Source organism: Shewanella sp. MSW (assembly GCF_007636515.1).
GTDB classification, from domain to species: Bacteria; Pseudomonadota; Gammaproteobacteria; order Enterobacterales; family Shewanellaceae; genus Shewanella; species Shewanella indica.
The window spans coordinates 57,672-110,992 of the sequence record NZ_LVDR01000016.1 but is presented as its reverse complement, the minus strand read 5'-3'; the positions used below and the strand labels follow the sequence as shown (position 1 = coordinate 110,992).

General features: G+C 53.2%; 53 protein-coding genes (1 of these 53 only partly in view). 15 read left to right on the top strand and 38 right to left on the bottom strand.

What is annotated here, in order from left to right; genetic code table 11:
* Both AYI96_RS16230 and AYI96_RS16225 read right to left on the bottom strand, forming a co-directional pair.
* Positions 1-299, bottom strand: a 299-nt coding sequence (locus tag AYI96_RS16230; RefSeq protein ID WP_186300080.1) for a transposase, incomplete at its 3' end; no start/stop codon positions are given.
* A gap of 51 nt (positions 300-350) precedes the next feature.
* Positions 351-2,189, bottom strand: coding sequence for a hypothetical protein (locus AYI96_RS16225; protein ID WP_144361993.1), 1,839 nt, complete (start codon positions 2,187-2,189; stop codon positions 351-353).
* A 510-nt stretch (positions 2,190-2,699) separates the two neighbouring features.
* Here AYI96_RS16225 and AYI96_RS20360 point away from each other — a divergent pair.
* Complete coding sequence (locus tag AYI96_RS20360; RefSeq protein ID WP_162206889.1) at positions 2,700-2,852, top strand: hypothetical protein; 153 nt, start codon at positions 2,700-2,702, stop codon at positions 2,850-2,852.
* Between the two features lie 113 nt (positions 2,853-2,965).
* Here AYI96_RS20360 and tldD read toward each other — a convergent pair whose 3' ends face one another.
* The 32 genes from tldD to AYI96_RS16065 form a co-directional block, all read right to left on the bottom strand.
* Positions 2,966-4,414, bottom strand: coding sequence for a metalloprotease TldD (gene tldD, locus AYI96_RS16220; RefSeq protein ID WP_071475647.1), 1,449 nt, complete (start codon positions 4,412-4,414; stop codon positions 2,966-2,968).
* A gap of 36 nt (positions 4,415-4,450) precedes the next feature.
* Positions 4,451-5,296 (bottom strand): carbon-nitrogen hydrolase family protein, encoded by an 846-nt coding sequence (locus AYI96_RS16215; RefSeq protein WP_028781337.1) that lies wholly within the window; start codon positions 5,294-5,296, stop codon positions 4,451-4,453.
* On the bottom strand, positions 5,220-9,518 hold the full coding sequence (locus AYI96_RS16210; protein WP_144361992.1) for a YhdP family protein: 4,299 nt from the start codon (positions 9,516-9,518) through the stop codon (positions 5,220-5,222). Before AYI96_RS16210 ends, AYI96_RS16215 begins: the two co-directional genes overlap by 77 nt.
* Entirely contained in the window at positions 9,518-10,984 is a 1,467-nt protein-coding gene (gene rng, locus AYI96_RS16205; protein WP_052248058.1) for a ribonuclease G, read from the bottom strand. Before rng ends, AYI96_RS16210 begins: the two co-directional genes overlap by 1 nt.
* Positions 10,985-11,115: 131 nt before the next feature.
* Positions 11,116-11,781, bottom strand: a complete 666-nt coding sequence (locus AYI96_RS16200; protein WP_144361991.1) for a Maf family protein — start codon at positions 11,779-11,781, stop codon at positions 11,116-11,118.
* A 1-nt stretch (position 11,782) separates the two neighbouring features.
* Positions 11,783-12,271 carry a rod shape-determining protein MreD gene (gene mreD, locus AYI96_RS16195; RefSeq protein ID WP_039034091.1) on the bottom strand — a complete coding sequence of 163 codons (489 nt, stop codon included), beginning with the start codon at positions 12,269-12,271 and terminating at the stop codon, positions 11,783-11,785.
* Positions 12,268-13,146 (bottom strand): rod shape-determining protein MreC, encoded by an 879-nt coding sequence (mreC, locus tag AYI96_RS16190; protein WP_039034090.1) that lies wholly within the window; start codon positions 13,144-13,146, stop codon positions 12,268-12,270. The genes mreD and mreC overlap by 4 nt, the downstream gene beginning before the upstream one ends.
* Positions 13,147-13,188: 42 nt before the next feature.
* The gene (locus tag AYI96_RS16185) at positions 13,189-14,238 is read right to left on the bottom strand and encodes a rod shape-determining protein (RefSeq protein WP_025011854.1); all 1,050 of its coding nucleotides are present in this window, start codon (positions 14,236-14,238) and stop codon (positions 13,189-13,191) included.
* 208 nt (positions 14,239-14,446) lie between these two features.
* Positions 14,447-15,889 (bottom strand): inorganic phosphate transporter, encoded by a 1,443-nt coding sequence (locus AYI96_RS16180; protein WP_144361990.1) that lies wholly within the window; start codon positions 15,887-15,889, stop codon positions 14,447-14,449.
* 120 nt (positions 15,890-16,009) lie between these two features.
* On the bottom strand, positions 16,010-19,465 hold the full coding sequence (locus AYI96_RS16175) for a DUF6701 domain-containing protein (RefSeq protein ID WP_144361989.1): 3,456 nt from the start codon (positions 19,463-19,465) through the stop codon (positions 16,010-16,012).
* Positions 19,458-19,931 (bottom strand): MSHA biogenesis protein MshP, encoded by a 474-nt coding sequence (locus AYI96_RS16170; protein ID WP_144361988.1) that lies wholly within the window; start codon positions 19,929-19,931, stop codon positions 19,458-19,460. Before AYI96_RS16170 ends, AYI96_RS16175 begins: the two co-directional genes overlap by 8 nt.
* Positions 19,921-20,757: a PilW family protein gene (locus tag AYI96_RS16165; protein ID WP_144361987.1), complete on the bottom strand. Its 837-nt coding sequence runs from the start codon at positions 20,755-20,757 to the stop codon at positions 19,921-19,923. The genes AYI96_RS16170 and AYI96_RS16165 overlap by 11 nt, the downstream gene beginning before the upstream one ends.
* Entirely contained in the window at positions 20,757-21,257 is a 501-nt protein-coding gene (locus AYI96_RS16160) for a prepilin-type N-terminal cleavage/methylation domain-containing protein (RefSeq protein WP_039034087.1), read from the bottom strand. The genes AYI96_RS16165 and AYI96_RS16160 overlap by 1 nt, the downstream gene beginning before the upstream one ends.
* The gene (locus tag AYI96_RS16155) at positions 21,247-21,714 is read right to left on the bottom strand and encodes a Tfp pilus assembly protein FimT/FimU (RefSeq protein WP_039034086.1); all 468 of its coding nucleotides are present in this window, start codon (positions 21,712-21,714) and stop codon (positions 21,247-21,249) included. Before AYI96_RS16155 ends, AYI96_RS16160 begins: the two co-directional genes overlap by 11 nt.
* 108 nt (positions 21,715-21,822) lie before the next feature.
* Positions 21,823-22,338, bottom strand: coding sequence for a type II secretion system protein (locus AYI96_RS16150; protein ID WP_144361986.1), 516 nt, complete (start codon positions 22,336-22,338; stop codon positions 21,823-21,825).
* Between the two features lie 15 nt (positions 22,339-22,353).
* Positions 22,354-22,860, bottom strand: a complete 507-nt coding sequence (locus AYI96_RS16145) for a prepilin-type N-terminal cleavage/methylation domain-containing protein (protein ID WP_144361985.1) — start codon at positions 22,858-22,860, stop codon at positions 22,354-22,356.
* A gap of 34 nt (positions 22,861-22,894) precedes the next feature.
* Entirely contained in the window at positions 22,895-23,497 is a 603-nt protein-coding gene (locus AYI96_RS16140) for a Tfp pilus assembly protein FimT/FimU (protein WP_039034083.1), read from the bottom strand.
* Positions 23,498-23,561: 64 nt separating this feature from the next.
* Entirely contained in the window at positions 23,562-24,056 is a 495-nt protein-coding gene (locus AYI96_RS16135) for an MSHA biogenesis protein MshF (protein WP_144361984.1), read from the bottom strand.
* A complete protein-coding gene (locus AYI96_RS16130) occupies positions 24,056-25,276 on the bottom strand; it encodes a type II secretion system F family protein (RefSeq protein WP_039034081.1) in 1,221 nt (406 codons plus the stop codon). The genes AYI96_RS16135 and AYI96_RS16130 overlap by 1 nt, the downstream gene beginning before the upstream one ends.
* Before the next feature lie 2 nt (positions 25,277-25,278).
* A complete protein-coding gene (locus AYI96_RS16125; RefSeq protein WP_144361983.1) occupies positions 25,279-27,033 on the bottom strand; it encodes a GspE/PulE family protein in 1,755 nt (584 codons plus the stop codon).
* The gene (locus AYI96_RS16120) at positions 27,030-28,367 is read right to left on the bottom strand and encodes a tetratricopeptide repeat protein (RefSeq protein ID WP_144361982.1); all 1,338 of its coding nucleotides are present in this window, start codon (positions 28,365-28,367) and stop codon (positions 27,030-27,032) included. The genes AYI96_RS16125 and AYI96_RS16120 overlap by 4 nt, the downstream gene beginning before the upstream one ends.
* Positions 28,364-29,275 (bottom strand): ExeA family protein, encoded by a 912-nt coding sequence (locus AYI96_RS16115; RefSeq protein WP_039034078.1) that lies wholly within the window; start codon positions 29,273-29,275, stop codon positions 28,364-28,366. Before AYI96_RS16115 ends, AYI96_RS16120 begins: the two co-directional genes overlap by 4 nt.
* An 8-nt stretch (positions 29,276-29,283) precedes the next feature.
* A complete protein-coding gene (gene mshL, locus AYI96_RS16110) occupies positions 29,284-30,969 on the bottom strand; it encodes a pilus (MSHA type) biogenesis protein MshL (RefSeq protein WP_260853015.1) in 1,686 nt (561 codons plus the stop codon).
* Entirely contained in the window at positions 30,969-31,295 is a 327-nt protein-coding gene (locus tag AYI96_RS16105) for a hypothetical protein (protein ID WP_039034076.1), read from the bottom strand. The genes mshL and AYI96_RS16105 overlap by 1 nt, the downstream gene beginning before the upstream one ends.
* Positions 31,276-31,935, bottom strand: coding sequence for an MSHA biogenesis protein MshJ (locus AYI96_RS16100; protein ID WP_144361981.1), 660 nt, complete (start codon positions 31,933-31,935; stop codon positions 31,276-31,278). Before AYI96_RS16100 ends, AYI96_RS16105 begins: the two co-directional genes overlap by 20 nt.
* The gene (locus tag AYI96_RS16095) at positions 31,932-32,531 is read right to left on the bottom strand and encodes a PilN domain-containing protein (RefSeq protein WP_039034074.1); all 600 of its coding nucleotides are present in this window, start codon (positions 32,529-32,531) and stop codon (positions 31,932-31,934) included. The genes AYI96_RS16100 and AYI96_RS16095 overlap by 4 nt, the downstream gene beginning before the upstream one ends.
* Positions 32,528-33,412 carry a hypothetical protein gene (locus tag AYI96_RS16090; RefSeq protein WP_071475664.1) on the bottom strand — a complete coding sequence of 295 codons (885 nt, stop codon included), beginning with the start codon at positions 33,410-33,412 and terminating at the stop codon, positions 32,528-32,530. Before AYI96_RS16090 ends, AYI96_RS16095 begins: the two co-directional genes overlap by 4 nt.
* 223 nt (positions 33,413-33,635) lie before the next feature.
* The gene (gene csrD, locus AYI96_RS16085) at positions 33,636-35,549 is read right to left on the bottom strand and encodes an RNase E specificity factor CsrD (RefSeq protein WP_039034072.1); all 1,914 of its coding nucleotides are present in this window, start codon (positions 35,547-35,549) and stop codon (positions 33,636-33,638) included.
* 190 nt (positions 35,550-35,739) lie between these two features.
* Entirely contained in the window at positions 35,740-36,987 is a 1,248-nt protein-coding gene (locus AYI96_RS16080; protein ID WP_101096357.1) for a malic enzyme-like NAD(P)-binding protein, read from the bottom strand.
* A 175-nt stretch (positions 36,988-37,162) separates the two neighbouring features.
* Positions 37,163-38,005, bottom strand: coding sequence for a thermonuclease family protein (locus AYI96_RS16075; protein WP_260853014.1), 843 nt, complete (start codon positions 38,003-38,005; stop codon positions 37,163-37,165).
* A gap of 79 nt (positions 38,006-38,084) precedes the next feature.
* Positions 38,085-38,747 carry an SDR family NAD(P)-dependent oxidoreductase gene (locus AYI96_RS16070; RefSeq protein ID WP_039034070.1) on the bottom strand — a complete coding sequence of 221 codons (663 nt, stop codon included), beginning with the start codon at positions 38,745-38,747 and terminating at the stop codon, positions 38,085-38,087.
* Positions 38,744-39,253: a hypothetical protein gene (locus AYI96_RS16065; RefSeq protein WP_144361980.1), complete on the bottom strand. Its 510-nt coding sequence runs from the start codon at positions 39,251-39,253 to the stop codon at positions 38,744-38,746. Before AYI96_RS16065 ends, AYI96_RS16070 begins: the two co-directional genes overlap by 4 nt.
* A 326-nt stretch (positions 39,254-39,579) precedes the next feature.
* Here AYI96_RS16065 and ubiD point away from each other — a divergent pair, with 326 nt between their 5' ends.
* The 3 genes from ubiD to AYI96_RS16050 all read left to right on the top strand — a co-directional run bounded on the left by ubiD (position 39,580) and on the right by AYI96_RS16050 (position 42,361).
* Positions 39,580-41,061, top strand: coding sequence for a 4-hydroxy-3-polyprenylbenzoate decarboxylase (gene ubiD, locus AYI96_RS16060; protein ID WP_071475666.1), 1,482 nt, complete (start codon positions 39,580-39,582; stop codon positions 41,059-41,061).
* Between the two features lie 65 nt (positions 41,062-41,126).
* The gene (gene fre / locus AYI96_RS16055; RefSeq protein WP_144361979.1) at positions 41,127-41,825 is read left to right on the top strand and encodes an NAD(P)H-flavin reductase; all 699 of its coding nucleotides are present in this window, start codon (positions 41,127-41,129) and stop codon (positions 41,823-41,825) included.
* A gap of 155 nt (positions 41,826-41,980) precedes the next feature.
* Positions 41,981-42,361 carry a gamma-butyrobetaine hydroxylase-like domain-containing protein gene (locus AYI96_RS16050; RefSeq protein WP_039034067.1) on the top strand — a complete coding sequence of 127 codons (381 nt, stop codon included), beginning with the start codon at positions 41,981-41,983 and terminating at the stop codon, positions 42,359-42,361.
* Between the two features lie 43 nt (positions 42,362-42,404).
* Here AYI96_RS16050 and AYI96_RS16045 read toward each other — a convergent pair whose 3' ends face one another.
* From AYI96_RS16045 to AYI96_RS16035, 3 genes are all read right to left on the bottom strand, one after another.
* A complete protein-coding gene (locus AYI96_RS16045; RefSeq protein ID WP_144361978.1) occupies positions 42,405-43,499 on the bottom strand; it encodes an MJ1255/VC2487 family glycosyltransferase in 1,095 nt (364 codons plus the stop codon).
* A 9-nt stretch (positions 43,500-43,508) separates the two neighbouring features.
* Entirely contained in the window at positions 43,509-44,021 is a 513-nt protein-coding gene (locus AYI96_RS16040) for a phosphatase PAP2 family protein (protein ID WP_039034066.1), read from the bottom strand.
* Between the two features lie 121 nt (positions 44,022-44,142).
* Positions 44,143-44,385 carry a YgjV family protein gene (locus AYI96_RS16035; protein WP_144361977.1) on the bottom strand — a complete coding sequence of 81 codons (243 nt, stop codon included), beginning with the start codon at positions 44,383-44,385 and terminating at the stop codon, positions 44,143-44,145.
* A gap of 334 nt (positions 44,386-44,719) precedes the next feature.
* On the opposite strand from AYI96_RS16035, the gene rraA reads away from it, so the two are divergent.
* Together rraA and AYI96_RS16025 are read left to right on the top strand one after the other, a co-directional pair.
* The gene (gene rraA / locus AYI96_RS16030) at positions 44,720-45,205 is read left to right on the top strand and encodes a ribonuclease E activity regulator RraA (RefSeq protein WP_025011574.1); all 486 of its coding nucleotides are present in this window, start codon (positions 44,720-44,722) and stop codon (positions 45,203-45,205) included.
* 108 nt (positions 45,206-45,313) lie between these two features.
* On the top strand, positions 45,314-46,336 hold the full coding sequence (locus tag AYI96_RS16025) for a formimidoylglutamase (protein WP_144361976.1): 1,023 nt from the start codon (positions 45,314-45,316) through the stop codon (positions 46,334-46,336).
* A 75-nt stretch (positions 46,337-46,411) separates the two neighbouring features.
* Here the strand turns inward: AYI96_RS16025 and AYI96_RS16020 are convergent, their stop codons facing one another.
* Positions 46,412-46,594 (bottom strand): hypothetical protein, encoded by a 183-nt coding sequence (locus tag AYI96_RS16020; protein WP_143078343.1) that lies wholly within the window; start codon positions 46,592-46,594, stop codon positions 46,412-46,414.
* Between the two features lie 12 nt (positions 46,595-46,606).
* On the opposite strand from AYI96_RS16020, the gene ubiE reads away from it, so the two are divergent.
* The 9 genes in view from ubiE to AYI96_RS15975 are tightly spaced (at most 59 nt apart) and all read left to right on the top strand, a layout consistent with a single transcriptional unit that may run on beyond the window.
* Positions 46,607-47,362, top strand: coding sequence for a bifunctional demethylmenaquinone methyltransferase/2-methoxy-6-polyprenyl-1,4-benzoquinol methylase UbiE (ubiE, locus tag AYI96_RS16015; RefSeq protein WP_039034062.1), 756 nt, complete (start codon positions 46,607-46,609; stop codon positions 47,360-47,362).
* A 1-nt stretch (position 47,363) separates the two neighbouring features.
* Positions 47,364-47,996, top strand: a complete 633-nt coding sequence (locus tag AYI96_RS16010; protein ID WP_144361975.1) for an SCP2 domain-containing protein — start codon at positions 47,364-47,366, stop codon at positions 47,994-47,996.
* A complete protein-coding gene (gene ubiB, locus AYI96_RS16005) occupies positions 47,993-49,642 on the top strand; it encodes a ubiquinone biosynthesis regulatory protein kinase UbiB (RefSeq protein ID WP_039034060.1) in 1,650 nt (549 codons plus the stop codon). Before AYI96_RS16010 ends, ubiB begins: the two co-directional genes overlap by 4 nt.
* Before the next feature lie 59 nt (positions 49,643-49,701).
* A complete protein-coding gene (gene tatA / locus AYI96_RS16000; RefSeq protein ID WP_144361974.1) occupies positions 49,702-49,947 on the top strand; it encodes a Sec-independent protein translocase subunit TatA in 246 nt (81 codons plus the stop codon).
* Positions 49,948-49,953: 6 nt separating this feature from the next.
* On the top strand, positions 49,954-50,361 hold the full coding sequence (tatB, locus tag AYI96_RS15995; protein ID WP_071475672.1) for a Sec-independent protein translocase protein TatB: 408 nt from the start codon (positions 49,954-49,956) through the stop codon (positions 50,359-50,361).
* A gap of 10 nt (positions 50,362-50,371) precedes the next feature.
* On the top strand, positions 50,372-51,127 hold the full coding sequence (tatC, locus tag AYI96_RS15990; RefSeq protein WP_039034057.1) for a twin-arginine translocase subunit TatC: 756 nt from the start codon (positions 50,372-50,374) through the stop codon (positions 51,125-51,127).
* 48 nt (positions 51,128-51,175) lie between these two features.
* Positions 51,176-51,691 (top strand): hypothetical protein, encoded by a 516-nt coding sequence (locus tag AYI96_RS15985; RefSeq protein ID WP_071475673.1) that lies wholly within the window; start codon positions 51,176-51,178, stop codon positions 51,689-51,691.
* Positions 51,688-52,491, top strand: a complete 804-nt coding sequence (locus AYI96_RS15980) for a TatD family hydrolase (protein ID WP_101096351.1) — start codon at positions 51,688-51,690, stop codon at positions 52,489-52,491. The genes AYI96_RS15985 and AYI96_RS15980 overlap by 4 nt, the downstream gene beginning before the upstream one ends.
* On the top strand, positions 52,484-53,321 hold the 5' end (the start) of the coding sequence (locus tag AYI96_RS15975) for a diguanylate cyclase (protein WP_144361973.1). The gene runs 1,064 nt beyond the window's last position; only the first 838 of its 1,902 coding nucleotides appear in the window; its start codon is at positions 52,484-52,486; its stop codon lies beyond the right edge, outside the window. Before AYI96_RS15980 ends, AYI96_RS15975 begins: the two co-directional genes overlap by 8 nt.

Here is a 53,321-nt window from a genome sequence, read left to right as displayed (position 1 = left end):
ATCTCATCGGTCAGGTATGTCTGGTTCTTTTTTACAACCTGAGGCTCGAAGGTGCCATCTCGGTCACGCGGAGTATGCAGCTCAAAGCTACCGGTAGCGGTCTTCAGTGTCTTACTGGTCTTGCCATTTCTGCGATTACCAGGCTGCTTATCTTCAAGATGTTGGTCGAGCTCAACATTGAGGGCCGCTTCAGTAAGCTGTTTAATGAGTGGTGTGAGAATACCATCTTTGCCGGTCAGGTCTTTACCTGCACGCAGAGCTTCAATGGCGGCTTCCATGTCAAATGTAGGTTTGGTCATTTGAATATCCTTTTGGGTGTATATTACTCAAATGACACAGATTTATGAACACTACCCCGTATTATGGTGATATAAATTTTTGTAATACAAAGTATCACCTTGTGAAGATGAATGCTCTTTCATTATCAAAGGAGCTTCATAGGTATTAAACGATACAGTCTCAGTCAAATAGTTTGTTGTGGTAGAACTTTCTCTTTGTTTGTTAATAATTTTCTTTTCCAATACTCTTTGAGAAGAAGTGTAATCGTTGTAAACATTGCTTTTTCCTCGATATTTACCTTTTTGCTTGGTATATTCTCGATGCGAGATTAACTCGCCAGAAGCACTTACAATTCTTTCAAACAGTAAACTCTGCTCACTCCAGTCGAAACGTCTTGAAAAATACATTTCTTGCTTATCACCTATTGGTGATTTTATAGTCGTGCGCTTAAGATCTCCTATATCAACGGATGGAAAGTCTGCCGCATCAAGGCCATAAATGGCATGTTTTTCCTCTCCTTGGAAGGCCCCTATGTTACGGGAGTATGAGTAATCCCATGTTAGAGTTTTTCCTTCTAGGTCAATTAACTGTTTTTGAGTGAGGGAAAACATGGCGCTACATTTTGGTATATAATAACCAACCATATTTTGAGGCCATCTATTGGGGTTGGGTCTGGGAATTTTGGGGACTTCGGTTCGGCCATGATAAGTTTCTGATAGTACAAATTTGCCTTTCATCCCATCAGGGTGAATCATTTCAATAAAAGGACCGGAATATACAGCCGGACAAAAACTGGTCATGGGTGCCTGTGTATGTTCCCCCATAACTCTGGGGTTCCAAAAGTTATTACCTGGTTGGTTTGCCGTCTTTTCATGCTTGAATAGCCAAAATTTTCCATCAGGCTGAGTCACTTTATTGAGAGTTGCTATTCCGTTAAGATCATAAGCGTAGTTATAAGTTTTTCCTGCATGGCTTGCACTTGAAATATATCCCAAAGAGTTATAGCCAAAGCTTATTTTTCGACCATCATTAGCCTCGATGGTTGTTATTTTACCTCCATTGTATGAGTACTTTACCCAATTCCCACTTCTATCTTCTATTTTACTCACCAACATAAAAATAGTGAACTTGTTTACTAAAACACCAGGGGAAGAAGTTGAATCTGGTAAAGTTGGTGGCGGACAAGGATTATATATTCCACAAGGTTGAGAAGGAGTACTGGGATGATACTCCATTTCTTTAATGCTTTTAACTCTTTTTTCTACGTCGAAATAGTAAATAATACCACTATCATCTACAACCTTAAATCCTTCATGTCCATTTGGAGTATTATAACAAGAGATAGAATAGTCATTTGCAGTGATTTTTTTACCATTTGAGTCAAGTAGAATTTTCTGTGAGCCTTTTCCTGGGATAGATATTGAATCCCCACCCCAATAATCTCTTTCTCTAACATGAGCAGTTCCAGCTCCACTTGTGATGGTAAATCCATTGCCACTCAGATCAGAAGAACAAGCGGTTCCCCTTAACCAACCATTGAATTGGCGGGTAGCAGAGCCACTAGTCTCGGGTGTTTTACCTTTTTCCGAAACAAAGGACGATCTAATATGAGGTACTTGTAAGCTCCAAGATGCAAATTCCCTAGAGTCTGAAAACCAACTATCGGGCCCGGATAATACCCTTACTAATTGCACAGGAAGTTTACTATTACCAGGAATGTTAATGTCTGTTTGGGTAAAGCTAATTCCTCCCATAGCGGGATCGAATTGATCTCCCAATAACCCAGTCGTATGGGAAGCCAAGTTAGGCTCTATATTGAAAGTATCGATGAGATCTATACCCACTCTATCGGCATAAGGTGACACCGCTGTTGAGGCTTGGATCTCACATGCATAAAAATTGATACTCATGGTGAGAAATACCAAGAATGACGTCCTTTTCATAACAACTCCACTTCCATTGAATCATTAATATTTGCAACCTTACTTAATAGGTATCAAAAAAGCTACCATCCTGCAAATCATTTGATTACATTTTGTTTTGCACTTGCAACTTAAAAGTAAATCAAGCTCTATGTAACGTACATTATGTGGTTTTGTTTGCTATATCCGTACCGTACTCTGTATGGGGTGCTTGTGGTAAAACAAGCTGTTATAAACCCATCCATAGGCGCTCGACGAAAACATCTGACTTACAGGGACGCAGGAAATACAAAATCTGTCAGGAACAAAATTAGACCCTGTTTTCGACGGTCACAGTTCCACCTGTGCCTGGAATTAAGCGTATATCTGCAGATCTCTCAAATGTTTCACAAGCTACTCAGTGCCAAAAGAACTGCCCTGTCACCCTCAATATCGCCGAGATCCATTAACGCAAATAACATGGCCAGCGGTGAGTGGGCTTATGGGCGTGAGCCAAGGATGGCGAGCAGACCTTATCCATGGATGAATTTGGATGCCAAAAGCAACGCCAGTCGAATCCAGAGCGAGTATCACCTCGCGGACGAGCTAGCGTGTGTGAAACAGGATGTTGAGCTGGCTCAGAGTCACATAGATGTGACTCTGAGCGTCTGAAGCGATAGTTATTTGCACCATTAGGCCGCCACAGCGGCTATCAACTTCGCCCAAGAGCAATGCATGAACCAGCGCTAAACTCAGCTGCCGAATCAGGGATTCGACAGCATTTCTCAGGCTGTGCCGCCGACCGTCAGACGGTCCAGTTTAAGCGTTGGCTGCCCAACCCCGACCGGGACACTCTGGCCGTCTTTGCCGCAGACGCCGACGCCTTTGTCGAGTTCAAGATCTGTACCCACCATGGAGATCTGCCCCATGGCTTCCGGGCCGTTGCCTATCAGGGTCGCGCCCTTCACCGGACTGGTGATCTCGCCGTTTTCAATCAGGTAGGCTTCAGAGGCCGAGAACACAAACTTACCCGAGGTGATATCCACCTGACCGCCACCGAAGTTGGGGGCGTAGAGGCCTTTTTTCACCGACTTGATGATATCGGCGGGCGCCGACTCACCGGCCAGCATATAGGTGTTGGTCATCCGCGGCATAGGCAAGTGAGCATATGATTCGCGGCGGCCATTCCCGGTGGGCTTTTGCCCCATCAGGCGGGCATTGAGCTTGTCCTGCATATAGCCCTTGAGAATGCCGTTCTCAATCAGCACTGTCTTGTGCGCCGGGGTACCTTCATCATCTATGGTCAGCGAGCCACGGCGGTTTTCCAACGTGCCATCGTCCACCACAGTGACCAACTTGGAGGCCACCTGCTGGCCAATCTTACCGCTGAAGGCGCTGCTGCCCTTACGGTTGAAGTCACCTTCCAGACCGTGGCCAACCGCTTCATGCAACAAGACTCCGGGCCAACCTGCGCCCAGAACCACAGGCATTTCACCGGCAGGGGCGTCTATCGCCTTTAGGTTGACCTGCGCCTGACGCACGGCCTCGCGGGCAAAGGCAAAACACATGGGCAAGCCGTCATCAGCGGCAGCCATCAGGGTTTGATAGTGGTGACGACCACCGCCACCGGCGCCGCCCCGTTCACGGCGGCCGTTTTCTTCGAGGATCACCGAGCAGTTGAAGCGGACCAGCGGCCGGATATCCGCCGCCAGAGTACCATCGCTGGCAGCTACCAGTATCTCTTCATGCACCCCGGCCAGGCTGACCACCACTTGAATGATGCGGCTATCCAGGCTGCGGATATAGGCATCCGCTTCCTTGAGCAGGGCAATTTTACGGCCCTCTTCCAGTGCCGCTATCGGATCTTCACTCAGATACAGCGCCTTGGCGCCGCGGCGCTTCCAGGCCTGAGTTTGATAGCTGCCCCCAGTCTGGGCTATGCCTCTGGCGGCATCGGCGGCGGCAGCCAAGGCTTTGGGGGTTATCTCATCGGCGTAGGCGAAACCTGTCTTTTCACCACTGATGGCTCGGACACCGACACCACGCTCAATATGAAAACTGCCTTCCTTGACTATGCCATCTTCCAGCACCCAGGTTTCATGACGGCTGCCCTGAAAATAGAGATCGGAAAAATCCACCTGGTGTTGGTGGATTCGCTCCAGGTAAGTTTGCAGATCGTCGAGGTGCAGTCCCTCTTGCAGTAAACTCTGTCCCACTTGGGTTAAAAATGGCATTGGGTCTCTCTCAATCCGGCCCTGTGGCCTTGTTGGTTATTTCCGCTTGCCGTCGCCCAGTTGCGGCGGCAAAAATCTATTGTGTGTCTCTACGGGCATGGCGCTACGTACCCGCGCTAACTCGGCCTTGTCCAAACGCGCCTGCACCCAGCCTGTGCCTTCGGCCTTCTGCGCCAGAATGCGTCCCCAGGGGTCGACTATCATGCTCTGACCCCAGGTCTCGCGGCTTCCTTGATTATGCTGGCCCCATTGCGCCGCCGCCAGTATAAAACACTGGGTTTCTATCGCCCTGGCTCTGAGCAACACTTCCCAGTGCGCCTCGCCTGTCACCTTGGTAAAGGCCGACGGCAAGGCGATGATCTCGGCGCCTTGCAAACGCAGCGCCCGAAACAGATCCGGGAAACGCAGATCATAACAGATAGCCAGGCCGATGCGGCCAAAAGGGGTATCTACCACGCTTATCCGCTCACCCGGGCAAAAGGTATCGCTCTCGCGGTATTGGCCTGTACCGTCGGTCACTTCCGCGTCAAACAGATGCAGTTTGTCGTAGTCGCCGAGTACCTGCCCCTGATCATTAAACAGATAACAGCGGCTGTAAACCCGGCCATCGCCACTGGCTACCGGAATAGAGCCGGCCAGCAGGAATACCTGAAACTGGGTGGCAAGTTCGGCCAGCTGCCGTTTGAGCGGGCTTTGCCCAGGCTCACCGGCCCAGGCCAACTGCATGCTCTCATGGCCGCCGAACAGCAGGCTGCACTCGGGCAGCACCACGAGTTGGGGTTCATTGTCTTGGCGGGGAAGAGTCTCAAGCTGCGAGACGATAAATTGCAGGTTCTGTTCCGGCTCGCGGCAACTCTGACACTGTAGCAGACTGACTTGCATGTTCGACTCCCTGTTTCACTGGCACTTCTGTCTTGGGTTCTCGCAGCGATTTGAGCGGCAGCGGCGTGACTTTATCGGTTTGAGGCAAAGGTTTTTCAGCCTCAGCGCCACCCTCTTCAACAGCCCTCACTGGGTTACTGTTAAGCGCTTTGGCTTTGTTAAGCGCTTTGGCTTTGTTATCCGCCTTGGTTTGATCTCCTTGGCCTGCATCCGTGGCCGCAGGCTCATCGTCCTGTACTTGAGTCTGGTCTTTCTCAGGCGCCGACTTGGGTTGCCGTGGCAATACAGACTCAGGGATCTCTATCTCTTTGCTCTTTCGCTCCAACTCTTCCAGCTTGGGGTCTGACATGGTGCCGGTCAAGCGGAAACGTATCTCTGAAATAATCTCAATCACGGGTTCCAGCACCTTGGTCAGGGCAAAAGCCCCCAGGCCCATGGTCCAGGCGCTGGTACTGAGCAGTACAACAGTCGGCACGCTGGAGGCCAGTTGCGGCACAAAGCGAATATCATAGTTGAGGCTCTCGGTAACCAGATCGGTATAGCCGCGCACCTTCATGTTACCGGCAATGGCGTCCATCTCGGTATTGGTGGTCTTGAGCACCCCGTTCTCCAGGGTCAGATCGCCGCCAAAGGAGTTGTAATACAGGCCCTTGCCAAACACATCGGTAAAGTCCAGTGACAACTTGCGTAAAAGCGAGTCCAGACTAAAGAGAGAGAAGATCCGCGCCCCCTTGTCACTGAGCTGTTCGATATGCCCCTTGCCGAGATCGAACCTCACTTTACCGCTGAGACTCTCCAGATTGAATTCCGATGGCGCCCCCTGCCAATTGAGTTCGGCCTTGACCTCCAGCGGCGAATCTTTCACGCCGGGATCCAGTCCCAAGCGAGTAGCCAACAGATCAAATTTATCTCCCTTGAGATTGAGTTCGACCTGGGTCCGGTTGTTACCGTCACGGCTCAGCCATTCCCCCTTGCCCTGCAAACTGGCATCGTCGCTGCTGAGCGCCAGAGTCTGGATCTGATAGCCCGTCGCCGACGGGTTGGCCTGCAACAACAAACGCCCCAGCGCCATATCCTGATAGCGGAAATCATCCACCTCCACCGCCAGCGGCGGCAGGTCACTGTCCTGAGGCAGATTGGTTTCAGGCTCGGGCTCGGATTGCGCTTTGGACTCAGGCTCAGCCGTTATCGGATTCAGGTACAGGCGCGAGGCCACCAGCTTCAATCCTTGACTGTACCAATCCGGGTAGATCTCTACCCGACCGGCAAACTCCGGCGACAGTCCCTCTATCTGCCAGGCATGCTCTCCGGGGCGGGCACTGAGTTGCAACTCGGTAAAGCGCTGCCCCAGCAGCTCGAGCTGTTTCACTCTGGCCTCTATCCCCTTGAGCGGCGGGAAAAAAGCTTTATCTGCTGCAATGCTTGTAGCACCGGCCGTACTCTCGGTTTGAGTCGCGGCTTGAACTGGGTTTTGGCTCTCGGCAGCAGCCTTTTCGTCATGGTTGCCACTGCCGACAAAGGCATTGATCAACGGCTGCCACTGGGCAAAATCCACCTCATCCAGGGCCAGCCGTAAGTGACCATCCTGTTTTTGCAACTGATCACCGCTGCGATAGAGGCGCCCCAGCAGCAGGTCATAGTGTTTCAGACCCTTGCCGGAATCGGCATCAAAGCCACCCCAGAATTCGGCCTTATCCCCCAGACGCACGCCCAGGGAGCTGGTCTTGTTGTCACCAAGCAGCTCGGCCTTGAGCGTCAGCGCCTGCCCGGGCGCCTTTTGATAAGGCGGCGGCAGCAGCAACTCCGTCTGCTTGAGATCGGCATTGACATTGGCTTGAATTCGATAGCCTATCTCATCAAAGATCAGCTTCAAATTCCCCTGCCAATCCAACGCGCCCTGATAAAAATCGCTGAGAGGGTTGTCCAGCTCGGACGGCAAGTTGGCGAGGTTCCACTGGCCCTTGAGCCTGGCATTGAGCCCCATATTCTGGTTAACCTTGCCGGTATCAAAACCAAACTGCAACGGCTGGCCAAACAGGCTGGCACTCAAGCCTTCGCCCTTGACCACCTCATTATGAAAACTCACCTTGCCGTTGACTTTATCCAGCAGCACCCCGGGCTCACGAATATAAATCGGCACCCCGGCGAACTGGACATCACCGAGGATCTGCGCCTCTTCACCGTCATAGAGCGGAATACTGAGATCCAGCTTACCGCTGACAGGCCCCTGAACCTGCACCACATCCAGGGTGATACCGACACTGTCTTTAAGCGGCGAGCGCTGCAACACCTCGGTGGCATCCTGCCCTTGAGTCGCCAGTTGCGCCTCAACCCGCAGCAGACTCTGGTGATCCATCTTGGGGATATAGACATGGGCGCCATCGGCCGCCACATTCAACAGCTTGCCCTTGTTGACCCAGAGATCCATCCGGGCATTTTCAAATAGCGCCTTGAGACTCAAGTCGGTCACCGCCGGCCAATCCGGCTGGAAGGCATATTCGGCGTGGGTCAGATTGAACCCTGCCTGAAACACCCCGGAATGATCCTGATAAGGAAATCCGGCCAACTCACCGTGCCAGACCACGGCGGCATCATCGCTGCGACCGGCCTTGATGGCGCCTTCCAGATAATCGGCCAGTGACTCACCCATGGCATGGCGCGGGAAATAACGCCCGGCATTGGCGGCGTTGAGCAGTTTGACCCGGGAAGACAGCGCCAGGTGTGGCTTGTCGGCCAGCAGCAAACGCATAGAGGCGTCCAGGCTGATGTCGTCATTGCCCAGATGCAGTGCCGGCACCATCAGCGCCTGACTATCGAGCGAGAAGCCCAGCTCAAAGGCATCGGCGCGAAAACTGAGCGGCGCCTTGAAACCGTCGCCAAAGTCCAGTTTATAGTCCTGGGTAGGCAGTGTTGCGCTGAGGAAGTTGTTCCGCCAACCCAGGGAGAGATCGATTGGCGTGCTGCCAGGGATGGACTCGGAAGGCTGCCAGCTGACCCGCTCCAGCGTCACTTTGGCCTGCAGTTCACCGTCCTTGGGCCGATAGATAGCCAAAGGCCCGAGCTTACCCTGAGGCTTGAGTTGCTGCCAGCTATAAAGGCCGTCCAAAGGCATGCCGGGAATCAGCGGCAACAGAGGTAACAGACTATCAAATTGCAGTTCATTGAGTTTGCCATAAAGTTCCCCGGCGGTTTCCATGGCATGGAACTCCAGCTTGGGCCAAGGCTTGTCATTGGTTGCCAGTTTGAGCTCACTGCTGTCCAGGCGCCAGCCGTCGGCTATGGGCTGCCAGGCAATCACACCGCCATCTATGGCAAATTTTTGTGGCTCGTCTCTGAGCGACCAGCGCAGCCAGCTGGGCAACAGCTTGATCACCCCGGATTCCAGGCCGCGGTTGGCAAAGCCTACCCAGGCCTCCAGGTTGACCACCCCCTCCAGCGGCAACTTGGCCTGGGGGTTATAAGGATTGGGTTGGCGTGAGGCCCACTTGCCAAGATCCAGCGACTGCGCCTGCAGATAGGCCTGGCCCTTGATACTATCTGGCTTGTAGCCATCGCCTTTGAGATCCAGCCTTAGAGTGAGTTGTTCGGTCGCCGTTGCCAGCTCATCCAGATAGAGGGCGCCGCGGCCCTGGTGCAACTTGCCGCTATTGCGCCAACTGAGGTCCCGCAGATGAATGGGGCGATAATCATGGCTGCTGGACAACAGCTGCACACTGGCATCGCGAATAGAGAAACGGTCCAACTGTTCCAGCAGCAAGGCATAGAGCCAGTCGATATTGGTGGCAGGGGCAGATTTACTTTCAGCATCAAGAGTCGCGGTCGATTTCTGCCCCAGATGATCCAGATCCAGCGCCAGTTGCACCCCGTCGAAGATCACATCCTCCACTTGCGGGCCGGCGGTCATCAGGCTCTGCCAGAAATCCAGCTTAACATCGACCTTGTCGACCATGAGTGTCACCGGCAAACGCTCCTGCGGCGGCAACACCAAGCCCTCAACCGTCAACGCCGGGCCGAAAGCCTGCCAACGGGCAGCCAGGCTGCCTATCTTGACCTCGACGCCATATTCGCGCTCAACATAGTCGGCCAGTTGCTGCTTGGCTTCATCCAGTTGCGGCAATAGCCCACGGATGAGGCTCACCATCAAGGCAAACAGCACCAAGGTCACGGCCAAGGTGCGCCAGCAATAGCGGCCGAGGGTTCGAGGGCAAAAAGACAGCCGCACTAGACCATCACCACATCATATTTACTCTGCACATACATGGGCTCGCAGTGAATGCGAATACGCTTGCCGATATAGACTTCGAGTTCAGCCACCAGGTGGTTCTCGTCATCGGACAGGCAGGCGTGTACCGCTGGGGCACAGTAAATCAGGAATTCATCGGCATCGTAGGTGCGGTTGAGACGGATGATCTCGCGGAAGATCTCAAAGGAAACGGTATCCACTGTTTTCATCGAGCCGGTACCACGGCAGGCAGGACACTCGCCACAAAGCACATGCTCCAGGCTCTCGCGGGTGCGCTTGCGGGTCATTTCTACCAGGCCGAGGCCGGAAAAACCAGAGATATTGGTCTTGACCCTATCATTGGCCAACGCCGTGGCCAGGCTGTTGAGCACCCTTTGCTTGTGCTCATCCTGCAACATATCGATAAAGTCGATAATAATGATGCCGCCCAGATTGCGCAGCCGCAGCTGACGGGCAATCGCCTGGGTCGCTTCCAGGTTGGTGTTGAATATGGTTTCTTCGAGGTTACGGTGGCCGACAAAGGCCCCTGTGTTAATGTCCACAGTGGTCATGGCTTCTGTCTGGTCGATGATCAAATAGCCGCCGGACTTGAGCTCCACCTTACGCTCCAGCGCCCGCTGAATCTCATTCTCCACATCGTAGAGATCGAAAATCGGCGCCGGGCCACTGTAGTGTTCTATCTTATCGGCAATGTCCGGCATGAACTCCTGGGCGAAATGCAGCAGCTCCTCGAAGGTGTGGCCCGAGTCCACCTGAATGCGATCGAGCTCGGCACCGACAAAGTCCCTGACAATTCGCACCGGCAAGGCCAAGTCCTGGTACAACAGCGTGGTCTTGGGCCTTTTGCGCCGCTCGCTGACCTTGGCCCACACCCGCCGCAAGAAAGCGGCATCCTGCGCCAGTTCATCCTCACCTATGCCTTCGGCCGCAGTGCGAATGATAAAGCCGCCGTCATCGTCGACAAAAGGCAGGGTAATTTTCTTCAGCCGCGCCCGCTCCTCTTCAGAGTCTATTCGCTGGGAAACCCCCACATGGCTTGAGCCCGGCATAAACACCAGGTAACGGGAAGGCAGGGTTATGTCCGTGGTCAGCCGCGCGCCTTTGGTGCCCAGGGGGTCTTTGACCACCTGCACCATGATGTCCTGGCCTTGACGTACCAGCTCGGCAATATCACGCACCACGAAGTTGCCCTTTTCCACATCGGCAACACACTCTGTGTGCGGCACTATGTCCGAGGCATGCAAAAAGGCCGCCTTTTCCAGGCCGATATCGACGAATGCCGCCTGCATCCCGGGCAAAACCCGACTGATCTTGCCCTTATAGATATTGCCCACCAGGCCGCGCTTCATACGCCGCTCGATATGCACTTCCTGCAGGACACCGTGTTCTACCAATGCGACTCGCGCTTCCGTGGGCGTCACATTGATCAGCAGTTCTGACCCCATCTTCCGCGGAGCCTTGCTATTGACTGTGCGACTGGTATTCACGATTTACCCTTGTTGGATGTTAATTCATTGATTTTATCGACTGGCGGGCGTTAAAGCTGCTAAAAATTCGTCAGTTTGTGTAAGCGAGCTTACAAACACCCGACCTTGTGCAACAGCGCCCGGGTTTCAGCCATGGGCAGGCCCACTACCGCCGAATAACTGCCTTCAATCTTGGCGACAAAGCTGCCACCCAACCCCTGAATGCCATAAGCTCCCGCCTTATCCATGGGCTCGCCCGAAGCAACATAGGCCTGAATATCGGCATCGCTCAAGTCGCAGAAGTACACTTGGGTGACCACCAAAGCCGTCTCAGTGCGCTTGCCATCGGTCAAGGCCACGGCGGTCATCACCTGATGACTGCGGCCACTCAAGCTCTTGAGCATGGCGCAGGCATCGGCCTTGTCCACGGGTTTACCCAAAATTCTGTCGCCCAATACCACTATAGTATCTGAGCCCAGCACTAGAGTATCTGAGCCCAGCACTAGAGTATCTGAGCCCAGCACTAGAGTATCTGAGCCCAGCACTAGAGTATCAGACCCTTGCTGATGTTCAGGGTTCCCGTGCCACAGGGCTAAGCCCGCTGCCGCCTTCTCTTCGGCCAAACGGCTGACAAACTGTTGCGGGGTTTCCCCGGCTTGATGACTCTCATCGATATCGGCGGGCAGGATCTCAAAACCAAAGTTCGGATTTCCCAGCGCCAGCTGCGCCAAAAGCTCGCGGCGTCTGGGGGAGGCTGAGGCCAAAATCAGCGGCATATTAACGTACCTTGTAGTGGCGCCTGATGCGGCGCAGTATCCAGAAAACCCAGGGCCAAATAGCCAGGCTAGACAGGGAAGGCAGGAATAGCTCCAAGGTGAAATGCGCCCCCGAAACCACAAACTGGGCCCAGAAAATAATCAGATGATAGAAGCAGATCAGGCTGGCGATAACCAAAGACTGCTGCCACATGGGGAAGTTACGCAGCTTCTGAAAGTGCAGTACCACCACATAAATCACCAGGGAAATGGCCAGTGCGCGGATACCCAGGGTAGCTCCCAGTAGAATATCCAGCAGCACCCCCAACACCCAGGCGGTGAGAATATTGTATCTGTGGGGCAGTGCCACGGCCCAATAGATCATCACCAGCACCAGCCAATCGGGGCGCCAGGCGCTGAACATTTCCGGTACAGGCATGATCTGCAGCAGCATACCCAGCAGCAGGGTCAGCCATACCGCCAAACGGCCATTGGCATTTTCCAGGCTCATGATTCGGCTCCACTGTTGGCGTCGGTTGCAGCCGGCTCTTGTGACTCGGGCTTGGCGCCGGGATGGTCTTCAGGCCAGATAAGCAGCAGATAACGGATTCGGTCCAGCGCCGCCAGCGGCTGCGCCGTGACCTTGAGGTAACTCTGGCCATCGTCGCGGGAAACCGAAATCACCCGCGCCACCGGATAACCTTCCGGGAAGCGGTTGCCAAGCCCAGAAGTCACCAGCAAATCGCCGACCTTGATGTCAGTACTCTTGGCCACGTGTCTGAGTTCTATCTCATCGAGTTCGCCTATGCCGTTGGCTATCAGGCGCACATCGTTGCGGGTAATGCGCACCGGCAAGCCGTGTTTGGGGTCGGAGAGCAACAACACCCTGGCGGTGAGTTCGCTGACCTGCACCACTTGGCCGACAACCCCCTGGGCATCCACCACCGGCTGACCAACAAACACGCCGTTGCGGCTGCCGTGGTTGATCACCACATAATGATGGAAGGGGTCGCTGGCCACTTCCATCACCTCGGCCACCATTTTGCGCGAGTCCATATGCACCGGCGAGCCCAGCAGTTCACGCAGGCGTTGGTTTTCCTGGCGCAGGTGTTCAAAACGCTGCAGTCTTTCACTCATCAGCAGTTGCTGGCGCAAGAGTTCTTTGTTTTGCTGCTCCAGCATGTCACGGGTCGCCAGACTCTGGGCAGACCAATCCAGCAGCTCACCGGGCACGTTGGCCAGGTACTGTAGAGGGCTCAGTAAGGATGCCAGCGACTGTCTCGCAGGTTCGAGACGATCATTGGCAACCAGCAGGATCACCGACATGACCACTGCCAATGTCAACCTGAACTGATTTGAAATACCGCGAACAAAAATAGGCTTCATAGAAAAGCTAAGGCGGTAAGATACCGCCTGTGCTGGAAAGTATTAGTTTTCTTCTGAGAACAGGTCACCGCCGTGCATATCGATCATCTCCAGTGCTTTACCGCCGCCGCGGGCCACACAGGTAAGCGGATCTTCGGCAACCATTACAGGGATCCCGGTTTCCTGCATCAGCAGACGGTCCAGATCCCGCAGCAAGGCACCACCACCTGTGAGCACCATACCGCGCTCAGAGATGTCGGACGCCAACTCTGGAGGCGACTGCTCCAGTGCTACCATCACGGCACTGACAATGCCCGACAGCGGCTCTTGCAGCGCTTCGAGAATCTCATTGCTGTTCAGGGTAAAGCTTCTCGGTACCCCTTCGGCCAGATTACGGCCGCGCACTTCAATTTCCAGTACTTCATCGCCTGGATAGGCCGTGCCGATTGTGTGCTTGATACGTTCGGCTGTGGCTTCACCAATCAGGCTGCCGTAGTTGCGGCGCACATAGTTGATGATGGCATCATCAAACTTGTCACCACCAATACGCACTGAAGAGGAGTAAACTACGCCGTTGAGCGAGATGATAGCCACTTCAGTGGTACCACCACCGATATCCACTACCATGGAGCCTGTGGCTTCGGAAACCGGCAAGCCGGCCCCTATGGCTGCTGCCATTGGCTCTTCAATCAGGTAAACCTCACGGGCGCCGGCGCCCATCGCTGACTCCTTGATCGCGCGGCGTTCAACCTGAGTGGCACCTACAGGCACACACACGAGTACCCGAGGGCTTGGGCGGAAAAAGCTGTTGTTGTGCACTTGCTTGATAAAGTGCTGCAGCATCTTCTCGGTCACGTAGAAGTCTGCGATAACCCCATCTTTCATTGGGCGGATGGCCTGAATATTGCCGGGGGTACGTCCCAGCATCTGTTTCGCCTCAGTACCGACTGCGGCCACGGATTTCTGCCCAGAGCTGCTTCGTTCGCCACGGATGGCGACCACGGAAGGCTCATTCAATACAATGCCTTCTTCACGAACATAAATGAGAGTGTTAGCTGTACCCAAATCGATCGACAGATCGTTAGAAAAAATGCCACGCAGCTTCTTGAACATGTAACTAGCCTGTATTCTGTGGAGTCAGAAGAAATGAAAATCAGCTAACTTTATCAATGCCTCCGGCATTCCACAAGACTCGCGGGGTTAACATTCGCTAATCCGTGAGGGTTTTTGGCATATATCTGTAAAAGCTGTCGCAATGCGCTGAGATAAAGTTGCCAAAAGCTTGGATCATGCCAATCCCTTGACATGATTTGTGTGCTTATTAAGCAAAAAAGGTTTGCACCAACATAAAGAGCCCGGCCGACAAAACTATGGTCATAGGCAGTGTCAGTACCCAGGTCAACAGAATTTGTTTAATAGTGTTTTTCTGTACTCCGGAGCCATTGGCCACCATGGTGCCGGCCACGGCCGAAGACAGGATATGGGTGGTAGATACCGGCATGCCTGTCATACTGGCGATACCGATAGAACCGGCGGCGGTCAACTGCGCGGCTATCCCCTGACTGTAGGTCATGCCACCGTTACCAATTTTCTCGCCAACCGTGTGCACAATCCGGCGCCAGCCCACCATGGTGCCGCAACCCAAAGCCAGGGCAACGGCCACTATGACCCATAGCGGCGCATATTCGGTAATGGCGTTAAGCTGACCACGCCAATGTTTTAACTGACTGACTTCTGCAGCGGGCAATGGCTGCTTGGCCAATTTGCGGGTGCTGTCATCGATACAAAGGATCAGCTGCCTGGCTTGCCGGCGCTGTTCCTGAGTCAGCTGTTTAACCGTATTCCCTTGCTCAAGGAGCCTATCCAGGCTTTGCATCGAAGCTATGGCCGAGTCCTGACAGCGACTGTCGGCAGCGTGCTCACCCAGATTAGCCACCAGCTGCGGGTTGCGATCATACAGGGCCATGATGCGCCGGTTGGCATCCTGAGCCTTATCCATATCGAAACTCCGGCTGTTCAAGTCCAGGGCAAAATAACCCGGCGCCATGCAGATAAGCACCAACATCACCAGACCTATGCCCTTCTGACCATCGTTGGAGCCATGGGCGAAACTGACCCCCATGGCCGAGGCTATCAAGGTAATCCGGGCCCAGAATGGCGGGTGCTTCTTGCCATTGACCGCCATCTGCTCTGCCGGAGTGCGATGTAGCTTGGGCTTACGCCAGATACGCTTCATCACCAACAGCAAAATCGCCGCCAGAATAAAGCCCAGGGTTGGAGACAAGAGCAAGGAGAGCATGATATCTATCGCCTTGCCGGTATTGACTCCATCCAGCGGCGATTGACCGTTGAGCCAGGCATAGGCACCACCGACCCCCATGATGGAGCCTATCAGAGTGTGGGAGCTGGAGGCGGGAATACCGAAGAACCAGGTACCCAAGTTCCAGACGATGGCCGAGAACAGCAGGGAGAACACCAGCAACAGGCCTTGGGAGGAGTCCATGTCCAGCAAGAGCCCGACCGGCAGCAGATGCACTATGGCGTAAGCCACACCGAGCCCCCCAAGCAACACCCCGGCAAAGTTGAACAGCGCCGAAGTCAATACCGCGCCTCTGGCCGGCATGGCATTGGTATAAATCACAGTGGCTACCGCATTGGCGGTGTCGTGGAAGCCATTGATAAACTCGTATGCCAACACAAAAAGTACAGCCAGGATCAGCCCCAAAGACCAGATCCACCCCAAACCCGCAAGCGCTTCCAACATAATTTAATCAGCCAAATACAGCAGAGGCTGTCGATTATGCTCAATGTGAGTTGAAGACAAAGTTAAATTATCTACATCTTGGCGCTTTAGTGAGTTGCTTCACACTGTGGTGATTCGGCTTCAGTTAACTTCCCGCCAACTGATGATCCTGTCGTTGCCGCGATAACGGCCAAAGAAGGCACTGGCTCTGGGGTCGCTCAGTGTGCCGTCATTGAGGCCATTCCAATTCCAGTACCACTGCAACCATTCAGGCGTCTTGAGCGGCGCCGTCACCTTGCCGCGATAGCCGGAGCTTCCAAGCGCACGCCACAAGAGTTCAAACTCGCCGCCAAAGGCAGTAACTGTGTTGCCGCCGCTGGCGGAGCGGCTAATATTCTGCCCGGCACTGAGCGCAGGTTCATAGTGGTAACCCAGGGTGAGTTGATCCTGTTGATATTCAAGTGGCGTGTTGAACACACTGCAGTTATCCAGTTCGTTCAAACGCCAGCCACTGCCATCCCAATACTCTGTCCTCGCCGCCATGCTCAAGATTTGGGTTTCCGGGCCAAAGGTATTGTCCAACAGCAAACGCCCATGACGCATATTTTGGCTACCAAGACGTACGGCGCTGCAGCTGCCTGCCACTGAGCAGTCACCACTGAAATCGCTTTGCATATTGCTGTCCTGCAGCTTGGCAATCTTGTCCGGATCCTGAATTTCCAGGCCGATATCCAAAAGCGGGAAAGGCCCATCTGTTGCAACCGGGTCCTTGCGGGCAAACTTGAGTTGCCCTTGGAACTCAGCCAGGCCATCCACCCAGGTATCTGAAGTGATCTCGCCCCCCGAAACCCGGCTGTCCAACGCCACTCCGTCGAATTGATTGGCTGCCTGATAATGACTGTAAGCCTTGGCAAAATCACCGACATAGTTTTGAGTCACTTGCCTATCCAGTGCCAAAGCGCTGACTTTATAACTGACTTCAAATGGCTGATCCATATAACTGAAACCATTACAGGCCGGCAGCAAACTGGCTTCATCGACTCGGAAAAAGGCCGGCACAAAACGCCCGACTGGCGTTGCAGTTTTGCCACTCGGCCCCTGCCAATATCTGCTGCCCACCAAACTCGGGAAGGTCACACTGCCCTCGTAGGGCAAGGGCGCTGTAACGCCGAATTCAAACACCCCAACCTCACTGACCGCCTGAGCGAGCCGGTTATTCTCAGGCGTTTGCTGGCGCAGATGCTCATACTGCTGCAGCTGCAGTTCACCGGGTTGACCTGAAGCCGGTGCAATCAGCTTATGCCATAAAGAGAGACCTGCCTGTTGATAGGAAGGTGTAGTGAGGTTTTTACAGAGATCGGCATTACCATTATCCGCCCAGGCTTTGGCGCTGATGCTGAGTGGGAAATTTTCCTGTGCTCGCCGAAAAGGCGCACAGGAGGCATCCGCGGCCTGGCAGTATTGCTCGACCTCGACACAGAATCCCAACGGGAAGCTGACAAAATCATCGGCGCCGTGCATCACCAGCCCGGCATCCCCTTCGCTGGTCGTTCCTCTATAGAGGGTGTTTAACTCGACCCGACCGGCATCGGCATAATTGATATCGATTCGGCTTTGACCTTGACTGTCGAAGGCCAGGGTCAGCGGCGTGGCGGCAGCTTGATTGTTGCCTATATCCTGCCAGCTCAAAGTGTCTGTCGGTTTCAGTTGCACCTTGGGTGAACCGACGACTGCCGACAGCGCCTCACTCCAGAACGAAAGCGTCTTGTTGGTACTGGCAAAGGCCGGTACACACAGGGCTGTGCCATCTGACTTCATCGCCTTAACAAGCACTCCCGTCTCTGGCTTGTTGGCCAGCTTATCTGCCACATCAAAGATGAAACCACTCTCGGCAAAACTCAGGCGACAGGCGACCGAACTCAAGGGACCGCTGCCACTTCGGCACAGGGTATCACTGCCGGGGCGGGTGGCCGGAGTCGAGGAGGAAACCCCCAGTGTCAGCGGCGTTTGATCAAACTTTTGCAGTTGAATTTGGGTACTGCCGCCATTGAAAGTCACCGAACTTGCCGGCAACCAACGGCCGTTACTGACAGGATTCGGGCTCAAATTGGCGGTGACAGTACCTGTGAAGAGCTCTGAGCAGCTGGCATTTTTACAGGCCCTCAAGGTGATGGGTTCGGCGCGACAGGTAAAAGGCGCGCTGCTGTAATCAAACTCAAAATGATGCACCTGCTCGCCCACGGGTTTTGACTCCAGGGCACAAACCTGGAAATTGTCTATCTCATGGTTGTTGTTAGCATCACCGGTAGAGCCGGTAAGCGACAGGTAAAAATCTGTCGGCACACGGCTTTGTCCAGGAAAGTTACGGGCATTGAAAGGGCTCACCAGAGTTTGGTAACCGGCACCTGTATCTCGCTCAACAGACACCATGGCCATATTGGCCTGACGGGAATCTACAGTAATCTTATACTTGTGCCCCGGCGCAGGAGACTGAGAGCCTCGAACATCAATACCGGGACTGATAGAATCTTCCGTCCCCTTCAGGTAACGATAAGAACCTGCCTCTGAACCACGAATAGAAACAGATTGTCGAATCTCCCCCGGGCCATCGACACGCCCTTCTGTGGGGTTGGAAAAGTTGCCGTACTCATCCAGAGCGACCCCCAACCAGCCTCCGGCAAAGCCCGGGGTGCCATCATTACGCTGGGCATAACCCAAGGCGCCACCAAAACTGCCCGGCTGCGGTGTCACGGCGGCATCCGAGAGAATCACCGCCACTCCATCACCGCCGGTACCACCCTGGGGCGACCAGGCGTAATAATCAAATTCAACTGTTACCAGGTTGCCTTCAGCCGGAAACAAACGCTGATAGGTACTAGAGGTTGCCTGATTGCCCCGGGCAGGAGTCAAACGCAGACGTCCGCCCACTATGCTGGGCGGCACTGAATTGCCCAGCACCTTGATGGCCCAAGCATCTGCCGATAGGGAAGCCGAGCTGAAGTCATCGCTGAAACACCCCAGCACTGGCGTTTGGTCATTGCCGCACATGCCGCCAAAATCGGCGTCATCGACTGCACCGAGGTCGATATTTACATCCGAGTTGCCCTTGATATCCAATGCCCCGCCGGAAGCCAGGGCACCACTGAGGGAAGCCCCACCGGCCACTTTGACCGAACCCGCCACATAGACGATGGCATTCACTGTGTTTTGACCTGTGATATCCAACGAGCCACGCACATAGATGATCAGGTTTTCAGGTTTTCCCCATGGGTTCAGGGTCGCCTTATTGAGAGTTAAACTATCGAAATAGAGCCTGGTCGTGGTCGTGGTCGGATACAGATAACTGCCATGGAAAAAACTACCATGGCTAAAGTTAACATCCCCAGCTCCCAATGACCGACTACAGTAACGTGAATTATCTGGACAATTGAGTTCACCACGGCTAGGCGGCAGATTGGCAGGCGGTACAAAACCGTCATTTAGATGGTTACCACTAGGCGGATCGGTAAAAATATCACTGCAAAGAGGCACGGCTAAGACCGTCATGGGCCAAGCGTTAAGCAAGATCCCGAGTAACAGCAATATGCGACTATTCACGGGCTTCCACCTCCACAACCCGGCTCACTCTCAGACATTGACTGTCATCAGCCGCGCCCACACCACAACTGCCGCTCTCGCATACCGCCTTGCTGCGGATACGATACAACTTGGCACTGCCCGGGCTGGTATCCTGGCTTAAGGTCTCGCAACTGAGCTGGACATTACAGCCGTGAAACCCGGTCACATCCGGCGCTGTCCAACTTGAGCCCACGGCGACGCAACCGGCAGTGCCGCCGCTTAAGGGGAACAGCCTGGCCAGGGCCGCATCGGCGCCGCTGTTGGCAGCATTGAGCGCCCTTAAGCCCCAGACTTCCAGGTTAACGCCCTCGTCGGCGTCGCCGCCAACCCGCAACAGAGTCACCGCCAACAGCGACATCACCAATATTACAAAGATGGCTATCACCAAGGCACTGCCGCCCTGATGCTTTTGCGCATAACAGTGATAATTTCGACTAGGGAACATTGATCACCTGCACTTGATGTTGATACTGAAACTTTTCACCAACAACAGCAAACTGCGGCTGCAACTGTACTATGGCGTTGTTAACCAGAGTCGCAGGCAGCAAACGCACCGCCGGGTTGGTGGCTATATCATTACTCAAGCCTTCGGCCATCAAGGCTCCCGTGCCCATGGTATCGGGCAGAGGCTGACCGGCATGATAACCATAGTGGCTATAACGGCGAATGCTGCCATCTGCCTGCGAAAAACAGTAGCTGACAGGTTGCCCGGCCACATAAAAGCGCTTCGCCGGTGAAGCTTCGGCAAAGTTAACCGCGGCGGCAAACCGCAACCTCAGCAGTGAGCCATTGGCCGTGACCTCATCTATGGTGTGGCGCTTGTTGCTGGCTGTGGCATAAATATCTGCATGGGTCAGCGGATAAACCAGCAATTGTTCACCGGCCGAAATCGCCGTCGCCGGTGCAAATACTGTGGCATTGTCTGCCTGGATATCCGGTGCCAAAGGCAATGACAGATAGCTGCCGCTGGCACTGATGGGCAGAAACTCCAAACACTGCAGCTGAGAGCTCGACTGCAGCCTAAGGCTGGAAGGCACTGCATTACGCAGCTCACGGTTCAAACGTTCCATCACGAAACGACTGCTGCCCAGCACTCTGTCGACGGCAGTAGAATCCACAAATATGCGGGTACCAAAGATAATAAAGCTGCTGACCCCCACCACCAGAATCCCCAGGATAAGGATCACAGTGACCAACTCCACCAAGGTAAAGCCCTTGGCGAAACCTTGTCCTTTGATCTTTATGAATCTCTTACCCTGCCTGCAGCGCATCAGAAATTACTCCTCAGCACGTCGTAACGGATAGCTTCGCCCGCAGGGGTAGTTACCGTGACAGTCACCAGCTTGCTGTTGGCTTGATACTGGGATACCTGGACGCTGAGACTGTACCCCGGATAGAGACTCAGGTAACTCAGGCTGGAATTAAGCATCAAGCTCTGCTCGTTAAGACCGTGGTAATCGTCAATATCGTCAAATTGATCCCGACTCTCACCATCCGGGCCATAATCGCTAACCCGGGTACAAGTGACACCGCCCAAACCGTTACAGGCGGGCAGGCCACCATTTACGCCGCTATGTTCATCATAACGCTTGCCCCAGATTTCATTGATCACAGCCTGAGCCAACTCGGCGCTGCGCACTCTATGCAGGGTCTGCGCCGCATGATCGCTTTGGGGAAACAGCACGCTGGTCAGCAGCACCAGGGCGATACCGAGCACCAACATGCCGATCACCAGCTCTATCAGGGTGAATCCCCGCGCTTTAGCCCTCATGGATATAGCCCTCGGACTCTATGGCGATAGTCAGGGTTTCATCGGCAACCACTGAGAGGCAGGCGCCATTGCAGGCAAGGTTGGTGCGGCCCAAAGCATCAAACTGGATCTGAAAACTGTCAGCGCCGTTACTTTGAAGCAGTATCCGGGTATTACGCGGCAAGCTTTCGGCGCTATTACTGCGGATAAGGGTCGCGCAATCCTGGGTCAAGTGGCTGAGTTGATAAGCGCCGCTGCTGATAGTGAGTCGATAACAGCGGTCGGGATTATTGAGTGCCAACATCTGGGTCTTTTGCAGCTCGGCAATCAACTCCTGTCGCAGCGTCCAGGCACTGTAACTACTGGAGGATACCAATTTGGGCAGCACCACGACGGAAAGTATGGCCAGCAACATGATAGTCACTACCAACTCCACCAGAGTAAATCCCCGGGTGCCTGTCCCCTTGGTCACAGCCATATGATTTCCCGCCAATTCCATACTCAGTCAAGTATGGCAAATAAGCTCAATAGTTTGAATCCTGACGTAAAAAAGGCCTGCTTGGCAGGCCTTTTCAGCTACAGGCTATTAGCAGCCTGTAGTAACTGCATTCACAGTAATTGGACCATATGAGGTAAGATTGTTGATGTACTCAACATAGCAAGTTCCAGGCTCATTCGCGGCCTTGGGGCTATTGCTTCCCTGGGGATAAAAGTAAATCGTTTTGGCTTGAGAATCTTCAACATAAAGCCATTCGCTTGAGGTACCTGTATCAGAAGCATTGATATCCAATGCATTGGCTAAAGAGTCAGCCCATTGAGGAAGTGCGTGCCCATAGTTCAACAACACTGAGTTACCTGCATCCACAATTACACTCGGAGCAGAAGAAGCATCCGAGGCAACTTTTTCATTGCCGGCAATCAAGGATTTGGAGTTAACCAAAGTATCAGCCCCTTTGATAGCAGCCTCCAAACCTTTAATCGTTGAAGCTCTGGCATCAGACTGTAGATTCAAAAATTTAGGCGCAGCAGTGACTGCCAAGATCCCCAAAATGATAATCACCACCACTAATTCAATTAGTGTAAAACCTTGTTGTTTATTCATTTTTATTCCTCTTTATTAGCAGCCTGTTTTTTCAACATGGTAGCTAGGCAAAACGCCTTTTGCTGTGGATTGGAGATATTCCACCCAACATTTAGCAGTATCTGAAGGTGTCAGGTCTGCTGGGTGAATAATTGCTGCATCTGTCAGTGTCGTCGTAACTGAAGGTGCTCCGATAATGGTCCACTCCGAGGAGTCAATATCCAGAATTACAGCCAAATCTGCTTGATTCTGCTGAATATAGCCAAACGCAACGTTAGCACTGATGTCATCACTGGCATCAGCATTTCCTTTATCATCAAGGATGATTGAAGCTGTCGCTGCCCCCTCTTTGCCTTGAATGGCTGCCTTGGAATACACCATGGCATTGGCTCCCTGAAGTGCCGCTTTCATTCCCTGGAGAGTGGACTCCCTGGCATCGGATTGCAGATTGATAAACTTGGGCGCTGCTACCACAGCTAAAATACCGAGAATGATGATCACCACCACCAATTCTATCAAGGTGAAACCTTGTTGTTTTCGCATAGCGCTTTCCTTTGGTTCAAAAAATACAATTCAATCAGTTGCTGAAACTCAAGACCTGGCCGGTTCCCGGGTTATAGGTAATACCCTTGGCGCCTGTGGTGTTGAGATCCGGCGCCGGTGTTGCCACGCCTGAACTTTGGTTCAGTGCCAATGATGCCACCTGATGGTAAACACAGAGATCCAGCCCGGTTATTAAAGTACCGTCAATAGCTGTAGCACTTACACCTGCACCATCCAGGGCTCTGACGGTATAACGTTGTTCTCTGGCGTCAGCGGTATAGAGCACATTCTTAGGCGCACTCTGCAGTACTGTGTTGAACACTTGCTGGCAACTGGCATCATCCATGGAAGTGGCCGAAGTATTGCCAGTGCCGGTTGGATAACCGAAACGGGTGTCCAAAGACACGGAAATACCATCGAGGAGCACTGACGTATTACGGCGACCATCAACCTCCCATTGGGAGCGTACAAAACTCACCGCCGTAGCCAGGCCGCCCGTCACGCCTTCGAGGCTGGCATCCTCGGCATCATCTGTCACATTCAAAAAACGCGGAATAGCAGTTGCGGCCAGCAGGCCCAGGATAACTATTACTATCACCAACTCGATTAACGAGAAGCCTTGCATCTGTCGTTTCATCTAGGTTTCCTCCACCTGTTCGCCATGGATATTAGCAGCTCCGTTAAGATAAAAAACCATTTAGTCAATAATCTGTATTTGACGTCAAAAAAATGACCCTTCCAGTGTCCAACTGATAGCTCAGACTGTCACCGGCGGGGCTCAAATAACGGCAGCTTTGATCCCGGTTGATAAACTGAGCTTGAATCACCGCCTTATCCGGTATACCTCCCAGAAGCTGCTGCCAAAGCACCTCGCAGCCTTTGTCATCCCGGCTGGGTGCCTGTGGCCAACCGGCCTGATTCATTGCCAATGGACTAGGTTGCACCTCGTGATCCAATGTGTGCCAATCCAATTGCATCTGTTCAGGGCGCCCCAAACGCAACCACTGGGATCTCACCATGGCCAATACATTCAGCAACCTGTGGTGTTCAAGCTGCAGCCCTCTGGCCGATACCTTGTCCACAGCAGAAAAATAACGCATTCCCAACACCGCCAAAATAATCAGCAAAATCAACAGCGCCGCCAGACTGGCAAAGGTTCGCAGCAGATCTTCCTCAGCCTGATGCTGGCTTGGCATCAGCCGCCTCCCTTGACCACATTGAGCATGTCCCACATAGGCAGATAAATACCCAGCGCCAGGATTAACACGACAACTGCCACTATGCCGATCAAAATAGGTTCCAGCCTGGCGGTGAGGTTCTTGAGGTCATAATCTACCTCACCCTCATAAAAATCGGCGGCATCATTGAGTAGCTGATCTATGCGGCCGGTTTCCTCCCCAACCGCCACCATCTGCAACACCAGAGGCGTAAACAACTGACTCTGATTGGAAACCCTCAGCATAGATTCCCCCGCTTCGACCCCGCGGCGCATGTTGACGATTCTGTCGTGCATATAACTGTTATCCACAGCGTCGGCCACCAAGCTGAGCGCCTGAGTCATGGGCACCCCGGCGCTCAACATCATGGCGAAACTACGGCAATAACGAGCCAGGGTCGAGCGCTCTATGATGGAACCCACCGCCGGAATATGCAGCTTCCAGCGATCCCACTGCTTTTCCCCCTGCTCGGTTTTGTGCCAATAACTCACCCCGAGTACAGTTACCACCAGCGCCACCAGCATCAAGGGCCAATAATTGACAAACAGGTTGGAAGTACCGATAAGCAACCGGGTCGCCCAGGGTAATTCTGCACCGAAGCGGGAAAACATTTCGGCGAACTTGGGGATCACCATAATATTGAGGATCACCAGTGCCAGCACCACCGCCAACAGAACAAACATGGGGTAACGCATGGCAGATTTGATCCGTCTGCGGGTTTCCTGCTCCCGCTCGATATAACCGGACAACTGCAAAAAGGCATCTTCCAGTTTGCCGGTGTTTTCTCCCACATGCACCATGGAGACGAACAAGGCGTCGAACACGTCCGGATGATGGTTCATCGCCGACGACAGCGGCCGCCCGGCGGTCAACTGCTCTGAGACATCCTGCAACGCCTCTTTCATCCGCTTGGAGTGGGTGGTCTCCGCCAGCCCGGCAATGGCGCGCAGAATAGGAATGCCGGAGCGGGTCAGGGAATACATCTGCCGAGTAAAGATCTGCAGCTCATCCAGACTGACTCTGCGTTTGAGTAGGCCCTTGAGGCTAAGATCCCGGCCCGCTTTGACCTCATTGAGTTCCAGCGGGATCACGGCTCTGGCCAGCAGTTGATCGGCCGCCGCACTCTCGGAGGCGGCATCCAGCTGCCCTTTTACCTGTTCACCGCCGGCATCCCGGCCCCGATAGGCATAAAGCGGCATAATCAGACCTCATCCCTAGCCATCATCTCGGCTGCCAACGGCACCTGAGCTTCAGAGACATCTTCCACCAACTTGGCGACCTCTTCTATGGTTGTCAGGCCAGAGTGCAAATATGCCAGTGCCGATTCAGCCAGCGGGGTAAACTGCTCGCTGGCGTAAGCAGCGCGGGCAAATTCATGGGGATTACCGCTGCGCATAGCCTCTATCATGGTTTCATCCAGTTCGAGGATCTCAAATACCCCAATACGACCGCGATAACCTGTGCCGGAGCAGCTTTGACACCCTGTGCCCACTCTGAGCCTGGCATCGGAAAAGTCGCGCTTGCTGATGCTCTGGAGCCAGACCCTGTCCTGCGGCGTGAGTTGATAATCTGTGGCGCAGTTCTTACACACCCGCCGCACCAGGCGCTGGGCGATAATGACTCTAAGGGCACTGGCCACCAAATAACTGGCCGCCCCCATATCGAGCAAACGCAGGGCGCTGGTAATGGCATCATTGGTGTGCAGGGTCGAGAGCACGAAGTGACCTGTCAGGGCACCACGCAAGCCGATTTCGACGGTTTCCTGATCCCGCATCTCCCCCACCATTATGATGTCGGGGTCCTGGCGCAGGGTGGTGCGCAGTACGTTGGAAAAATCCAGGCCTATCTTGTGATTGACCTGTACCTGGTTGATCCGCGGCAGTTGATATTCCACCGGATCTTCCACGGTAATAATCTTACTCTCAGCCTTGTTCAGTTCACTGAGAATGCCATAAAGTGTAGTGGTCTTGCCCGAACCTGTAGGGCCTGTGACCAACAACATGCCGTGGGGGCGTTTTATCTGCCGCCGTACCCGCTCGAGAATATGCGGCGGCATCCCGGTTTCATTCAGGGTCAAGAGGCCGGCCGATTGGTCCAACAGTCGCATCACCACAGACTCACCGTGATAGATGGGCATGGTAGACATACGCACATCTATCTGATGACCTTTGATTTCAATATGAAAACGGCCATCCTGGGGCAAACGTTTTTCCGAGATATCCAAACCGGCCATCAGCTTGAGCCTAAGCACCAGCGCCGCGGCAATATTGACCTCTTTGAGCACGTTTTCCTGCAACAGACCATCCACCCGCTGGCGGATCCTGAGCGACTTGTCGCCGGGTTCAATGTGAATATCCGAGGCGCGGATCTGCACCGCATCCTCGAAAATTGACTGCAACAACTTAACCACTGTGGTCTCGTTGTCGCTGTCGCCTTCGGTCAAACTGGCGAGATCGAACTGATCATCGGCAGCGTATTCTTCCTCCAGCTTACCGGCCATCTGGGCAATGTGACCGGTGCGGCGATAGAGGTTGTCAAAAGCATCAAACAGCTGTTGCTCCTTGACCACCGCCAGTTTCAGGCGTCTTGGCGCCAACAGCACATCCAGTTCATCCAACGCCTGCAGATCGGCCGGATCGCTCATAGCCACCAGCACGGAATCCTTGTCGGCCTCAATCACCAAGGCTCGAAAACGCCGGGCCTGCACTTCGGACAAGAGGTTGACTACCTCAGCAGGAATGGGGCGCTTGCTGATATCGATAAAGGGAATATTCAACTGATGAGAGAGAAACTGCAGCAGCTGTTCCTCGCTGATAAAATCCATGTCTATCAGGGTGCGTCCCAGCTTGCGGCCGGTTTGTTTTTGTTGTGACAGCGCGTTTTGCAGCTGCACCTCGCTGATAATCTGCTCCTGTACCAGGAGGTCACCGAGGCGCATTTTTAACTTGGGTTTCACTGGCGGCCTCCTATCTGGGCGAGTCGGTTTTCTATGTAATCACGGGCATCCGCGGACAAGCCCTGGCGCTTGAGAGCTTCCTGATAACTGGCCTTGGCGGCGTCATAATCGCCACTTGCATCCTGGGCATAGGCCAGCCCCAACCACCAGCGTCCCTGAGAGGCATCCTGCTGAATTAGGCTAAGATAACTTTGCTGTACCAAGGGCCAATCTTTGAGGCTTTGACCTATTTCTGCCTGCAGCAGCCATTTTTCTCGGCCAAGCTCGCTGCCATAGGCTACCTGTTGCAAACTGGCAAGAGCCAGAGGCAACTCGCTGCGAGCCTTTTGCACCCGGGCCAGCAACAACCAAAACACAGGTTGCTGCGGATAACGCTCGGCGCCTTGACGCAGCAGTACTGCCGCCTTGTCCAATTCGCCGCGGCCATAAAACAGCGCCGCCAGCTCCTGACGGGCACTGTGGTTGGCATCATTCAAGCGTAAGGCTTCGGCATAGGCCGACATTGCCTTGTCAATCTGGCCCAGCTCCTTGGCCTGTTGTCCCTGTTGTAACTTTTTCTGCGACAGCTCTGCCGGGGTCAGAGAAACCTGAGTCACGCTCATTTTCGTCTGGCTTGGTTTAGCAGCCGCTGATCTGGATTGGGTTATCCGGCCACTCTCATTGGAGCTGGGCTTCTGCTCCAAGCCTGACTTTTCATTGCGACCCGGTGTTTTTATTTGTGCTGACTGAGATGGCTCTTGTCCAGCCTCCTGTCCGAGCGGCTCTGCCTTGGCTGCCCAGCGTTCGGTTGCTGTGCTGGTTTCAAGGCTGTCATCGGCTAGGTTTGAGTTTAAGCTGCCTGTTTCTGAGCCATACATTTCAGTTTTTTTTGTTTCAAAGGCTGAGCCTTGAGCATTCAAGCCTGCATTAGAACCTTTGGGTTGTTCACTTGGAGCCATACTCTTGCTGGGCAGTTGTAGCGCCGAGATCTGCGCCTCAGGCTCCAAATTTAATCTATCACTGCCATCGGCAGCGCTTGAAACTGCCCTCGGCTGTGGCCGATTTCGGCCCGTGGGCCCAGGCTCATAAGGCACAGTCTGCGATGGCTCGGCTCGGTTGCCACTAAAGTTTTGAGTTTGATTTTGGGTTTGGGATGAGCTTGAGTTGTCATCACCCAGATAACCGCCCAACCATAACCCCAGCGCCAACAGAGAGATGCCAAGCAGCGTGCCTCCCAGCAGCAACCACCAGGGATTGGCCGCCGCGTGACTGGCCTGCCCTATCGGCACATGAGCTAAGTTGTGCGGCTGCTGGCGTTTATCCAGATCTTTGAGCATCTGATTGACCACGCTCATAGTCCGGCTCCCTTCATGGCATAAACCCCGACAGAGGCGCCGACTGAAGCAAGGAGCAGCACCAGAGTCGGCCAAAACCAACGCCAGTTGCCAGGATGAGAAGCATCTTCGGTATCCTTGATGGCGCCCTTGATATGCGTAGATGTCACTTGCTGTTTACCTTCGCCGAAACAGAGCAGCAGCGCCTTGTGCGCCAAAATATTCACCAATCTGGGGATCCCTCTGGCGGCAATGGCAATACGCTTACTGTCTGCGGCGCTGAATAACGCCGGTCCCTGATAGCCGGCCACTGCCAATCTGTGGCGCAGATAGGCGTAGACTTCATCCCGGGTCAGCGGCCGCAAGCGATAGCTGAAAGTGATCCTCTGGCGTAACTGGCGAAACTCTTGCTGCGCCAAGCGCGCATCAAGCTCGGGCTGGCCGAAGATCACCACTTGCAGCAGCTTGCGACTCTCGGTTTCCAGATTGGTCAACAGCCGCAATGCTTCCAGGCTCTCATCCGGCAGAGCTTGGGCTTCATCAAGCAGCAAAACGATATTAAGCCCCTGAACACTGAGCGCCAGCAGCTGCTGCTGAATAAGGCCACTGAGTTGCTGCTGATCTTTAATCTCATTCACAGCAATTCCCAGCTCTTCGGCAATCGCCAGCCTGAGTTCTGCCGGTGTCAAATAAGGATTGGGCAACCAGGCGCAGCGAAACTGTTGCGGCAGCTCGTTGAGCAGTTTACGGCACAGCAAAGTTTTGCCGGTTCCCACCTCGCCGGTGACCTTGATAAAACCTTCACCGGTTTGCAGCGCCACCTGCAATACTTGCAAGGCCTCCACATGGGGAGCCAACCCCAGGAAAAAACCTGTATTGGGGGTCAGGGCAAAAGGCATGCTCTGCATGCCAAAATGCTGCAGATACATAGTGGCCGTTATTCCTGTGGATACCAGCGGTCGAGCAAGCTCTGGGAACGTTGCAGCTCTTTTTGCCAGGTGCCATCAACCACCACGGTCGGCTTGAGCAAAATCACCAGCTCTGTCTTGCGCTTTAACTTACTGCGGTTGGTAAAGGCTTCACCGATAAAGGGAATATCGCCAAGCAGCGGCACCTTGGATACCACTTCGGTATTCTCGCTCTTCATCAGGCCGCCTATCACCACCACATCACCGGAAAGCGCCTTGATGACAGTATCGGACTCACGGATTTCACTCCGGGCCAAGGGCAGATCCAACGAAGAGTCACTGATCTTGATGCTCTTGTTCTGCTCTTTCACATCCGTGACTGAAGGATGCACATGCAGCAGCACACTGCCGTCTTTGTCTATCTGAGGCGTCACGTCCAGAGCAATCCCCGAGAAAAAGGGCGTCAACTCCACCTCAGGCGATGTCACCGGCGTGGTACTGGCCACAGTGGTGGAGGAGACATCCGTGACAAAGTATTCATCACGGCCAACTTTGATCACCGCCTTCTGGTTGTTGGACGCTGTCACTCTGGGGCTTGAGAGCACATCGACATCGCCTTGGGTATCCAGCAGGGTAATCATAGCGGCGAAATCTGTGCCTTTGAGTGATAAAGAGGTCACCCCTCCTATGGCCTCGGTGATCTGATTGCCAAACGAGCCCTCGCTGGTGCCAAAATTAACCTTGGTGTTACCGTCAGCCAAAGCGCTGCCAAGCACATCCTGCCATTGGATCCCCTGCTGATAACCATCGGAGAGGGTCACTTCGAGGATCTTGGCTTCCAAAATAACCTGCCGCTGCAAATGGCTCTCAGCGGTGGCAAGGAAACTGCGAATTTGCCGCAGCTCATCCGGATTGGCTCTGACGGTTACCAAGCCGGCCTGAGGTGTCACCACCACTGAGCGGCCATCACCGCTGTTGCCCAGAATCGATTCCAGGGTCTTTTGCAGCTCGCCCCAGAAATCTGTCTTGGTGCGGGAACTGATAAAGGTGCCGTTGGTGTTATTGCTGTTCTGGTTGTTGCTATTATTATTGTTGTTATTGCCAAAACCACTGTTGTTATTGTTGTTCAGGCCGTTATTGTTCTGGTTGCTATTGCTGTTGTTGTTATTGTTGTCAGAGATCCTTCCCGAGCTGACCGAGGTCAGCGACAGGCCAATGCGTTCCATATAGAGGTAATTGACCGGGAAAGTCTCGGTTCTCAGCCCAGCGGGATAGACCCTCAAGACTCGTCCTTCCCGACTGATCTCATAACCGTAAATATCCTGCACTACCTGCAAGGCTTCACTCAGGGTCACGCCCTTGAGCGACAGAGAGATATTGCCGCTCACTTGCGGGTGCACAGCCACGCTGAAGGGGGTGCCTTCCACCAGACTCGGGAAAAACACCCTGGCATCGACATCATTGGCCGAAACATCGAAACGCCGCTCGGTCTGCATAGGTGCGGCCAGCCCAGCCAGAAGACCATCGGCATTCAACTCCTGCTGCACACCGGGAGGCAAGCTGGCCGGAGGGGGCACTACTGCCCTGGCGCTTTGCTGCGCCATGGAATCACGCAGTGCCTCCTTGGAGGCGGCTGGATTGGGCCTATCCGTGGTTTGGCAGGCCGCCAGGCCCAAAGCCAACAACGGCAGCATACAGACGAGTCTGGTTTTCATTAATGTTTTTCCTTGCGCTCGGTAATCGCTTGAAACAGATAGAGTCGGCGACCATCGGCCAGCAAAACGCTGTCCTGATAGATACGGCTTAACACCACTCCCTGAACTCTGTCCCCCTGGCGGTAAATTTGGTTATTGATCACGGCCCGCTTGCCCTGAGGTCCATTGAGCAAACTACTCAGCACCAGGCCCTGTCCGCCCAGCTCTTTGGCCGGAGCGATCAGCCCCTGCGCCGGCATGGTCGGGTCCCGCAAGCTGGCGGCAACGAGATCCTGGCTACAGAGCAGCGCCAGTAAGATTAAGCCTTTAGCGGGAAGATGCCACACTGATAAAGTCCTCATTGATGCTGAGCGTGTATAACTCAAGTTGCACACTGGCCTTGGGATACTCAGACACCCGGTAATCCAGGCGCTTCCAATAAAGCTTGTCCGGCATCTTCTCTACCGCCTGTACAAACTTGAGCACGGCGAAATAGTCACCTTCCAGCTCCAGCACTATGCCGTGGCTGTAAAGGTTCATCTGCTGTTCATCGGCTTTGCCTACCACCAGCAAAGGGGTTGGGGCGACAGACTTGAAGCCGGTCAGCTGTATTCCCTGCACCCGTTCCAGCAAGGCGGTAAGCAATGACGGCATATAACTGGCGGGCACCATGTCAACCATCTGGCTGTCCAGCTGTTGATCCAGCGCAGCGATATCACGATTCACTTGCGCCAAACTTGCCTTGAGCGGCGTATCAGGGTCTTCCGCCAGGCGTTGGCGATAAAGCGCCAGCTGTTGTTGGCTGAGCTTGATGCTACTCTGGCCGGCATGCAGCCGTTGCAAATTGCTCTGGCGCTCCAGCCAAAAAGACTCCAGCGGCAGATACAGCAGCAAGAACAGCACCAACATGCTGACTCCCGACACCATGCCTCTCTCTCTTTGACTCAAACCATCAAAGGCTTGGCCCAGACGCCGAAGGAAATTCATTTCTTCACCTCCCGGGCTTCACTGGTCAGAACGAAGGCCAATGGCTGGCCTGGCTCCCGAGCCATAGTCATGGAAGCAAACGAGCGCCCTCTCAGACTCTCGGTTTGTTTGAGCTTGTCTATCCAGCGCGGCAGACTCTGCGGATATTGGCCGAAACCTTCAAACGCCAGTTTGCCTTCTTCAAGTTTGATGCGACTCAGCCACACACTGCCATCGGACACTTGAGCCAACTCCTGCAACACAGGCGCAAAGCCCTTGGAGGTCATGCGCTCCCGCTGCCCAAGTTCGGTCAGCAGCAAGCCCTTGAGCTCCCGCTCCTGAGTACGGCGCTCCAGCTCAACGACCAGCTCGGCACTAGGGCGACGCTTGGCCAATTCGGCTTCCAGTTGTTGTTTTTCGCTCTCCAAGGCCTGGCGCTGCAACTCAACCTCAAGCAACTGCCTGGACACTTGCGTTTGCTGCCACCATCCCAAGCCGATAAGCGAAAGCCCCAGTAACAAGAGCACGCCTGCAATAGCCAACAAACGGGCGAAACTGAGCCTTAACCTTGGGGGCAAGAGAGAAGGCGAATAGAGATTGACCCGGGTCTTGCTCATTTACTCCCCCGCTTAAATTCCTGATAGCTGAGTTCAGCCATTTTCATGCCGACATCCATGCCATCTACCGGACGCACTTGTTGATTAAAGTTACGGGATATCAACTGAGCCAAGGCATAGGTTTGCCCCTGAACCATAATGTCAATCGAGGCCACCGGCGCTTGCCTGAGCTGACTTTCAAAAAAGTCCATCGAGCGCTGGATCTCCAGGCTGAGGGTATCGGCAACGCCGAACCCCAAGGATTCGGCATCGGTCTGATGCAATTCAGAAAATCCGCGAATGCGCCGCTGCATATAGAGCTCACCCTCGCGAACCACAGTGAGTAATAACTCCTGTCCAGGCACTTGGCTTATCACCAGCCTGGCTAAAGGATCTTGGTTAAAGAGGTTAGTGGGCAGTAACTCTTCGATGCTAATCCCCACCAACTGCATACCTGCCTTATCTATTTCCTGGGCCAAGGCAGACAAGCGACTGTGGGAACAGACGACAACATTGAGTTTGTCACTGCTTTTAATCGGCGATTCGAAGTAATCCAAATGGATATCGGTTGGCGGCGTGCTGACCATATCCTTGACCGCCCATACCAATGCCTGAGCCATCTCATCGGCTTCAACCTTGGGCCGGTCGGCACTCAAAAGCTGATAACGACCAAAACCTAGAGCCAACTGTAATTTTGAAGGGCCAAAATCGGCATAAACCGCGGAAAACAGTGAATTCCAATCATCTTTGTGCAGTGGATAGCAATGACAAAGGGCTCTTTGATCGTCATTTTCCGGGCGAAAGACCCAGGCGTGATTGGCAGCAAGGAACACCCCGGTATTGCTACCGGATTGAGGCGCGCCAAAGTTGAAAAGACGACTGATGAATGACTTGTTCGTCATAAGAAACCCTGAGTCCCTGTGAAAACGGCAGCGTTTATCGTACCCATAAGGTTATGAACTTGCTGCCAATTTAAAGTTAAGTCAATATTTTGGCATGTTCATTCTAAACACTAATCAATTCATTTTATAGGCAAATATTATTAAACTGAGAGCTGTCCTAAAGATAGGCTCAGCAAGGCCGGCAGACAAATCCAGCCTGTAGTAACCCGGAACTCTTTCTTGATCAGGCTGTTGCCGGCATAGGCTCGCTGAACCAGCTTCCCTGAGCGGCGCTGACTCCGAGTATTCTCAGTGTCTGCCACTCTTCAAACAACTCCACCCCTTCGGCGCAAACCTGCACTTCGGTACGGTAGAGTCCACCTATCAGGCTACGAACAAACAGCTGGTTTTCGGGTCGTAGATGGATCTGCCGCACTATGGATCTGTGCAGCTTAATCAGTTGGAAACCTGTGTCCTGAATATATTGGGTGCTGATCACCTGCTGACCCACATGATCGACACACAGGCGCGCGCCCATCTTGCGGATCATCTGCAGCCTGGAGGCGATTTTCTCCTGATTGGGCGCCGCGATATCTTCACTGACCTCGAAGATCAGCCTGCCGGTCAGGTCCCGGTATTCCAGCAAGGTGGTACGCAACCAGCGAATAAAGGCTCGGCTCATCAGCGAATCCAGACTCAGGTTGATGCTGAAACAAACCTTCTTGTCCGGCTCACTTGGCAGCAACTCAAACAAGACTCTTTCCAGAGTCTGACGCTCAATTTGCGGCATCAGGCCACATTTAACCGCCATAGGCAAAAATAGGGTCGCCCGCACCAGATTACCTTCGGGATCCCTGGCTCGGGTAAACACTTCTCTGTGATGCAGCTTGCCGTCACAATCCATCACGGGCTGGGTATAAGCCAGAAATCGCTTATTGACCAAGGCCATTTCCAGAAAGCTGCGCCAGCGTACCGAGCCCTTGGCAAACTCCTGATCTACCGCGCCCTTATCATACATAAACCAGGTATTGATCCCCTGCAACTGCGCCGCTCTCAGGGCCATTTCCGCCTCTTCCAGCAGTTGCTGATGACCATCACCCACTTTGAAATAAGCGCCGCCGAGATGATAGAAGTTGTCGGCGTTGTCCAGCTTGGGCAATACCTGGCTTTGGCAGACTTTTAACAAGCGGATTGCCAGTTGATCAGCCTCAGCCAGGGAAATTTGGGTCACCACTATTGCAAACTGGTTATGGGAACGACGGGCAAAAAAGCTGTTGGGCTGTGACTGTAGTATCTGGCTGATGCCATTAACGTTTTGTCTAAGCAGTTCCAGCGTCAGACTGTCCCCCATTTTTTGTTGCAGCAGATCCAGATCTTCCAGCTCCAACAGATAGAGCACCCCATGGGCTATCATGCCCTGCTCATTGCTCAGGGCATCGAGGCGATTCTTGAGAAACAGACGATTACCTATACGAGTGTCGGGATCCAGAAAGGTATTGCTGCGGATAAACTTGTCAAATCTGGCACGTTCTTTCTGGGCATCGGCCAGCTCTTCCAGCAAACGACTGAGAGCACGGTTAATCAACCTGGGTTTACCCTTGCCCGGCATCGCCTGCGCTTTTTCGTGCTCACCCAGGAGAATCAAACGGCTGCGCTGTGCCAGCTCTTCAATGCCCTCCAGTTGCCGCGAATACCAGAGATAACCAAAGCGGACAAACGCCAGCACGGCCCCCACGCCAAGTAGAATTATCAAGACTTCATACCAACCTGGTCTGTGCTGAGAAAACGGCTGCGGCAGTTCCAGCTCCATACGAAACTCAGGGTTATTCTTCAACGAAGATTGATAGCGCACCAGATTTTCTGTAGCGATATTGCCTTTATATTCAAATAGTAATTTATCATGATGCCAGAGCTTAAAACTGGCAGCATTGTAGGCAATTAACATGGGAGGCAGCCAGGACTCCAGCTCCCAGTTACTGCCGGAGTGGTATTGATTGGCCAGCATGGTTTCCAGCTCCGTGACCTTCTGTTGCTGGAACTTATAAGTCAGCTGCAGAAAACTCATCATGGCGCAGAGCAGAAACACAAATGCCACTATCGTCAGCGACAAGAGCCAAAAACTGGTGAGCTTTTTTGTGAGAATACGGGTGAGTTTCATCGAGGGCGATCCTGCCAGTCTTATTCTTCTTCTTGGGGGTGAGCCGCCTCACTGCGGGAACTCAACTTGCTGATTATTCAGCAGCCATACGCAAAAGGCAACCAACAAGCAGCATAGACCAGAAAATGCCCCGTTTGCCTTGCAAAAACAACAAAGGGGCCAACAAGGCCCCTTTGGAATAAAGCTGCTATCAGACTTCCGGGTATTGCGGCAGTGTGTCTATCTGCGCTACCCCAGAGTCTATGGCTGCTTGTGCCACAGCCTTGGCGACTTTAGGCAGCAACCTTGGGTCCATCGGCTTGGGCAACACATACTGAGGGCCAAAGCTCAACTCGTTGACATTGGGATAAGCCACCAACACAGATTCAGGCACTGGCTCCTTGGCCAGTTCGGCAATGGCGTAAACCGCGGCTATCTTCATCTCATCATTGATGCGGCTGGCACGCACATCCAGGGCGCCACGGAAGATGAATGGGAAACATAGCACATTGTTGACCTGGTTGGGATAGTCGCTGCGACCGGTTCCCATGATCAGATCCTTACGTATCTCATGGGCCAGCTCAGGCTTGATCTCGGGATCCGGGTTGGAGCAGGCGAAGATCACCGGCTTCTCGGCCATCATGGCCACTTCCTCGGCGCCGAGAACATCTGGGCCAGACAGCCCCAGGAACACATCAGCCCCCTTGATCACATCCTGCAAGGTGCGCTTGTCTGTGTTGTTGGCAAACAGCGCCTTGTACTCGTTGAGATCTTCGCGGCGAGTATGAATCACGCCCTTTCTATCCAGCATGTAGACATTTTCACGCTGGGCACCACACTTGACCAACATGCTCATACAGGCGATAGCCGCTGCGCCTGCGCCCATACAGACAAACACTGCTTCTTCAAGCTTCTTGCCCTGGATCTCGAGGGCGTTGATCATCCCGGCAGCGGTGACAATTGCCGTACCGTGCTGATCATCATGAAACACAGGAACCTGACAGCGCTCGATCAGTTCACGCTCAATTTCAAAGCACTCTGGCGCCTTGATATCTTCCAGGTTGATACCGCCAAAGGAGTCGGCAATCGCTTCGACCGTATGAATAAACTCTTCAGCTGTGCGGTGTTTTACTTCGATATCTGTGGCGTCGATATTGGCAAAGTGCTTGAACAGCAAAGCCTTTCCTTCCATTACCGGCTTGGATGGCAAGGGGCCGAGGTTACCCAGCCCCAAAATGGCGGTGCCGTTGGAGATTACAGCAACCGTGTTGCCCTTGTTGGTGTATCTGTACGCATTGGCAGGATTGGAAGCGATTTCACGTACCGGTTCTGCCACCCCAGGGCTATAGGCCAAAGCCAAATCCATACTGGTCTCGGCGGGCTTGGTCAGCATCACTGCGGTTTTGCCTGGAACGGGGAACTCATGGTAATCGAGCGCTTTTTGACGGAAATCTGTCATTTTAAAATCCTGAAATGCGGAATGATATTAAGTAAAAACCGTACAAACACAGGTCTGGATCACTGCAAAATTCCTTTCACAGTGACTCAAATCACAAGGCGCTAAAGATACGCGAAAAGGCGCGATTTTAAAACAGTGTATGGCAAATTTTCCACTTAAGTCAGGTATTTTGCTTCTAAGGGGGATTTTCGAAACTTATCTGTGAAGGATGGCTGACGATAATCTGCCACTTTTTGTAGGAAAAATACAACTTACCCCGCACCACAACGGCTCTTTTGAGCGAGTTCAGCGCTAAAACCTTGCTAAAATTACCAGATCCGGCCTGAAGTATGCCAACATAGAAGTTATCGTCCAGAATAAGCCACAAATACTGTCCCTTTCTTTCAAAATCTGTCACCACACCTCTGACCAGCCGGTACTGATTTAAATCCTGCTGACCGATAGCCGAAGTCGCCTTGGGCGCATAGTCTTCAAACTGCCACAAGCCTGCATTCTGAGTGCGCGCTTGCTGCTCCAACTCGGCAAAGCATTCCCAAAATGGATGTTCCTGGAAGACCCTGGCCATCGCAAAACCCTGTTGCAGTAGTTCCTGCTGCAACAATAATCCATTCGGAGTAAAGACATAGGCCAAGGTGCGACCATAGGGATCCAACTTGGTTGGGCCAAACATCAGCGCCAGCTCATCACCCACTTTGAGCTTAGAGGCGACAAAGGCCCTGGCCTCCATGCTGTAGGGTTGAGAGAGCCCCGGATACTGATGATCTATCTCAGGAGCATTAACACCTATCAAGCGTATCAGGCGGCCATCTTTGAGTGTGAGGGTATCGCCATCATTGATATAAGCGAGTGTGACCTTTTCGCTGGCTGTATAGGGAATACACAAGTTGTCGGCTATGTTGGCCTGCGCCGATCCCAAAGACAGCAAACTGCCCAGCAGCAACAGGCAATTCATCAAGTAACGACCGAGCCAAAAGCGAGTGCCCAAGCCTGAGTTAGTATGGTTCCATTGAGATATCATAGCGCCTCCCTTGGCAGTGTTTCTTCTTGGCCGCCCCGACTCACAGTGCAAAATCCTTTTTAACTTTTAACGCAGCCTGCTAGCCTCGGCTCAAGGTGATATCCGAAACATAACCATGAACGCAGTTTTGTAAGGCGTTACTTAGCATGCCTGCCGCTTCATCGGCAGTCATAAAGCTCGACGTATCCACCAACTTACCGCTGCTGGGCCAAAAACCGGTTGCCATTCCGCCGGGGTAGACGGCTATCAGCTTTATCTTGCTACCCTTGAGCTCCAAGCGCAGGGACTCCAGCATGCCTCTGACGGCCCATTTTACCGCGCAGTAACTGCTCTCTCCTGCCTTGGGTTGCAGCGCCGCGGTAGACATGACAATCACCAGTGTCATGCTCTCTTGCCGCCAACGAGCCAGCATGGCTCTGAGCAACAGCAGAGTGGACAGCAGATTATTGTCGATAAGAGCCTTGATATCAGTCGGAGACTGAGTTTCCAGGTTACCAAAGCAGCCGCTGCCGGCGCAGTGCAGCAGCATTTCAGGGGCCTCGCCTAAGCTATCGAGCAGAGCCTCAATCGCGCTTGGATTGGTTAAATCTGTTGTTTGGTAACTGACACCGGGCAACTCTGCCGCCAACTGTTGCAACCTCTGTTCACTGCGGCCGGTTAACAGCAAGGACTCACCTTCAGCATGATAGCGTCTCGCCAGCGCAGCCCCCAAGCCACTGCTGGCCCCGGTGATCAATTTCATTTGTTTTGTTCTCCAACTTCAGATGGGGATTGCGGCAGAGGCCGATAGGTTTGGCTTTGCCAGTCAAATTGATAGGTCTTGCCTTGCCATTGATACAAGGTGCGATTAGCTTCTTGTATCACCCTGGCATTGGCCGGTAGGCTGGCGCGACTCTCTGTATCTGCCAAGGTTTCGAAGTGAGTCGTTACTCGCTGCGGTGGCGCAACCACCACTGGCTCCGGCTTGGGTTGCCTGCGATATACATAGGGACGCTGCCAGCGATCTCTGTACCAAGGATCATCCCACTGCCAGCGATTCCATGGGTCATAACGCCAGGGCGATAGCCAGGGATTGTTAACGCCCCAATACAGGCCCCAGTGACTCCGTGAGCCATGGTTATGGTAGCGGTTATAATCTCCTCTGTGAATATCACCCTGATAGTGGTGCTCGGCATGGGAGTTATCCCAGGCAGCAGCCACCTGTGGCAAACTCATCAGTATCAGACTCAGGAAAATAGCTCGTTTCATATAACCTCCAGGCTTCAAGGCCCGCAGCTTTCATGCTACTACGGCTTACTCCCGGATTCATCACAGAATCGCAGGCGAAATAAAGATGACTCAGCGTACATTCAGCCAAGAGTTACCTGGTCATCTCTGGCCGCGGCAGCAATCTGTGGCAGGATCCGACTTCGACAGGCCCCGGCATGCTTGCTGCCAGAGGCCTTGAACGCCGATTAATCTGCAAGCCAGAGTGCCACGAGGAGTTATTTGCACTTTCCTTAGCAGTTAACCGTTGCTCGGATTAATGCTATAGTGCGCGCCATTAATGCATTCGGCAGCGAGGCTATTTCCACATGAGTTTTAAGGATTTACGCAGTTTTATCGATCACCTTGAGAGTCAGGGTGAGCTCAAGCGTATCAGCTATCCGGTTGATCCTTATCTTGAAATGACCGAAATAGCCGATCGGGTACTGCGCGCCGGTGGCCCGGCTCTGTTGTTTGAAAACCCCAAGGGCAAACAGATGCCCGTGCTGGTGAACCTCTTCGGTACTCCGAAGCGGGTCGCCATGGCCCTGGGCAAGGATGATCCCATGGCGCTGCGGGACGTGGGCGAACTGCTGGCGTTTCTCAAGGAGCCCGAGCCCCCCAGGGGCTTCAAGGATGCCATAGCCAAGATCCCCATGTTCAAACAAGCGCTGAACATGCCACCCAAGACAGTGCGTAACGCCCCTTGCCAAGAGGTGGTATTGCAAGGCGATCAGGTTGACCTGACCGCCCTGCCCATTCAGCACTGCTGGCCCGGCGATGTTGCACCGCTGGTGACCTGGGGTTTGACCATCACCAAAGGGCCGAGACAGAAACGCCAGAATCTGGGGATCTACCGCCAGCAACTGCTGGGCAAGAACAAGCTGATCATGCGCTGGTTGTCACACAGAGGCGGCGCGTTGGACTTTGCCGACTTTAAACAGCAACATCCAGGTGAAAAATATCCTGTGGTAGTGGCTCTGGGCAGCGACCCTGTCACCATTCTCGGCGCCGTCACGCCAGTGCCCGATGCCATGAGCGAATATGCTTTTGCCGGGCTGCTGCGCGGTGAGCGTACCGAAGTGGTCAAGGCCTTGAGTTGCGATCTGGAAGTACCGGCCACCAGCGAAATCATTCTCGAAGGTTATATCGATCCCGAGGAGATGGCGGTGGAAGGCCCCTACGGTGATCACACAGGTTATTACAATGAAACTGACAGTTTCCCTGTGTTTACCGTGACTCATGTCAGTCACAGAAAAGACGCCATCTACCACAGCACCTACACAGGAAGGCCACCGGATGAACCGGCCATGCTCGGGGTAGCGCTCAATGAAGTCTTTGTTCCTATCCTGCGCAAGCAGTATCCGGAAATCGTCGACTTTTACCTGCCACCGGAGGGTTGTTCCTACCGGATGGCGGTGATCTCCATCCGCAAACAATATCCCGGCCATGCCAAGCGGGTGATGATGGGAGCCTGGTCTTTCCTGCGTCAGTTTATGTATACCAAGTTTATTGTCATAGTCGATGAAGACGTGAATTGCCGCGATTGGCAGGACGTTATCTGGGCCATAACCACTCGGATGGATCCCAGCCGCGACACAGTGATGATAGACAACACCCCCATTGACTATCTGGATTTCGCGTCCCCCGTGGCGGGACTGGGATCCAAGATGGGCCTGGATGCCACCAATAAGTGGGAAGGTGAGACCAACCGCGAATGGGGTACCCCAATAGTGATGGACCAAGAGGTTAAACAGCGGGTGGACGAGATTTGGGAACAGTTGGGCATAGAAGACCAAGCGACCCTATAATTCGCAATAACTGCGTTAGCCATTATGAAAATAAGCCTTCAACAGAGAGGTAAAAAGGAAGTTCAATGAATAGCATCCGCTGTAAGATAGAGAAAGTTGCCCCATTTAATGACGCTGTGTACCAGGTATTGCTGCGCCCCGAAAAACCGCTGGAATTCAAGGCTGGTCAGTACCTGTGCGTGGTAATGGGTGAGAAAGACAAGCGTCCCTTCTCCATAGCTTCGGCCCCCAGCAGCGAACTCATAGAACTTCACATAGGCGCAGCCGTCAGCGAGAGCTATCCCATGCAGGTGGTCGAGCGACTGAGAAACAACAGTCATATCGATATCGAAGCCCCGGGCGGTGAAGCTTTCCTCAGACACCAGAGTGTCAGACCCAGACTACTGGTTGCAGGTGGTACAGGTTTCTCCTATATCAAGAGCCTGGTAGAGCAACAAATCGCCCTGGGGCAAAAAGTTGAAACCCTGCTCTATTGGGGCTGCCGCAACCCTGAAGCCATGTACTACGAAGCCATCGCCAGAGAGTGGCATCAAGCGCACCCCTGGCTGCATTTCGTGCCTGTAGTCGAACAGGCCGAGGCCGACTGGGCTGGGAAACAAGCGAATCTACTGTCGCAGATACGCTCGGACTTTGTCAGCCTGGTAGGCTATGACATCTATATCGCCGGTCGTTTCGACATGGTCGGCGCTGCGCGGGAACTGTTTCGCGAGATGGGACTGGATGAAGCCCACCTCTACGGCGATGCCTTCGCCTTTATCAAATAACCGCCTTCATCTTTATCCAATAGTGGTCGCTGCATGCGGCCGCTATTTTTGCCACCATTAATGTGTGTCAGCTCTCATCCACCGGGGTGCACAGTCCAAGCGCTCTGACATAGAATAAACAGATACACAGCAACCCCGGACACAATGGAGTTCCCATGAGTCATCCTCAAGTCACATCACTGAAACTGAAACGTAAATCCAAACTGCTCGAGATAGGCTTCGATGATGGCAGTCAGTATCAGCTGAGCTGCGAATTTCTGCGGGTTCACTCTCCGTCGGCCGAAGTACACGGCCATGGCAACCCCAAGCTGGTGACTCACAAGAAAGAGGTCAATATCAGCGCCATCGAGCCGGTTGGCAATTATGCAGTGAAGCTGATTTTTGACGACGGCCATGATACCGGCCTCTATTCCTGGCAGATGCTGCACCAGCTCTGCACCCAACAAACTGAACTCTGGGAACAGTATCTGGCTAGGCTGCGCGCCGAAAAGGGCAGCCGCGAAGCCCTGATCAGCATGAATATCAAATATAACTGAGGAAGGTACAAACAGGTTCCACGAGCGCCTATTCTAACCTTTGCTAGCGGATCAGCGAGCCCAAAGGCAGCCCGCTGAGTGCCCTGGCATCCTGCTTGGAAAACCAGGTATCGGGCAACGTCACCTGCTGCCACAACTCCCGGCACAGTGATTGGCTATCCTGCCAGTTGCCGGCCAACAGCCAAGGCACCAGCAGCTCGCCCACATCCGGGTAGTTAATCGGCTCAGGGCTACCCCGTTTGAGCCAACGTTTCACCGTTTGCGGCTCCAGCGTCATCATACTGTCGGCCGCTGCCAGCAACTCGAGGGCGGCCACATTAGACAGCTGTTCAAACTGCCCAAGCAAGGGCTTAACCAGAAGTTTTTTGCCCAGAGTCAGGGCTTCACTGGCCAGTTCAAATCCGGCATTGGCTATCACCCCACCGCAGCTGGCGAGATCGGCCTTGAAGCCTTCACGATCAAATCCATGCCACAGAATATGCTCAGGTAAAGCAACTGGCGCAGCCTGGCTGTGATACACCATAAAACGGTAGTCATGGAAAGGGAGCAACAATTCGGTGATAGCTTGTGAGCTCTCAAACGGCAGATATACCAAAATATCGTGCGAATGTTCCACGGCGCCACGACTGACATCGACAAAGGGCGGCAATATCGGGTAACCAAAATGATGCCAGTGACACCCCAATGCCTGATCCACCGGGGCAAAGTTCTCCAGCAACCAGTTATTGAACCAGGAGTTCCCCACCTTGGGCACCGGATATCTGAGGGAAGCTTGATGGCTGATGCTTATACTGGGCACTCCCTGGCGCCTGGCAGCCCAGGCCGAAACCGGCTCGAAGTCATTGAGCAAGAGATCATAGCCACTGAGATCCAACTCACGAATGTCCCGCCAAAGCTCAATGGCAGAATTGTGCATCACTGTCTTGGGGATGCTGACCTGCCCCTTTTGAGTAATAAAAGTCAACCCGGCACAAACCTGGTAATCGCCGAAGGCCTGCATATCAAAAAACTGCTGTGGCTGGCGACCGCTGAATAAATAGTCAACTTGAATATCGTGCTTTGCCAAGGCCTTGGCTACAACTCTAGCGCGACTCAAATGGCCATTCCCTGTGCCCTGAACACCGTAAAGTATTCGCATTGATTATCCTTATATCCAAACTGCAGCTATGAGAGTGGCACTGCTGCCCAAAAGAGCCCCCGCCAGGATGTCGAGAGGGTAGTGAACACCGAGAAACACTCTGGAAACTCCAACCAGGCCCGCCCAGATGAATACCGGCAGTGCCATTTGAGGATAAATTTGCCATACCGCACTGGCGAACACGAAAGCCCCCGCCGTATGGCCGGACGGCAGACTGAATTTATCAGAGGGCTCAAAGCTGGCCCTGAAGCCCACCAGAACCTGATGGCATGGACGTTTACGACGAATGGCATTTTTCAGCAGCAGATACAAAGGCAGTTCCACAGCGTACGCCAACAGCAACAAGGCGAAGAAACGTGACCCATCCTGCTCCAGCAACATGAGCAGCGCCAGACACAGGTAAAGCGGGCCATTACCTGATGCAGAAAACTTGAGAGCACAGGTTTCCAGATCATGTTTGCGGCCAAATTGTGTCAGCGCACGAAATGTTCGAAGATCGAGTTCAGCAAGGTAGGCAAACATGGCTGAGGCTCCTTCTGTGGACAGTAGGGAGCCAGGTCAAGGACTCCAATCTGTGTAGCAGTAAAGAGCCTAGTCAAGGGGTGTGACGGGCAGGTGACACCTGCCCTAAGCTTTTATGACATCAGACAGTGATTGCCGCCCGGCCACGATAAATTTTGATCAAATGATAGACGTTAATACAAGCCACAAAAGCGTTCATACCTGCTACCGGCCAGGCAGAAATCGCCGCACCGTAAATCACGAATAGGGTGCAACCGCTAAAGTTGATCCAACGCAGCCAGATAATGTCCTTCATCATCAGAGAAATGGCCACCATAATGGAGGCAAAATAGCCAATGATTTCAATTGTGTTAAGAGCTTCCATAAGGCACCTCGTTCAGGCTCTCTGCCGTCCATAAGCCTGACGGGGGATCCGTGCCCCTAAAGCAGGTTAAAGTTAAGTAAGTTTGGATGGTGCTTATATTAACAAAAGCCACAGCATAGTTGTAATAAAAATACGTTATTTAATGACTCACATCAAAAAATGGCGCAGATTTATACACTAGCTGCGAAATATTACCACACAAATGTTAATAAAAGGAAAATCCAGCAATACCGTGATTGATAACACTTTTCTTTTCAAGAATCCCTTATATACTGGCACTTAGTGCGTTATCCCGCGGTCTTGTCAGACCTTGCGGTTCAACAGGAGTGTAAATATGGAATACAACACCTCAGAACTTTGTGACATGTACCTGGATGTTGTCGATGTCGTCGAGCCTATGTTCAGCAACTACGGCGGTTGTAGTTCATTTGGCGGCTCCATTAGCACCATCAAGTGTTTCGAAGACAACGGCCTCATTCTCGATGTATTGCAGGACGATGGCGAAGGAAAGGTTCTGCTGGTAGACGGCGGGGGTTCTCTGCGCCGGGCTCTGATCGATGCCTCGATTGCCGAGGTTGCGGTCAATAACAACTGGGAAGGCATTATCGTTTACGGTAGCGTGCGCGATGTCGATGCCCTCGAAGAACTGGATATAGGTATCCAGGCTCTGGCCTCCATTCCTGTTGGTGCCGACGGCAACGCCATTGGTGAAGTAGACATTCCGGTGAACTTCGGTGGTGTTACCTTCCTGCCGGGCGATCATATCTATGCCGATAACACAGGGGTAATTCTGTCTCCTGAACCCTTGGATATCGACTGATATTCACTGTTGAACCAAAGCCGGCTTCTGCCGGCTTTTTTGTTGCCTTTTGCTCAACGTAGGCCAAAATAGAGGCTGTTATTGCCCCGTCAGAGAAAGGGAAACTCTATGGAACTGCCGCTCTCCCCCATCACGCAAACCAAGTTAGCTCAATCTTTCAGCCCCAGAGAAGGTGAAACCCGTCTGGGTCAGAAAGTGCGCCTGCTGCCAAGCGCGGCAAGCTATATGGATGCGCTGACTCAGGCCAAAGCCGCAGGCGCCCGTTTTGCCATCATAGGTATCAAGGAAGATCTTGGGCCCAGAGCTAATCTGGGACAAGGCGGCGCCAACCAGGCCTTTGACGCCATGTTGCCGGCGCTGCTTAACCTGCAGTCCAACCGCTTTTTAAGTGGTGAAGAATGCCTGCTGCTGGGGGAGATCATCCCGGTTGCCAATGCTGCCAATGATTGTCAGCAACTCAGACAAGAGGTGGAGTCGCTGGATCAGCAGGTTATAGAGGCCCTAACCCCGGTTTTTGCCGCCGGACTTGAGCCTATCGTCATCGGCGGTGGCCACAACAACGCTTTTGGCTTACTCAGCGCCGCCCGGGCGGCATTATCCAAGCCGCTGGCAGCGGTCAACCTGGATCCTCATTCAGACTTCAGGTTGCGGGAAGGCCGCCACAGTGGCAATGGTTTCAGTTATGCGGCGGCCAACGGCGCCCTGGGGCATTATCATGTGCTCGGGCTGCATGAACTGAAAAACAGTGAAGCCAATCTGGAACAACTTACGGCATTTGGTGGCAGCTGGCACAGCCTGCAGCAGATTTGGGTACGTCGCGAGCTGAGCTTGGAGAAGGCTCTGAGCGATATTGCCCGCCAGCTGCGTCATACGGGGCTGCCGGTAGCCATAGAGCTGGATCTGGATGCCGTAACCCAGATGCCCTCCAGTGCCTCAACCGTTGCCGGTATTCCTTTGTTGGATGCGGCGCATTATGTCAGCCATATGGCGCGCCACACCCAAAGTGTTTATCTGCATCTGGCAGAAGGTGCCCCGGCATGCCACGATGCAGGCCTGGCCGCAGGCTATAAGGCCGTGGGTCAGTGCCTTGCCGAACTAATTTACGCCTACCTACAGGCCAAACAGGTCTGAATGCAACTCCACTCTTTTTGCTTTAGCGACGCCAAGCTTGCCTATGCCCGAATGGGCAGGAAGACACAGCGAAGTTCAGCCGCCATCGGCAATGCTATGGCGGCTGGGGCTATTCACCCCCGGCAGATATTGTGGTCTAATGCGCAGTCTGGCCACGGGGCCAACAGCGTTTTTTACTGCGGCGATCACAGCTTGGCCGCGCAAAGATTCAGCAAGCCGCACCAATAGCTTACACTCGCTGCAATACAAGTTAGTCATAGGAATACACTGATGTCTGAAGGCTCACCAAAGAGTACACATTTCGGGTATAAAACTGTCGAAGCTGAAAAGAAGGCCGACCTGGTAGCCGGAGTCTTCCATTCCGTTGCCGCTAAATACGACATCATGAACGATGTCGCTTCCTTTGGTATCCATAGATTCTGGAAACGCTTCACCATAGAGTGCGCCGGTGCCCGTCCGGGAATGAAGGTATTGGATCTGGCCGGTGGCACAGGTGATTTGACCGCCAAATTCTCGCACCTGGTGGGTGACAAGGGCCAGGTTATTCTGGCGGATATCAATGATTCCATGCTCAAAGTTGGCCGCAGCAAACTACGCGACAAGGGCATTGTGGGCAACGTCAATTACGTACAGGCCAACGCCGAAGCGCTGCCATTTCCGGACAATCACTTCGATATCATCACCATCGCCTTTGGCCTGCGTAATGTGACCGACAAAGACGCGGCGCTGCGCTCAATGCAACGAGTGCTCAAGCCGGGTGGTAAATTGTTGGTATTGGAGTTCTCCAAGCCACAGCATGAGATCATGCGCAAGGCCTATGATCTGTATTCATTCAAGATCCTGCCCAAGATGGGTCAGTTGGTTGCCAAAGATGCCGACAGCTACGAATATCTGGCCGAGTCCATCCGTATGCACCCGGATCAGGAAACTCTGAAGCAGATGATGCTGGACGCCGGCCTGGAGCAGGTGGATTACATCAATATGACCGACGGCGTAGTGGCTCTGCATCGAGGCTATAAGTTCTGAGATGAATGAGCTGAGCCTGACATCCCAGTGGCGGCTGTTGTGCTGCGCCGCTCTGGAGATGGCACTAGAGAAAGTCACCGGCCAAGCCGAAGACGAATATGCCCGGCTGAAATCGCTGCACGGTAAAGTCCTGTGTCTGCAGCTCAGTCAACTGAATTGGCCGCTTTATCTGGTGTTTGCCAAGAAAATTCAGGTGCTTTCCAGCTATGAGGGCGAGGTGGCGGTAACCGTCAAGGCCGATGCCACCACTCTCTATCGCCTGGGCGAAGGCGAGAGTCTCACCGAGCTTATCAAGCAAGATAAGCTGGTCATCGAAGGGGAACTCGCTCTGCTGCAAACATTCAGCCATTTCCTGCAACAGGTCAGATTCGACTTTGCCGAGCCTTTGTCCCGTTATCTGGGCGATGCCCCGACGCATATATTATTGAGCGGTCTGGAGCGAGCCAGGGCAGATTTAAGCCGGGTGTTTAACAAGACCCAGTCCCATCTGGCGCAATTAACCACCGAAGAGTACAAATTAGCCCCTCATCGGCTTGAATTTATTCACCATTGCGACAAAATTGACGAGCTTGCGGCCGCCACGGACGCCTTAGAACAACGACTCGCCAATTTGAAGGACAAGAAAAGCCCATGAGTTTCGCCAGTATCAAGAGAGGATATCAGGTTATCAGCATTGCCCTGCATTATGGTTTGGACGAGCTGTTGCCGAAAAAGTTGACCCCTTGGTACTTTAAACTCTGGCGTCGCAGTCTGTTTTGGCTGCGCAACAAACATAAATCCAAGGCCGGTGGTGAACGTCTGAAACTGGCTATGCAAGAGTTGGGGCCGGTTTATATCAAGTTCGGCCAGATGCTCTCCACCCGTCGCGATCTGCTCAGTGATGAATGGGCCCATGAATTGGCCATGTTGCAGGACAGAGTCCCGCCATTTGACTCCAAGCTGGCACGAGAAGCTATTGAGGCCGAGCTCAAAGCCCCCATAGAAACCCTGTTTGACGACTTTGACGATACCCCGCTGGCCTCGGCATCTATTTCCCAAGTGCACACGGCAACGCTCAAGTCCAACGGCAAACCTGTGGTCCTCAAGGTATTACGCCCCAATGTAGAGCAAAACATTCTCGCCGACCTACAGCTGATGAGCCAGAGTGCCAAGCTGCTGGAAACCATTCTCGGCCCGGATAACCGCCTGCGCCCGGCCGAAGTGGTGGAAGACTACCGCACTACCATTTTGGGGGAGCTCAACCTTAAACTGGAAGCGCTCAATACAGTCAAGCTGCGCAACAATTTTATCGACTCCAACGCCCTCTATATTCCCTATGTTTATGAAGAACTGAGCTATCAGCGCTTGATGGTGATGGAACGTATCGAGGGGATCCCGGTGTCGGACATCGCCGCGCTCAAGGCCCAGGGCACCAACCTCAAGCTGTTGGCCGAGCGTGGGGTGGAACTCTTCTTTACCCAGGTATTTCGCGATAACTTTTTCCACGCCGACATGCACCCGGGCAACATCTTTATTTCCCGTGAGCACCCGGAAGATCCTTTCTATATAGGTCTGGACTGCGGCATTATGGGAACACTTAACGACACGGATAAACGCTATCTGGCAGAAAACTTTCTCGCCTTTTTCAACCGTGATTACCGCCGTATCGCCCAACTATATGTGGAATCCGGTTGGGTTTCAGCCGATACCGACATTCAGGCCTTCGAGCAAGCGGTTAAAGTGGTGTGTGAACCCATGTTCAACAAGCCGCTGGATGAGATCTCCTTCGGCCATGTGCTGCTGGAACTGTTTCGCACCGCCCGCCGCTTCCATATAGTGGTACAGCCGCAGTTGGTCTTGCTGGAAAAGACCTTGCTCTATATCGAAGGCTTGGGACGTCAGCTTTATCCTCAACTGGATCTGTGGCAAACGGCCAAGCCTTTCCTTGAGCAGTGGATGGCAGAACAGGTCGGCCCCAAGGCAATGTTCAAAAAAGTGCAAACACAATTGCCCTTCTGGTCTGATAAACTTCCAGAGTTTCCGGAACTGATATATGACAATCTGAAGCTGGGGCGTAATCTCCTTGGAGCTCAGCAGCAGATGTTGGATAAGTATCTTAAACACCAGCAAAAAGCACACAAGAGTAATTATTTGTTAATCACATCCGCAATTTTGTTGATCTGTGGCACGATTTCACTCAGTCAGGACGCTACACTGTGGCCGTCCTATGTCAGTATTGGGGTCGGAGCAATCCTATGGTTTGCTGGATGGCGATCCAGGCCTAAAATTAAGAAATTTTAATTAGTACATTTTAATTAAAGGTTCATAATTGAACCAAGATTATCTAAGAGGAAACCTTCATGGGTGGTATCAGTATTTGGCAACTTCTCATCATCGCGTTAATTGTAGTGCTGCTGTTCGGCACCAAGAAGCTGCGTTCACTGGGCGGCGACCTCGGCGGAGCAGTTAAAGGATTTAAAAATGCTATGTCCAGTGACGAGGACAAGAAAGCCATCGAGGACACTTCTACACAGAACACTCAGGCAGACCCCAAAGCACAGGCGACTGATAAGAAGCCTGAGTCCAAGGACAAAGAACAGGCGTAATTCCCTATGTTCGATGGTATCGGCTTTATGGAGCTGCTGCTCATCGGGGTATTGGGGCTGGTCGTTCTCGGCCCCGAACGTCTCCCGGTAGCGGTACGTTCAATTACCGGCTGGATCCGTGCCATGAAACGCATGGCTAATTCGGTCAAAGATGAACTTGAGCAGGAGCTCAAGATCGAGCAGTTACATGCAGACCTGAAGAAGGCCGAGAGCAAGGGCCTCAGCAATCTGTCTCCGGAACTGCAGGAATCTATCGATCAACTGAGAGAGGCGGCCCAATCGGTTAACCGTCCCTATCAGGTTGAAGACAGCAAATCTCCAGCCCAGGAATCCCCCAAGGCAGAAGCCGCTGTCGAGGAGAAAACACCTGCCACCGAGACGGCTCCCAAGCCGACAGGTACTGACACTAAATAATGGGTAACGCATGTCGCAACAGCAGCCATTAATCAGCCACTTGCTTGAACTGCGCACTAAACTGCTCAAAGCCATTGCAAGTGTGCTTATCGTGTTTATTGCCCTGGTTTACTGGGCCAATGATATCTATCACTATATGGCGATCCCATTGATGCAGTCATTGCCGGATACCGGCAGTATGATTGCAACGGATGTGGCCGCGCCGTTTTTTGCTCCCTTTAAACTAACACTGGTACTGTCTTTTTTTATTGCGGTGCCCTATGTGCTATTTCAGATCTGGTCCTTTGTCGCGCCCGGACTGTATAAACATGAAAAACGTCTGGTAGTTCCGCTCTTATTCAGTAGTACTCTGCTGTTTTATTTGGGGATCGCCTTTGCCTACTATGTAGTATTCCCGGTCGTATTCGGCTTCTTTACCAGTGTGGCTCCGGAAGGGGTTCAGGTAGCAACCGATATCAGCAGTTATCTGAGCTTTATTCTGAAGCTGTTCTTTGCCTTTGGTTTGGCATTCGAGATCCCGGTCGCCGTGATTTTGTTGTGCTGGGCCGGTGTCACGACTCCGGAAGACCTAAGAGCTAAACGCCCCTATATCGTTGTCGGTGCCTTTGTGGTGGGCATGATGCTAACACCGCCTGATGTCATCTCTCAGACTATGCTGGCCGTGCCAATGCTGTTATTGTTTGAAGGTGGACTCTTGGCTGCCCGTTTTTACAGCAAGGCTTCGGATGAATCAGACGAGGATGAAACCGAAGAAAAACAGGCATAATCAGCAGGCAGCAAGGGCAATAACAAGAATAAAAGAAGGATGATATTCATGCGTTTAACCTGGATTGCTGCCTCTACTGCTGCACTGCTTTGTTTTCAGGCTCAGGCCGGTATCGAGCAGGAATTGGCTCAATGTGCCTCCCTAACTGATAAACTCGACCGGCTCATCTGCTACGATGAGCTGGCTGCCAAAGTCTCTCATGTAAAAGCCACCCAAGTTAGTGCTGCCGAAGCAACCACTGTAGTTGCCGCTGCGCCTGTGGCCAAGAGTGTTCAGGCCGATCCTGCGGCCGACTTCGGTGCCGATAACCTGGAATCCACTATCCAGACCAGCAAGAAAAATGAAGTTGCGAAGATTTTCCTGACCATCAGCGAGGTCGATAAAGACCCCTATGGTGCCCTCAAAATCAGCTTCAGTAACGGTCAGGTTTGGAAACAAACCGACAGCCGCAATTTCCGCCTGAAATCCGGGCAGAAGGTTTATATCGAAAAAGCCGCCTTAGGCTCATTCCTGTTGGGAACTGAAGGGCGCAACAGCACTATCAGGGTCAAGCGTCTGCAGTGAATCAATACCTGGATATCGCTGTCAATCTAATTGGCAGCCACCTGGAACAAGATCTCAATCGAGTTATCAATGAAGCGGCAGGCGAAGGCGTCTCACCGCTTATCATTATTGGCAGCCATCTGGATGAAAGCCGAAGCTGCATCCAGGTTTGCCGGCAATATCCCCGAAAAGTCTACACCACAGTAGGTGTCCACCCTCATCATGCCAGCGAGTGGCAGACGAAGAGCGCCGCCGAACTGAAACAACTGGCCAGGCAACCGGGCGTGGTTGCCATAGGGGAATGCGGCCTGGACTACAACAGAGACTTTTCGCCGCGCCAGCAGCAACGCCAGGCCTTTGAGTCCCAGTTGGCTCTGGCGGTAGAACTGCAATACCCGGTACTGATGCATCAACGCGACGCCCATGATGATTTTCTGGCTATTCTGGATGACTATCTGGAAGCCCTTCCGGCAGCGCTACTGCACTGTTTTACCGACGGCCCCAAACAGGCCGAAGACTATATTGCCAGGGATCTGTACCTGGGCGTAACGGGTTGGGTTTGTGACGAACGCCGTGGACAAGATCTGGTCAGCGCTCTGCCATTAATCCCGGACAACAGATTATTACTGGAAACCGACAGTCCCTATCTACTGCCACGCAGCATGCGACCCAAGCCGAAATCGGGCCGCAATGAGCCCAAGTATCTGCCTTACATAGCCCAAGCTGTCGCCGACATCCGAGGTCAGTCGCTGGAGAGTCTTGCGCGCCAGTGCTTTAGCAACAGCTTGCGTTTCTTTAAGCTGGAGAGCATTCATGGCTAATGCCTACTCCATTCTATTGCTCTTCTTGAGTTTACTGTCTCTCACTCTTGCTGCCGAACCCAGAGTCGCGGTTTCCGCAACCGAAGGGCTGGATTTGGATCTGCGCCCCAGCACCCGAGTCACAGAGCAAGGCGCTGATAGTCGCCTCAACCAGGTACAGAATTTACCGGATACCGCCTGGCATCCAGCCAATGACTACAACTTTATCGAGATGGGCGCCGATGGCCTCTGGTTCAACTTCAGCCTTTATGCCAAAGAGCCGGGCCATTTCAACAGAATACTGGCCTTCAATAACCCCAGTACGGACAAGCTGGAGATCTACCACTACGTCGATGGTCGTCTCCAGCGTCAGCTAACATTGGGAGATACCCAGGCCTTTGGCCACAGAAGCATATTGAGTACCAGCTTCCTCTATGCCTTTAACATCAAACAGCAGGAACAGCACCAATTCTGGCTCAAATTGACCACCGCTGGCAGCAGCTATCTGCCTATTCACCTTTGGGAGCCATACGCGCTGCTACAAAGCCAGGAAACCCGCAATATGCTCAATGGCATACAGTTAGGCGCCCTGGCCGCTATAGGCTTGTTTGCATTGTTTATCGCCCTAACAACCCGCTCCTTCAGTTACAGCTATTATGCCGGTTATGTATTGACCATGACGCTATTGGTTGCCTGCATCAATGGTACGGCCTTTCGCTATCTTTGGCCCAATGTGCCGCAGCTGCAACAATATGTTATCCCTTCGTTGGTCCCTCTGGTGATTGCCTTTGGGATACTCTTTACCGAGAAGGTATTACAGCTCAAATACCACAGTATCCGTATGTTGAGGG

Bases quoted from the DNA above. Each gene is read 5' to 3' on its own strand.
- mreD (WP_039034091.1), bottom strand. From the start codon at position 12,271: ATGAGCCTGGAAAATGCCAATGGCCGTTTGGCGGTATGGCTGACCCTG.
- AYI96_RS16050 (WP_039034067.1), top strand. From the start codon at position 41,981: ATGAGTCATCCTCAAGTCACATCACTGAAACTGAAACGTAAATCCAAA.
- AYI96_RS16180 (WP_144361990.1), bottom strand. From the start codon at position 15,889: ATGTTGGAAGCGCTTGCGGGTTTGGGGTGGATCTGGTCTTTGGGGCTG.
- AYI96_RS16155 (WP_039034086.1), bottom strand. From the start codon at position 21,714: ATGGCTGTGACCAAGGGGACAGGCACCCGGGGATTTACTCTGGTGGAG.
- AYI96_RS16225 (WP_144361993.1), bottom strand. From the start codon at position 2,189: ATGAGTATCAATTTTTATGCATGTGAGATCCAAGCCTCAACAGCGGTG.
- tatB (WP_071475672.1), top strand. From the start codon at position 49,954: ATGTTCGATGGTATCGGCTTTATGGAGCTGCTGCTCATCGGGGTATTG.
- AYI96_RS16150 (WP_144361986.1), bottom strand. From the start codon at position 22,338: ATGAATAAACAACAAGGTTTTACACTAATTGAATTAGTGGTGGTGATT.
- csrD (WP_039034072.1), bottom strand. From the start codon at position 35,549: ATGAAACTCACCCGTATTCTCACAAAAAAGCTCACCAGTTTTTGGCTC.
- AYI96_RS16165 (WP_144361987.1), bottom strand. From the start codon at position 20,757: ATGCGCTGCAGGCAGGGTAAGAGATTCATAAAGATCAAAGGACAAGGT.
- AYI96_RS16100 (WP_144361981.1), bottom strand. From the start codon at position 31,935: ATGAATTTCCTTCGGCGTCTGGGCCAAGCCTTTGATGGTTTGAGTCAA.
- AYI96_RS16080 (WP_101096357.1), bottom strand. From the start codon at position 36,987: ATGACAGATTTCCGTCAAAAAGCGCTCGATTACCATGAGTTCCCCGTT.
- AYI96_RS16145 (WP_144361985.1), bottom strand. From the start codon at position 22,860: ATGCGAAAACAACAAGGTTTCACCTTGATAGAATTGGTGGTGGTGATC.
- AYI96_RS16020 (WP_143078343.1), bottom strand. From the start codon at position 46,594: ATGACTAACTTGTATTGCAGCGAGTGTAAGCTATTGGTGCGGCTTGCT.
- AYI96_RS16090 (WP_071475664.1), bottom strand. From the start codon at position 33,412: ATGACGAACAAGTCATTCATCAGTCGTCTTTTCAACTTTGGCGCGCCT.
- mshL (WP_260853015.1), bottom strand. From the start codon at position 30,969: ATGAAAACCAGACTCGTCTGTATGCTGCCGTTGTTGGCTTTGGGCCTG.
- AYI96_RS16045 (WP_144361978.1), bottom strand. From the start codon at position 43,499: ATGCGAATACTTTACGGTGTTCAGGGCACAGGGAATGGCCATTTGAGT.
- AYI96_RS16035 (WP_144361977.1), bottom strand. From the start codon at position 44,385: ATGGAAGCTCTTAACACAATTGAAATCATTGGCTATTTTGCCTCCATT.
- rng (WP_052248058.1), bottom strand. From the start codon at position 10,984: ATGGGGTCAGAACTGCTGATCAATGTGACGCCCACGGAAGCGCGAGTC.
- AYI96_RS16200 (WP_144361991.1), bottom strand. From the start codon at position 11,781: ATGCCGCTGATTTTGGCCTCAGCCTCCCCCAGACGCCGCGAGCTTTTG.
- AYI96_RS16170 (WP_144361988.1), bottom strand. From the start codon at position 19,931: ATGTTCCCTAGTCGAAATTATCACTGTTATGCGCAAAAGCATCAGGGC.
- AYI96_RS16185 (WP_025011854.1), bottom strand. From the start codon at position 14,238: ATGTTCAAGAAGCTGCGTGGCATTTTTTCTAACGATCTGTCGATCGAT.
- tldD (WP_071475647.1), bottom strand. From the start codon at position 4,414: ATGCCATTTTTAACCCAAGTGGGACAGAGTTTACTGCAAGAGGGACTG.
- ubiB (WP_039034060.1), top strand. From the start codon at position 47,993: ATGAGTTTCGCCAGTATCAAGAGAGGATATCAGGTTATCAGCATTGCC.
- AYI96_RS16040 (WP_039034066.1), bottom strand. From the start codon at position 44,021: ATGTTTGCCTACCTTGCTGAACTCGATCTTCGAACATTTCGTGCGCTG.
- AYI96_RS16120 (WP_144361982.1), bottom strand. From the start codon at position 28,367: ATGAGCGTGGTCAATCAGATGCTCAAAGATCTGGATAAACGCCAGCAG.
- ubiD (WP_071475666.1), top strand. From the start codon at position 39,580: ATGAGTTTTAAGGATTTACGCAGTTTTATCGATCACCTTGAGAGTCAG.
- mreC (WP_039034090.1), bottom strand. From the start codon at position 13,146: ATGAAGCCTATTTTTGTTCGCGGTATTTCAAATCAGTTCAGGTTGACA.
- tatC (WP_039034057.1), top strand. From the start codon at position 50,372: ATGTCGCAACAGCAGCCATTAATCAGCCACTTGCTTGAACTGCGCACT.
- AYI96_RS16095 (WP_039034074.1), bottom strand. From the start codon at position 32,531: ATGAGCAAGACCCGGGTCAATCTCTATTCGCCTTCTCTCTTGCCCCCA.
- AYI96_RS20360 (WP_162206889.1), top strand. From the start codon at position 2,700: ATGGCGAGCAGACCTTATCCATGGATGAATTTGGATGCCAAAAGCAAC.
- AYI96_RS16140 (WP_039034083.1), bottom strand. From the start codon at position 23,497: ATGAAACGACAGATGCAAGGCTTCTCGTTAATCGAGTTGGTGATAGTA.
- AYI96_RS16135 (WP_144361984.1), bottom strand. From the start codon at position 24,056: ATGCCAAGCCAGCATCAGGCTGAGGAAGATCTGCTGCGAACCTTTGCC.
- fre (WP_144361979.1), top strand. From the start codon at position 41,127: ATGAATAGCATCCGCTGTAAGATAGAGAAAGTTGCCCCATTTAATGAC.
- AYI96_RS16130 (WP_039034081.1), bottom strand. From the start codon at position 25,276: ATGCCGCTTTATGCCTATCGGGGCCGGGATGCCGGCGGTGAACAGGTA.
- AYI96_RS16065 (WP_144361980.1), bottom strand. From the start codon at position 39,253: ATGAAACGAGCTATTTTCCTGAGTCTGATACTGATGAGTTTGCCACAG.
- AYI96_RS16160 (WP_039034087.1), bottom strand. From the start codon at position 21,257: ATGAGGGCTAAAGCGCGGGGATTCACCCTGATAGAGCTGGTGATCGGC.
- rraA (WP_025011574.1), top strand. From the start codon at position 44,720: ATGGAATACAACACCTCAGAACTTTGTGACATGTACCTGGATGTTGTC.
- AYI96_RS16075 (WP_260853014.1), bottom strand. From the start codon at position 38,005: ATGATATCTCAATGGAACCATACTAACTCAGGCTTGGGCACTCGCTTT.
- AYI96_RS16070 (WP_039034070.1), bottom strand. From the start codon at position 38,747: ATGAAATTGATCACCGGGGCCAGCAGTGGCTTGGGGGCTGCGCTGGCG.
- AYI96_RS16215 (WP_028781337.1), bottom strand. From the start codon at position 5,296: ATGCAAGTCAGTCTGCTACAGTGTCAGAGTTGCCGCGAGCCGGAACAG.
- ubiE (WP_039034062.1), top strand. From the start codon at position 46,607: ATGTCTGAAGGCTCACCAAAGAGTACACATTTCGGGTATAAAACTGTC.
- AYI96_RS15985 (WP_071475673.1), top strand. From the start codon at position 51,176: ATGCGTTTAACCTGGATTGCTGCCTCTACTGCTGCACTGCTTTGTTTT.
- AYI96_RS16025 (WP_144361976.1), top strand. From the start codon at position 45,314: ATGGAACTGCCGCTCTCCCCCATCACGCAAACCAAGTTAGCTCAATCT.
- AYI96_RS16010 (WP_144361975.1), top strand. From the start codon at position 47,364: ATGAATGAGCTGAGCCTGACATCCCAGTGGCGGCTGTTGTGCTGCGCC.
- tatA (WP_144361974.1), top strand. From the start codon at position 49,702: ATGGGTGGTATCAGTATTTGGCAACTTCTCATCATCGCGTTAATTGTA.
- AYI96_RS16115 (WP_039034078.1), bottom strand. From the start codon at position 29,275: ATGTATCTGCAGCATTTTGGCATGCAGAGCATGCCTTTTGCCCTGACC.